This is a genomic window from Bacillus sp. 16GRE42, assembly GCF_019837435.1.
Lineage (GTDB): Bacteria > Bacillota > Bacilli > Bacillales > Bacillaceae_G > Bacillus_A > Bacillus_A wiedmannii.
In genome coordinates this window covers 1-57,671 of the sequence record NZ_JADAXF010000007.1, presented here as the reverse complement: position 1 = coordinate 57,671, position 57,671 = coordinate 1, and the positions used below count along the sequence as shown (strand labels likewise).

57 protein-coding genes and 1 pseudogene are annotated in these 57,671 nt (G+C 35.7%); 39 read left to right on the top strand and 19 right to left on the bottom strand.

Translation table 11 applies throughout. The features are described 5' to 3' along the window. Positions 1–36: 36 nt before the first annotated feature. Entirely contained in the window at positions 37–453 is a 417-nt protein-coding gene (locus tag ILS93_RS25535; protein ID WP_048559739.1) for a pyridoxamine 5'-phosphate oxidase family protein, read from the bottom strand. Between the two features lie 179 nt (positions 454–632). Here ILS93_RS25535 and cax point away from each other — a divergent pair, with 179 nt between their 5' ends. Both cax and ILS93_RS25525 read left to right on the top strand, forming a co-directional pair. Further along, positions 633–1,688, top strand: coding sequence for a calcium/proton exchanger (cax, locus tag ILS93_RS25530; RefSeq protein WP_064477247.1), 1,056 nt, complete (start codon positions 633–635; stop codon positions 1,686–1,688). Positions 1,689–1,769: 81 nt separating this feature from the next. Then, on the top strand, positions 1,770–2,567 hold the full coding sequence (locus ILS93_RS25525; protein ID WP_033662157.1) for a YfkD famly protein: 798 nt from the start codon (positions 1,770–1,772) through the stop codon (positions 2,565–2,567). Between the two features lie 71 nt (positions 2,568–2,638). Here ILS93_RS25525 and yfkAB read toward each other — a convergent pair whose 3' ends face one another. Continuing rightward, positions 2,639–3,766 carry a radical SAM/CxCxxxxC motif protein YfkAB gene (yfkAB, locus tag ILS93_RS25520; RefSeq protein WP_000156029.1) on the bottom strand — a complete coding sequence of 376 codons (1,128 nt, stop codon included), beginning with the start codon at positions 3,764–3,766 and terminating at the stop codon, positions 2,639–2,641. 213 nt (positions 3,767–3,979) lie between these two features. On the opposite strand from yfkAB, the gene ILS93_RS25515 reads away from it, so the two are divergent. The 6 genes from ILS93_RS25515 (at position 3,980) to truA (ending at position 9,904) form a co-directional block, all read left to right on the top strand. Further along, the gene (locus ILS93_RS25515; RefSeq protein ID WP_000513547.1) at positions 3,980–4,162 is read left to right on the top strand and encodes an SE1561 family protein; all 183 of its coding nucleotides are present in this window, start codon (positions 3,980–3,982) and stop codon (positions 4,160–4,162) included. A 206-nt stretch (positions 4,163–4,368) separates the two neighbouring features. Further along, positions 4,369–5,889 (top strand): class I fumarate hydratase, encoded by a 1,521-nt coding sequence (gene fumA, locus ILS93_RS25510; protein ID WP_222661586.1) that lies wholly within the window; start codon positions 4,369–4,371, stop codon positions 5,887–5,889. Positions 5,890–6,014: 125 nt separating this feature from the next. After that, entirely contained in the window at positions 6,015–6,797 is a 783-nt protein-coding gene (gene pdaA / locus ILS93_RS25505) for a delta-lactam-biosynthetic de-N-acetylase (protein WP_064477249.1), read from the top strand. Between the two features lie 59 nt (positions 6,798–6,856). Continuing rightward, positions 6,857–7,720: a DNA-3-methyladenine glycosylase family protein gene (locus ILS93_RS25500; RefSeq protein ID WP_222661585.1), complete on the top strand. Its 864-nt coding sequence runs from the start codon at positions 6,857–6,859 to the stop codon at positions 7,718–7,720. Positions 7,721–7,730: 10 nt separating this feature from the next. Beyond that, positions 7,731–9,110: a 23S rRNA (uracil(1939)-C(5))-methyltransferase RlmD gene (gene rlmD / locus ILS93_RS25495; protein ID WP_222661584.1), complete on the top strand. Its 1,380-nt coding sequence runs from the start codon at positions 7,731–7,733 to the stop codon at positions 9,108–9,110. 56 nt (positions 9,111–9,166) lie between these two features. Then, entirely contained in the window at positions 9,167–9,904 is a 738-nt protein-coding gene (gene truA, locus ILS93_RS25490) for a tRNA pseudouridine(38-40) synthase TruA (RefSeq protein ID WP_064477251.1), read from the top strand. Between the two features lie 53 nt (positions 9,905–9,957). Here truA and ILS93_RS25485 read toward each other — a convergent pair whose 3' ends face one another. Beyond that, positions 9,958–10,155 carry a hypothetical protein gene (locus tag ILS93_RS25485; protein ID WP_000063919.1) on the bottom strand — a complete coding sequence of 66 codons (198 nt, stop codon included), beginning with the start codon at positions 10,153–10,155 and terminating at the stop codon, positions 9,958–9,960. 157 nt (positions 10,156–10,312) lie between these two features. Continuing rightward, on the bottom strand, positions 10,313–11,716 hold the full coding sequence (locus ILS93_RS25480; protein ID WP_064477252.1) for a sigma-54 interaction domain-containing protein: 1,404 nt from the start codon (positions 11,714–11,716) through the stop codon (positions 10,313–10,315). 275 nt (positions 11,717–11,991) lie between these two features. Here ILS93_RS25480 and ILS93_RS25475 point away from each other — a divergent pair, with 275 nt between their 5' ends. The 3 genes from ILS93_RS25475 (at position 11,992) to ILS93_RS25465 (ending at position 15,150) form a co-directional block, all read left to right on the top strand. Next, the gene (locus ILS93_RS25475) at positions 11,992–12,246 is read left to right on the top strand and encodes a biotin/lipoyl-containing protein (RefSeq protein WP_000784766.1); all 255 of its coding nucleotides are present in this window, start codon (positions 11,992–11,994) and stop codon (positions 12,244–12,246) included. 99 nt (positions 12,247–12,345) lie between these two features. Then, positions 12,346–13,767 carry an amino acid permease gene (locus ILS93_RS25470; protein WP_064477253.1) on the top strand — a complete coding sequence of 474 codons (1,422 nt, stop codon included), beginning with the start codon at positions 12,346–12,348 and terminating at the stop codon, positions 13,765–13,767. 108 nt (positions 13,768–13,875) lie between these two features. Beyond that, the gene (locus ILS93_RS25465) at positions 13,876–15,150 is read left to right on the top strand and encodes an acetylornithine deacetylase (RefSeq protein ID WP_064477254.1); all 1,275 of its coding nucleotides are present in this window, start codon (positions 13,876–13,878) and stop codon (positions 15,148–15,150) included. Positions 15,151–15,249: 99 nt separating this feature from the next. On the opposite strand, the gene ILS93_RS25460 is transcribed toward ILS93_RS25465, so the two are convergent. Beyond that, a complete protein-coding gene (locus ILS93_RS25460; RefSeq protein WP_098102470.1) occupies positions 15,250–15,903 on the bottom strand; it encodes a DUF1232 domain-containing protein in 654 nt (217 codons plus the stop codon). 130 nt (positions 15,904–16,033) lie between these two features. Here ILS93_RS25460 and ILS93_RS25455 point away from each other — a divergent pair, with 130 nt between their 5' ends. Beyond that, the gene (locus tag ILS93_RS25455) at positions 16,034–16,645 is read left to right on the top strand and encodes a manganese efflux pump (protein WP_098102471.1); all 612 of its coding nucleotides are present in this window, start codon (positions 16,034–16,036) and stop codon (positions 16,643–16,645) included. Positions 16,646–16,767: 122 nt separating this feature from the next. On the opposite strand, the gene ILS93_RS25450 is transcribed toward ILS93_RS25455, so the two are convergent. Together ILS93_RS25450 and glsA are read right to left on the bottom strand one after the other, a co-directional pair. Further along, positions 16,768–17,109, bottom strand: coding sequence for a DUF3969 family protein (locus tag ILS93_RS25450; RefSeq protein ID WP_000766602.1), 342 nt, complete (start codon positions 17,107–17,109; stop codon positions 16,768–16,770). Between the two features lie 175 nt (positions 17,110–17,284). Next, entirely contained in the window at positions 17,285–18,214 is a 930-nt protein-coding gene (gene glsA / locus ILS93_RS25445; protein ID WP_001149843.1) for a glutaminase A, read from the bottom strand. 69 nt (positions 18,215–18,283) lie between these two features. On the opposite strand from glsA, the gene ILS93_RS29015 reads away from it, so the two are divergent. From ILS93_RS29015 to ILS93_RS25380, 13 genes and pseudogenes are all read left to right on the top strand, one after another. Further along, positions 18,284–18,367: a transcriptional regulator gene (locus ILS93_RS29015; protein ID WP_081257449.1), complete on the top strand. Its 84-nt coding sequence runs from the start codon at positions 18,284–18,286 to the stop codon at positions 18,365–18,367. 171 nt (positions 18,368–18,538) lie between these two features. Next, positions 18,539–20,041 carry an N-acetylglucosamine-specific PTS transporter subunit IIBC gene (nagE, locus tag ILS93_RS25440; RefSeq protein ID WP_064477256.1) on the top strand — a complete coding sequence of 501 codons (1,503 nt, stop codon included), beginning with the start codon at positions 18,539–18,541 and terminating at the stop codon, positions 20,039–20,041. 263 nt (positions 20,042–20,304) lie between these two features. After that, positions 20,305–21,543 carry a serine hydrolase domain-containing protein gene (locus ILS93_RS25435; protein WP_088046945.1) on the top strand — a complete coding sequence of 413 codons (1,239 nt, stop codon included), beginning with the start codon at positions 20,305–20,307 and terminating at the stop codon, positions 21,541–21,543. Between the two features lie 136 nt (positions 21,544–21,679). Beyond that, positions 21,680–22,495 (top strand): annotated as a pseudogene (locus tag ILS93_RS25430) (sugar ABC transporter ATP-binding protein). A gap of 168 nt (positions 22,496–22,663) precedes the next feature. Further along, positions 22,664–23,065 carry an LSm family protein gene (locus ILS93_RS25420; protein ID WP_098102473.1) on the top strand — a complete coding sequence of 134 codons (402 nt, stop codon included), beginning with the start codon at positions 22,664–22,666 and terminating at the stop codon, positions 23,063–23,065. Between the two features lie 16 nt (positions 23,066–23,081). Beyond that, entirely contained in the window at positions 23,082–23,276 is a 195-nt protein-coding gene (locus ILS93_RS25415; protein ID WP_098102474.1) for a hypothetical protein, read from the top strand. Positions 23,277–23,289: 13 nt separating this feature from the next. Continuing rightward, positions 23,290–24,837 (top strand): glycosyltransferase family 2 protein, encoded by a 1,548-nt coding sequence (locus tag ILS93_RS25410; protein ID WP_229135727.1) that lies wholly within the window; start codon positions 23,290–23,292, stop codon positions 24,835–24,837. Further along, positions 24,827–26,071 carry a nucleotide sugar dehydrogenase gene (locus ILS93_RS25405; protein WP_098110749.1) on the top strand — a complete coding sequence of 415 codons (1,245 nt, stop codon included), beginning with the start codon at positions 24,827–24,829 and terminating at the stop codon, positions 26,069–26,071. Before ILS93_RS25410 ends, ILS93_RS25405 begins: the two co-directional genes overlap by 11 nt. Next, positions 26,068–27,033, top strand: coding sequence for an NAD-dependent epimerase/dehydratase family protein (locus ILS93_RS25400; protein WP_222661581.1), 966 nt, complete (start codon positions 26,068–26,070; stop codon positions 27,031–27,033). The genes ILS93_RS25405 and ILS93_RS25400 overlap by 4 nt, the downstream gene beginning before the upstream one ends. Beyond that, on the top strand, positions 27,026–28,573 hold the full coding sequence (locus tag ILS93_RS25395; RefSeq protein WP_064477262.1) for a glycosyltransferase family 2 protein: 1,548 nt from the start codon (positions 27,026–27,028) through the stop codon (positions 28,571–28,573). Before ILS93_RS25400 ends, ILS93_RS25395 begins: the two co-directional genes overlap by 8 nt. 339 nt (positions 28,574–28,912) lie before the next feature. Continuing rightward, complete coding sequence (gene pflB / locus ILS93_RS25390) at positions 28,913–31,162, top strand: formate C-acetyltransferase (RefSeq protein ID WP_098102477.1); 2,250 nt, start codon at positions 28,913–28,915, stop codon at positions 31,160–31,162. Positions 31,163–31,230: 68 nt separating this feature from the next. After that, the gene (gene pflA / locus ILS93_RS25385; protein WP_000589742.1) at positions 31,231–31,962 is read left to right on the top strand and encodes a pyruvate formate-lyase-activating protein; all 732 of its coding nucleotides are present in this window, start codon (positions 31,231–31,233) and stop codon (positions 31,960–31,962) included. A gap of 412 nt (positions 31,963–32,374) precedes the next feature. Continuing rightward, positions 32,375–33,541 (top strand): diglucosyl diacylglycerol synthase, encoded by a 1,167-nt coding sequence (locus tag ILS93_RS25380; protein ID WP_064477264.1) that lies wholly within the window; start codon positions 32,375–32,377, stop codon positions 33,539–33,541. A gap of 370 nt (positions 33,542–33,911) precedes the next feature. Here ILS93_RS25380 and ILS93_RS25375 read toward each other — a convergent pair whose 3' ends face one another. The 4 genes from ILS93_RS25375 to ILS93_RS25360 all read right to left on the bottom strand — a co-directional run bounded on the left by ILS93_RS25375 (position 33,912) and on the right by ILS93_RS25360 (position 37,117). After that, on the bottom strand, positions 33,912–34,031 hold the full coding sequence (locus ILS93_RS25375) for a YfhE family protein (protein ID WP_000358487.1): 120 nt from the start codon (positions 34,029–34,031) through the stop codon (positions 33,912–33,914). Between the two features lie 110 nt (positions 34,032–34,141). After that, entirely contained in the window at positions 34,142–34,699 is a 558-nt protein-coding gene (locus ILS93_RS25370; protein WP_000914737.1) for a GNAT family N-acetyltransferase, read from the bottom strand. Positions 34,700–34,940: 241 nt separating this feature from the next. Further along, positions 34,941–36,071 (bottom strand): amidohydrolase, encoded by a 1,131-nt coding sequence (locus tag ILS93_RS25365; RefSeq protein WP_000698308.1) that lies wholly within the window; start codon positions 36,069–36,071, stop codon positions 34,941–34,943. Between the two features lie 140 nt (positions 36,072–36,211). After that, positions 36,212–37,117: a TIGR01777 family oxidoreductase gene (locus ILS93_RS25360; protein ID WP_064477265.1), complete on the bottom strand. Its 906-nt coding sequence runs from the start codon at positions 37,115–37,117 to the stop codon at positions 36,212–36,214. An 81-nt stretch (positions 37,118–37,198) separates the two neighbouring features. Between ILS93_RS25360 and recX the strand changes: the two genes are divergently transcribed. Both recX and ILS93_RS25350 read left to right on the top strand, forming a co-directional pair. Then, complete coding sequence (gene recX, locus ILS93_RS25355) at positions 37,199–38,011, top strand: recombination regulator RecX (RefSeq protein ID WP_088046950.1); 813 nt, start codon at positions 37,199–37,201, stop codon at positions 38,009–38,011. A 10-nt stretch (positions 38,012–38,021) separates the two neighbouring features. After that, entirely contained in the window at positions 38,022–38,339 is a 318-nt protein-coding gene (locus ILS93_RS25350) for a YfhH family protein (RefSeq protein ID WP_001057030.1), read from the top strand. A 64-nt stretch (positions 38,340–38,403) separates the two neighbouring features. On the opposite strand, the gene ILS93_RS25345 is transcribed toward ILS93_RS25350, so the two are convergent. Both ILS93_RS25345 and ILS93_RS25340 read right to left on the bottom strand, forming a co-directional pair. Continuing rightward, on the bottom strand, positions 38,404–38,556 hold the full coding sequence (locus tag ILS93_RS25345; protein WP_000122093.1) for a YpzG family protein: 153 nt from the start codon (positions 38,554–38,556) through the stop codon (positions 38,404–38,406). A gap of 46 nt (positions 38,557–38,602) precedes the next feature. After that, a complete protein-coding gene (locus ILS93_RS25340; protein ID WP_000517891.1) occupies positions 38,603–38,761 on the bottom strand; it encodes a small, acid-soluble spore protein K in 159 nt (52 codons plus the stop codon). A 123-nt stretch (positions 38,762–38,884) separates the two neighbouring features. Here ILS93_RS25340 and ILS93_RS25335 point away from each other — a divergent pair, with 123 nt between their 5' ends. Then, positions 38,885–39,151 (top strand): YfhJ family protein, encoded by a 267-nt coding sequence (locus ILS93_RS25335; RefSeq protein WP_000997857.1) that lies wholly within the window; start codon positions 38,885–38,887, stop codon positions 39,149–39,151. 24 nt (positions 39,152–39,175) lie between these two features. Here the strand turns inward: ILS93_RS25335 and ILS93_RS25330 are convergent, their stop codons facing one another. Further along, positions 39,176–40,156, bottom strand: a complete 981-nt coding sequence (locus ILS93_RS25330) for a metal-dependent hydrolase (RefSeq protein ID WP_064477267.1) — start codon at positions 40,154–40,156, stop codon at positions 39,176–39,178. Between the two features lie 149 nt (positions 40,157–40,305). On the opposite strand from ILS93_RS25330, the gene mutY reads away from it, so the two are divergent. Then, on the top strand, positions 40,306–41,403 hold the full coding sequence (gene mutY, locus ILS93_RS25325) for an A/G-specific adenine glycosylase (protein ID WP_064477268.1): 1,098 nt from the start codon (positions 40,306–40,308) through the stop codon (positions 41,401–41,403). A gap of 35 nt (positions 41,404–41,438) precedes the next feature. On the opposite strand, the gene ILS93_RS25320 is transcribed toward mutY, so the two are convergent. Beyond that, on the bottom strand, positions 41,439–41,663 hold the full coding sequence (locus ILS93_RS25320) for a hypothetical protein (RefSeq protein ID WP_000275431.1): 225 nt from the start codon (positions 41,661–41,663) through the stop codon (positions 41,439–41,441). A 125-nt stretch (positions 41,664–41,788) separates the two neighbouring features. Between ILS93_RS25320 and ILS93_RS25315 the strand changes: the two genes are divergently transcribed. From ILS93_RS25315 to ILS93_RS25300, 4 genes are all read left to right on the top strand, one after another. Next, entirely contained in the window at positions 41,789–42,070 is a 282-nt protein-coding gene (locus ILS93_RS25315; protein WP_000039038.1) for a gamma-type small acid-soluble spore protein, read from the top strand. A gap of 188 nt (positions 42,071–42,258) precedes the next feature. Continuing rightward, entirely contained in the window at positions 42,259–42,519 is a 261-nt protein-coding gene (locus tag ILS93_RS25310) for a YgaB family protein (RefSeq protein WP_000997573.1), read from the top strand. A gap of 250 nt (positions 42,520–42,769) precedes the next feature. Continuing rightward, entirely contained in the window at positions 42,770–43,300 is a 531-nt protein-coding gene (gene ntdP, locus ILS93_RS25305) for a nucleoside tri-diphosphate phosphatase (protein ID WP_000506626.1), read from the top strand. 54 nt (positions 43,301–43,354) lie between these two features. Further along, positions 43,355–45,115, top strand: a complete 1,761-nt coding sequence (locus tag ILS93_RS25300; protein ID WP_098102478.1) for an ABC transporter ATP-binding protein — start codon at positions 43,355–43,357, stop codon at positions 45,113–45,115. A 15-nt stretch (positions 45,116–45,130) separates the two neighbouring features. Here ILS93_RS25300 and ILS93_RS25295 read toward each other — a convergent pair whose 3' ends face one another. From ILS93_RS25295 to hemL, 3 genes are all read right to left on the bottom strand, one after another. Then, complete coding sequence (locus tag ILS93_RS25295) at positions 45,131–46,219, bottom strand: aromatic acid exporter family protein (RefSeq protein WP_064477270.1); 1,089 nt, start codon at positions 46,217–46,219, stop codon at positions 45,131–45,133. 259 nt (positions 46,220–46,478) lie between these two features. After that, positions 46,479–50,915, bottom strand: a complete 4,437-nt coding sequence (locus tag ILS93_RS25290) for a glutamate synthase-related protein (protein WP_098102479.1) — start codon at positions 50,913–50,915, stop codon at positions 46,479–46,481. A gap of 199 nt (positions 50,916–51,114) precedes the next feature. Beyond that, a complete protein-coding gene (gene hemL, locus ILS93_RS25285; protein ID WP_064477272.1) occupies positions 51,115–52,413 on the bottom strand; it encodes a glutamate-1-semialdehyde-2,1-aminomutase in 1,299 nt (432 codons plus the stop codon). Positions 52,414–52,540: 127 nt separating this feature from the next. Here hemL and ILS93_RS25280 point away from each other — a divergent pair, with 127 nt between their 5' ends. The 6 genes from ILS93_RS25280 to perR all read left to right on the top strand — a co-directional run bounded on the left by ILS93_RS25280 (position 52,541) and on the right by perR (position 56,832). Beyond that, a complete protein-coding gene (locus tag ILS93_RS25280; RefSeq protein WP_000843649.1) occupies positions 52,541–53,554 on the top strand; it encodes an ABC transporter ATP-binding protein in 1,014 nt (337 codons plus the stop codon). Further along, the gene (locus ILS93_RS25275) at positions 53,547–54,338 is read left to right on the top strand and encodes an ABC transporter permease (protein WP_000521517.1); all 792 of its coding nucleotides are present in this window, start codon (positions 53,547–53,549) and stop codon (positions 54,336–54,338) included. The genes ILS93_RS25280 and ILS93_RS25275 overlap by 8 nt, the downstream gene beginning before the upstream one ends. A 4-nt stretch (positions 54,339–54,342) precedes the next feature. After that, entirely contained in the window at positions 54,343–55,128 is a 786-nt protein-coding gene (locus tag ILS93_RS25270; RefSeq protein WP_000639385.1) for an ABC transporter permease, read from the top strand. A gap of 72 nt (positions 55,129–55,200) precedes the next feature. Continuing rightward, a complete protein-coding gene (locus ILS93_RS25265; RefSeq protein WP_000964347.1) occupies positions 55,201–55,605 on the top strand; it encodes a potassium channel family protein in 405 nt (134 codons plus the stop codon). A 44-nt stretch (positions 55,606–55,649) separates the two neighbouring features. Beyond that, on the top strand, positions 55,650–56,105 hold the full coding sequence (gene bcp / locus ILS93_RS25260) for a thioredoxin-dependent thiol peroxidase (protein ID WP_060486952.1): 456 nt from the start codon (positions 55,650–55,652) through the stop codon (positions 56,103–56,105). A 298-nt stretch (positions 56,106–56,403) separates the two neighbouring features. Next, complete coding sequence (perR, locus tag ILS93_RS25255; protein WP_000237831.1) at positions 56,404–56,832, top strand: peroxide-responsive transcriptional repressor PerR; 429 nt, start codon at positions 56,404–56,406, stop codon at positions 56,830–56,832. A gap of 197 nt (positions 56,833–57,029) precedes the next feature. Here perR and ILS93_RS25250 read toward each other — a convergent pair whose 3' ends face one another. Continuing rightward, positions 57,030–57,386: a YgzB family protein gene (locus ILS93_RS25250; RefSeq protein WP_000025063.1), complete on the bottom strand. Its 357-nt coding sequence runs from the start codon at positions 57,384–57,386 to the stop codon at positions 57,030–57,032. Positions 57,387–57,671 lie beyond the last annotated feature (285 nt).

Genomic DNA, 57,671 nt, shown 5'->3' with positions numbered 1-57,671 from the left:
ACAAAACAAGCCCACCTAAAGGGGGCTTGTTTTGTTTTATAGTCGTAAAAACTCGGGCTCCGTCGTACCAGCACCATCGATGTAATAAATTGTGTCAGGATTGATTTTTATTAATACGTAATTAGGGTCTTCAGGACCAAGTAACCAGCGTTTTAAGCTATTATTCCAAAACTTGTTTTTTAATGTGGAGTCTTCCTCGATGGAAGCTAAGCCTTCAACTTCAATATAATCTTCATCTAATTTTTTTCCTTCTCGTCCAAGTAGTACATGGACATTTGGATTGTTTTCAATGTCTGTTATCTTTTTTGATTTCCGATCTGTTGCAACATATAACACAAAATCTTCGTGGAAAAACATCATAAAGGCGCTATGAGGTTTATTTTCACGTACAGTAGATAATACACCAGTTCGTTGACCACAAATAATAGTTTCAATTTTTTCTTTTAAATGCATGCTTTTAACCCCTGTTCATAATTTATTGTTTTCTCCGTTTAAACAAGATAATTTGAATATCTTTTATACTGTTTTCTTCAATCCGATTTTTTAAACGTAATTGTGATGAAATCGGACAAGTTAGGAGAAGAATAATAATAATATCGAGGAGAAATACATACGATGGAAGGATGAAAAGCATGTTTAATAAAATATTTCTTATAGTAGCGCTAATCGGGGTACCACTTTCTGTACTTGGAAAAACGCTTCATTGGCCTCAAACAATTATGTTCGCTGTGTATTGTATTACGATTATCGCATTAGCAGGCTTTATGGGCAGAGCGACAGAAAGTTTGGCAATTGTCTCTGGACCTAGAATAGGCGGATTATTAAATGCTACTTTCGGTAATGCTGTTGAACTGATCATTTCCATTTTTGCACTTCAGGCGGGATTAATTGAAGTGGTGTTAGCCTCATTAACGGGTTCTGTACTTGGAAATTTATTATTAGTAGGAGGGCTATCCTTCTTTATAGGAGGGCTTAAATACAAAAGACAAAGTTTTAATGTGTATGATGCAAGGCATAATTCAGCTTTATTAATCTTTGCTGTAGTAGTAGCTTTTGTTATTCCAGAGATTTTTTCAATGAAGATGGATGCTGGAAAGACGTATCAATTAAGTATCGGTGTGTCTATTATTATGATTATTATGTACCTTGCTGCATTGCTATTTAAGTTAGTTACGCATCGTGGTGTATATCAGCATAAAAGTGATGAAGTCGCTCATGAGGAAGAACCAGAGTGGTCGAAAGGTAAAGCACTACTCATTTTAGCAATAGCGACAATTGCGGTAGCGTATGTGTCAGAGGCGCTCGTGCATACATTTGAGACAGTTGCAAAGTCATTTGGTTGGTCAGAGTTATTTATAGGAGTTATTATCGTTGCAATTGTTGGGAATGCAGCGGAACATGCATCTGCAATTATTATGGCGTATAAAAATAAAGTAAATATTGCAGTTGAAATTGCAGTCGGTTCTACGTTACAAATTGCCATGTTTGTTGCTCCTGTATTAGTACTGCTTTCTATGTTATTCACGCAAAGGATGCCTTTAGTATTTACAATACCAGAACTTGTTTCTATGATTACAGCTGTTTTCTTAACAATTGCGATTTCAAATGATGGAGATACAAATTGGTTTGAAGGCGGTACGTTATTAGCAGCGTATGTCATTATGGGAATTGGTTTTTATTTATTATGAAAAATAGGCATAACAATTGTATTGAGAGAAAACAATAAACAAAGTAGTATATATACCTTTACGTAGGAAGGAGCCAGACAGGTGAAACGAGTATACAGCATATGTCTTTCAACTATGGTCTCGTTTATTCTATTATTTCCTAACATGAGTTTTGCAAAGACAACGGTAGAAACAAAAATGCCTTCATCTGTTTTAAATATTTCTAAAGACAATACGTTTCCAAATGATGCGCAAGATTTGCCGCGCTTACAACCGAGTAAGTTTGCTCAAGAACTATTGAAAACAGCAAATATTAAAATTGAAAATCCGGACTTAATTCGAATGTTTAATGAAACGACAATTTCGAATGCTCCGCTTGCGGTAGGGTACCGAGCGAAGATTTATTTAGGTCAATGGGCTTTAAATTATGAATCGGTTGATACATCGATTAATTGGGAATATAAACAAGTAAATCGTAATGTGTACGATAATCGCGGAGGAGATCGCTTATATCCGCTACGCTATAAGCAAGAAACGCAAAAAACGGTTGAAGGTGATTTAACAGCAGATATGAAAAATACTGCGGATGTGAAAAAAATGATGCTTCTCAAAGCACTTGAAAAAGTACAATTGCCGCTTTCATTTAAAACGACCATTGGTTATGGTACTGGACATGAGCGTGTGTATAATATTAGTCCGAGTCAACTTGGATATTTATACGCTTATACACCAGCAGTAAATGAAAAAGGAAAAGTAACGTTTGGAGAAGTGTACCTTGTGTTAAAAGGAAATCAAAAGAGGCTTGTAGTGAAAAATATTACCTCACAAGGAATTGGAGCGGCGATTCCAATTCATGATCATTTATATTTTAAATTCATTTCATCTTCTCACTCGCAATAATATGAAAAAAACGTCAGCTTATAAGCTGACGTTTTTATTTATCCCGCTAGTTGTGGGCAATTGGTTCAACTTTAAAATGTTATGTTTGCTGTTTTTGATAAGAAATCTTCTGTCGGATAGTAGCTATTTTTTACAAGAACATTTGGTCCAAGGCATTTTACTGCAGGACAGTGACAGCTTAATGATTGTGCTGTTTTTGAAGCACTCCATTTGTCATACGCTTCTTGTAGTGTGTTTGTTTGTACGTTACCTAGAAGGGGAACGTCACCGAAATCAGTTACAATAATATTTCCATCGAAAATGTTGACGTTTAAACGAGAACGACCATCTGGATCGTTACGAACTGTTACATTTTTGCTTTCTTGTAATTTCTTAAATGTGGCAATGTCTCGCTCGTCATCGCTACAAGCGTAGAAAGGTAAAGTTCCAAATAACATCCATACATTTTCATCGCGAATTTCTAGTAAATGCTCAATTGCATCACGAATTTCAGCTTTTGTTAAAATCTCTAGATTGCTCGCAAAATCACTCGGATACATCGGGTGAACTTCATGACGTTTACAGCCCATCTCTTCGACAATTTGACGATGAATATGTTCAATATGTGGTAGAGTTCTTTTGTTTAACATCGTTTCAGCTGATACGAGTACACCTGCATCTGATAGAGCTTTACTATTTGTAATCATTCGTTCAAATAGTTTTGCACGTTGTTCATAAGTAGGTTTACGTTCCATCATTGCAAATCCACCTTCAACGAAGTCATCAATTGTTCCCCAGTTATGGGATATATGCAATACGTCTAGATAAGGAATAATTTGTTCGTAACGTGCTAAATCTATAGTTAAGTTTGAGTTGATTTGAGTGCGAACGCCTCGTTCATGGGCGTATTTTAAGAGTGGTGTTACATAGTTGTCGACGGATTTCTTTGAAAGCATTGGTTCTCCGCCAGTAATACTTAAAGAACGTAAATGAGGAATCTCATCTAATCTTTTTAATAAAAGCTCCATCGGAAGCGGATTTGGATCTTTCGGCTGTAATGTGTAACCAACAGCACAATGCTCGCAACGCATATTGCATAACGTTGTCGTTGTAAACTCAACGTTTGTTAATAGTAGTTTGCCGTACTCTTCAAGGTCCATATACGCTTCCCATGGATCGTAAGAAGGAGTAATCGGCTTCATTTTTTGTGATATCGTCATATGAAATACTCCTTTGACTATTGAAATAACAATTTGTCCATTCTCTATAATAGAAGAATATGTACTTTTTATAAAGTGAAACTTTTTTGTGAAAAAAGAGAGAGGGCTTACATTTGAATGAATGACTGTGATAAAATTGATGAAATTTCATGCCCATAGCAATCATTTTTGCGGTATAATAAAAGCAACTCGAATTAAAAGGAGAGTGCCTTCATGGGAAAAGCAATTGAAGATAAAGATTCACAACTAGTATATTTAAAAGAACGTTTAAATATGTTCATTGAAGTAATTGATACAATTGAACCTGAAGAAGTAGAGTTAGAGGATGTAGATCGTCTTCTTGCGATGTTAGATGAATTAGAATTAAAATGTGAGCAATTTAAAAAAGACGAATAATATATTAAAAAGGCTGCCAATGCAAAATTGGCAGCCTTTTTCTGTATGGATAATAGAAGGACGGTAGAAAAAAAGGTATAATCAAGTTGTGAAAAATTTCATTTATGCTTTAATAGCGTGAAACAAATAAAAAGCTGAAGAGCATAACAATGGAATTTTCAGCTCATAACGTTTTGGTAGCGTTCACAATTGAGGGGGAAGTAACAATGGAAAAGCTTCAAGAAAGCATGTATCAACTAATTGTTGAAACGTCAACGAACTTACCGAAAGATGTTCGTCGTGCGATTCAACAAGCGAAAGAACGAGAAAATTCAGGGACTCGTTCTGCGATGGCACTTGGCACAATTACGAATAATATTAAAATGGCTGATGATAACATCTCGCCAATTTGCCAAGATACAGGGATGCCAACGTTTAAAATTTATACACCAGTTGGTGTGAATCAATTAAAGTTGAAGGAAGCTATCTATAATGCGCTTGAGCGGGCGACAAAAGATGGTAAACTTCGTCCCAATTCTGTTGATTCTCTTTTTGGAGACAATAGTGGAAATAATTTAGGACCAGGTACACCGGTTATTAAGTTTGAACAATGGGAAAAAGATTATATTGATGCACGCTTAATTCTAAAGGGTGGTGGCTGTGAGAATAAAAATATACAGTATAGCTTACCGTGTGAATTAGAAGGACTTGGACGCGCTGGTCGTGATTTAGAAGGAATTCGTAAATGCCTTCTTCATGCTGTATATCAAGCGCAAGGTCAAGGTTGTAGTGCAGGTGTAATTGGTGTTGGTATCGGGGGAGACCGCACATCAGGTTACGAATTAGCAAAAAATCAATTATTCCGTACATTAGATGATGTCAATCCAGTACCAGAGTTACAAAAACTTGAAGAGTACGTATTAGAAAAGGCGAATAAGCTTGGTATTGGTACGATGGGATTTGGTGGAGAAACAACTTTACTTGGTTGTAAAATTGGCGTGTATAATCGTCTGCCAGCTAGTTTCTACGTATCTGTTGCGTATAATTGCTGGGCATATCGCCGTCTTGGCGTAACAATCCATCCTGAAACAGGTGAAATTATGGATTGGCTATATCAAGAAGGTGAGGATACACTTCAGCAAGAAGCACAAGAAAAAACAGAGCAACGTGAGATTGTATTACAAGCACCAATTACAGAAGAGCAAATTCGTGAACTTCGCGTTGGTGATGTTGTAACAATTAATGGCATGATGTATACAGGTCGTGACGCAATCCATAAGCATTTAATGGATAACGATTGTCCAGTAGATTTAAAAGGACAAGTTATTTATCACTGTGGTCCAGTTGTCGTGAAAGATGAAAATGAAAACTGGCAAATTAAAGCGGCAGGTCCAACGACAAGTATTCGTGAAGAACCGTACCAAGGCGATATTATGAAGAAATTCGGTATTCGCGCTGTCATTGGAAAAGGTGGTATGGGTGCGAAAACATTAGCGGCTTTAGAAGAGCATGGTGGTGTATATTTAAATGCAATTGGCGGTGCAGCGCAATATTATGCTGAATGTATTAAAGAAGTGAAAGATGTTGATTTCTTACAATTTGGTATTCCAGAGGCAATGTGGCATTTACGTATCGAAGGATTTAAAGCGGTTGTAACGATGGATGCTCATGGTAATAGCTTACATGCAGATGTTGATAAAACATCACTTGAAAAATTAGCTAGCTTTAAAGAGCCAGTATTTAAGTAAACAAAAATGCATCTCGAATCATTCGAGATGCATTTTTTGGTATATATAGAAAAATATGTTCAGCATGAAAGAATGCACGGCAACAGAAACTACAAGTACGATTATATATGGAAAGGAGACTATTTATGAAATATAAATGGTTATATATCGGTCTCATTTTTTCAATTATGATGGCACTTGTTCCAGTTTCAACATTAGCTTATACAAATACTCCACATAACTGGGGAATCCCGCGTCCTAAAAATGAAACAGTACCAGATGCAGGGAAGCTATATACAGAATTACTACAAAAAAATGGTGGGTTTTATTTAGGGGATACAAAGAAAAAAGATATTTATTTAACATTCGATAATGGGTACGAGAATGGATACACAGGGAAAATCTTAGACGTATTAAAAGAGAAAAAAGTACCGGCAACTTTCTTTGTAACGGGTCATTATATAAAAACACAAAAAGATTTGTTATTAAGAATGAAGGATGAAGGACATATTATTGGAAACCATTCGTGGAGTCATCCTGATTTTACAACGGTAAATGATGCGAAACTTCGTGAGGAATTAACGAGTGTAACAGAAGAAATTAAAAAAGTAACTGGGCAAAAGGAAGTAAAATATGTACGTCCGCCGCGAGGTGTGTTTAGCGAAAGAACGTTAGCTCTTACGAAAGAAATGGGCTATTATAATGTATTTTGGTCACTTGCATTTTTGGATTGGAAAGTGGATGAGCAAAGAGGATGGCAATATGCACATAATAATGTAATGACGATGATTCATCCAGGATCTGTTTTATTACTTCATGCAATCTCGAAAGATAATGCAGAAGCACTTGCGAAAATCATTGATGATTTGCGCGAGAAAGGGTATCATTTTAAAAGTCTAGATGACTTAGTAAAAAGCAATCAACCGTAAGCATGTATGCTTGCGGTTTTCTCATGCTATAATGATGTGTAAAAAGGATGGGGAAACGTATGTGGAGCGAACATGTTACGTTAGAGTATCCGTATCATTTTGAAGAGGTATTAAAACGTTTATCTTTTGATCCTCTTCACGTCATTCAATTAGATGAGAAAGTCATTTATGTCCCGCTTTGTATAGACGAGGAACAGATTGTTGTTCGCTTGCAAGGGATTGGTACTGTTCAAAATCCACAGTTTTGGATCTCTAGTCAGGCAGGAGATCAAGAGAAAGTCATGAAACGAATGAGGGCCATTTTTCATTGGAATGAACCGTTTCAAGATATACAAAATCATTTTTTAAACACATCATTACGTCCACTATTTGAAACATATGCTTATACTCCAATTATTTTAGAGTTTGATTATTTTGCTTGTCTTCTTCGCTGTATCATTCATCAACAAATAAATTTGAAATTTGCTACTGTGTTAACAGAACAGTTTGTGAAACGATATGGAACAGAGAAGAACGGTGTATTCTTTTTCCCCACTCCAGAAATAGTAGCAAATATTTCAATAGAAGAATTGAGAGAGCAGAAGTTTAGTCAGCGAAAGGCTGAATATATAGTAGGGTTAGGTCGAAGTATTGTCAGCGGTACATTAAATTTAGCGAGTATAGAAACCAGGGCGGATGAAGAGGTTTCCGCACAATTGTTACCAATTAGGGGGATTGGTACATGGACAGTGCAAAATTTTTTAATGTTTGGGCTTGGACGGAAAAATATGTTTCCGAAAGCGGACATTGGGATTCAGCGTGCAGTGCAAGGTGTATTTCAATTAGATGATAAACCTGATGATGCATTTTTAGAAAAAGTGAAACAAGAGTGTGAACCATACTGCAGTTATGCAGCGTTATATTTATGGAAAAGTATAGAGTAGAGGTGTAATAATGATACAAAAGCAACATGAGAGTAAGTTGGAAGTTGGTCAAACGTTTCCTGTGACAATTAAACGTCTTGGGATTAACGGAGAAGGCGTTGGTTATTTTAAGAGACAAGTTGTTTTCATTCCAGGGGCATTACCAGGAGAAGAAGTTGTTGCTGAAACAACGAAAATTCAGCGTGGCTTCGCTGAAGCGAAAGTGAAAAAAGTTCGTAAAGCTTCACCACATCGTGTGAAAGCACCATGTCCGGTATATGAAGAGTGTGGCGGTTGTCAGCTGCAACATTTAGATTATAAAGAACAATTAAATCAAAAGCGTGATATCGTTGTACAAGCATTCGAGAAGTATATGAACAACAGTTTGGAAGAAAAAATTCGTCCAACGCTTGGTATGGAAAACCCATGGCATTATCGTAATAAGAGTCAATTACAAGTGGGACGTAAAGACGAAAAGGTTATTACAGGGCTGTATAAGCAAAACTCACATCAGTTAATTGATATTGCTCACTGTATGATTCAACATAAAGCAACGAATGAAGCGACAAAAGTTGTAAGACGTATATTAGAAAAATTAAATGTTTCTATTTACAATGAGAAAAAACAAAAAGGTTTAGTACGCACAATTGTGACACGTACTGCAGTTCAAACAGGGGAAGTACAAGTTACACTTATTACAACAAAAGAAGAATTACCAAATAAAGATCAATTTATCGCAGAAGTACAAAAACAGATGCCAGCTGTTAAATCAATTATGCAAAACGTAAACTGGCGTAAAACATCTGTTATTTTCGGTGATAAAACATTTAAATTAGTTGGAAAAGAAGTAATTCAAGAAACACTAGGTGATTTATCATTTGAATTATCAGCACGTGCATTCTTCCAGTTAAATCCAGAACAAACAGTTGTTTTATACGATGAAGCGAAAAAAGCAGCTGCTTTAACAGGCGATGAGAAAATTGTAGATGCGTATTGTGGTGTTGGTACAATCGGTCTTTGGCTTGCAAATGATGCAGCGGAAGTACGTGGTATGGATGTAATTCCAGAAGCGATTGAAGATGCAAGAAAAAATGCGAAGCGTCACGGATTTACAAATACGAAATATGAAGCAGGTAAAGCTGAACAATGGTTACCGAAATGGGTAAAAGAAGGATGGCGTCCAGATGTAATTGTTGTCGATCCACCTCGTACAGGTTGCGATGATAAATTACTGGAAACAATTTTAAAAGTGAAACCAAAACAAGTTGTTTACGTATCTTGTAATCCTTCTTCATTAGCACGTGATGTACAAGCATTAATGAAGAGTTATGAAGTGGAATATGTACAACCAGTTGATATGTTCCCACATACAGCTCATGTAGAAAATGTAGTGAAGCTTGTTAGAAAGTAAAGTGTATTCATATTCCCTCACGATATGAGGGAATATTTTCTATGAAGGAGAGTAAAATGAATAATTATAAATTAACGATTCAGTACGATGGTGCACGTTTTAAAGGATGGCAACGTCTCGGTAATAACGATAATACAATTCAAGGAAAAATCGAGAGTGTCATATCTGAAATGATCGGAAAAGAAATTGAAATTATCGGTTGTAGTAGAACAGATGCGGGTGTACATGCTTTGAATCAAGTTGCTAACTTTCAAAGTGATGAGAAGTTAGTGGAACATAAAGTGAAAAAATATTTAAATCAATATTTACCCAACGATATTAGCATTACGAGTGTAGAAGAAGTACAAGATCGCTTCCATGCTCGTTACAATTCTAAAGCAAAAACATATCTTTATAAAATTTGGAATGAAGAGCATACAAATCCATTTATGCGTAAATACAGCATGCATGTGAATAAAAAATTAAATGTGAAAAGCATGAAAGAAGCTGCGAAACATTTAGTTGGTTCACATGATTTTACTGCTTTTTCAAATGCGAAATCAAAGAAAAAGTCTATGGTTCGAGAAGTATATACACTTGAAGTGATGGAAGAAGCAGGATTTGTACAAATTAGAGTAAGTGGTAACGGATTCCTTCATAACATGGTAAGAAAAATTGTTGGAGCATTAATTGAAGTTGGATTAGGACAATTAGATGCGGACACAATCCCAAATATTTTAGAGGAAAAACAACGTAATCAAATTAATTGTCTTGCTGAGGCAAGTGGTTTGTATTTGGAGAATGTTGAGTTTTAATAAACAGTAAAAAAATCGAGCTGTGTAAGCTCGATTTTTTTATTGTTTTGGCATTAAGAAGATTTTTCTTTCTTCATACGTATCTTCAAATTCCAAAAAGCAGCAAGCATAATAGCTGCAAAGGAGCCGCTAATTGTTGCTAATAGTTTTGCATAAGGATAAGCATTCATATCAACTAGTAACATCATACATACAATGGTAGGGAAGAAGGCTAAGTATTGTAATAACTTTAATTTGTTATCATTACTCATATATATCGTTCCTTTCTAGTATGTTATATGTTTATTGTAGCATATTTTTCCAATTTATATTTGCGCTTGGAAGCAGATTTATCCTGCATTAACAGGCAATAAAAGTCCAATTGGTGAGGGTAGACAAAACCTCCACAGATTAAAGCTTCACTTCATTTCATATGTGTAAATGCAATTTTTTAATTCGATATTGTAAGTTTTGCCTACTTAATCCTAAAAACTTTGCAGCCTGTGAGATATTACCGTGATACTCTGTCAGAATTTGATTGATGTAGTTCTTCTCCATTGCCTCTATTGTGTGCTTTAACGTTTTAGGTGCATCAGCATCGTTATTAGTTAGGGAAGGTTGCATATTGAATTCTTTTTTTATTTGTTCACGAAAGCGAGTGGGAAGATGAAAAGCTGTAATGATATTTTCATCTTCAACTAAATTCATTGAACCTTCAATGATATGTTCCAATTCTCGTACGTTTCCAGGCCAATCATATGCATACAAGAATTCTCTTACATGTACATCTAGATCCGTTACGCCAAGTCCAAATTGAATGTTGTACTTTTCGATAAAGTGCTGCACAAGATCAGGAATATCTTCTTTTCGTTCACGTAAAGGCGGGAGACATAAAGTAACGACGCTTAATCGGTAATATAAGTCTTTCCGTAATCGATTGTGTGTAATAGCTTCAAGAGGATCTTCATTAATAGTTGCTATAATACGAACATCAATTTCTTTTTCTTGTGTGCCTCCGATTCTTCGTATTGTTTTTTCTTGTATAGCTCGTAGTAACTTCGCTTGAAGTGCTGGACTTAATGAGTTGATCTCATCTAATAACAAAGTTCCTCCATTTGCTTCTTCAAATAAACCAGCTTTATCGATAGCTCCTGTAAATGCACCTCGGTTCGTACCAAATAATAAGCTTTCCATGAGTGTATCAGGTATAGCGGCACAGTTTTGTGAAATAAATGGTTTTGTTGAACGTTGACTTTCATTATGGATACTTTGTGCAAATAGTTCTTTACCGGTCCCTGTTTCTCCTACGAGAAGTATGGATGAGGATGTACGAATTACTCTCTTTGCTTCTGTAATGACAGATTGAAGAGCATTAGAATCACCGATTATGTGATCAAAGGTAAATTTATTATTTTGTTTTCGAGAAAGGTTCGTTTTCATCGTTTGTTTGAAATGGCTAATCTCTGTTGAAATTTCAATAGCGCCTTTAATTTTTCCGTTTTCTATTATAGGGAAAGTATTGTTAATCGTTGTAATTTCTTGCCCTTTATTGTTAAAATACGTTTGTTTTATATTTTTGTTTGTTTTTCCTAATTTTAATGCCTCTATAAGAGTACTATTTTTATTTTCTTCAAATGCGAATACTTCTATAGGACTTTTATATAGCACATCTGAGCGTTCCATTGATTCAATTTCCATCATTTTGCGGTTATAGATAATCGTTTTACTTTCCTCATTAATAATATGAATCCCGATATCGAGCTCATTAAGTAAAGTTTCATATAGCATATTCATTTCAATGATCTGTTTAAAATTAATTTCTTCTGTACGCATAGATTATCTTCTCCTCATTTCACCCTATGAAGACTGACTTTTTATAATTTTATTAAAATTCTTATAAAATCGCAAAATTTTTTTGCTATTTTCTCTTTAAAATTTCTCAAATGATAGAAAAATTTTGCGGTTATGAAGATTTTTTTTTTGAGAAACCTTCATTTTAAATAGGAATTGGAGATTGGTACGCATTTTGCATAAATAATAGTTGAAATCTCTAAAGGAGGGATATGCAACGTTTCAGTACCAATTAATAAGAAGGAGGAGTTTATAAAGTGAAGATGGTTATAGAAGGCGTGTATAGTCCTTGTTATGGGAAAGTAGAGAAGTTATTTGTTACGGAAAGTTCTTACGTATACGAGTGGGAGAAATTAGCGTTAATTGAAACAATAGATAAACAGAAAGTAGAAATTAAAGTAGGGATCAGTGGATATATCGAATCCTTAGAAGTAGTAGAAGGACAAGCTATCGCTGATAAAAAGTTATTAATAACAGTGAGGGATGATCTTTTAATAACAGGTAGTGATTGATACTATGTATTTTGCTCTTTTCAATAATTATTCTTATTATGAATATTTTTAAAAACGCTTACATGAAATGGGTTTCCAAAGGGAAAAGGGGGGATTTATATGATGGATCAAAACCAAGGGTTAAAACGGGAATTGAAAAGCAGGCACATATTTATGATTGCACTTGGAGGAGTTATTGGTACCGGTCTTTTTTTAGGATCTGGGTATACCATTCATGAAGCTGGGCCTGGAGGAGCGATTGTAGCGTATCTTGTTGGAGGATTTGTTATGTATTTAACGATGCTCTGTCTTGGAGAGTTAGCTGTTGCGATGCCTGACGCAGGATCTTATCAAACGTATGCTACAAAGCACATTTCCCCTGCAGCGGGTTATGTAGTCGGCTGGATGTCGTGGCTAAACTGGTCTGCTACGATAGGTATTGAACTGATTGCAGTTAGTATTTTAATGAAACGATGGTTTCCTGATGTACCGTCATGGATTTGGTGTGTAGTGTTTGCGGTGCTTCTTTTTGCTATCAATGCGTTATCTTCAAGAAGTTTTGCAGAAGTTGAATTTTGGTTTGCAAGTATTAAAGTAATTACAATCATTGCATTTATTATTTTAGGCGGGGCAGCAATGTTTGGTTTTCTAGATATGAAAGGAAACGAACCTGCACCGATGTTCTCTAGCTTTACTGATTATGGTGGGTTGTTTCCAAATGGGTTATCAGCCATTTTAATTACGATGATTGCAGTTAATTTTTCCTTCCAAGGAACGGAACTAGTTGGTATTGCAGCTGGAGAGAGTGAAAATCCAGAGAAAACGATCCCGAAGGCAATTAATAATACAGTTTGGCGTATACTTGTGTTCTTTGTATTATCTATTTTCATTCTTGCAGGCTTATTCCCTTGGCAGCAAGCAGGAGTGATAGAAAGTCCATTCGTAGTTGTATTTGATAAAATTGGCATTCCTTATGCAGCCGATATTATAAATTTCGTTATTATTACAGCGGTTCTATCCGTTGCGAATTCAGGATTATATGCAACTTCTCGTATGCTATGGTCTATGTCTAACCAAGGCATGATTAGTCCAATTTTCGGTAAGTTATCTAAAAATGGTGTTCCTATTTATGCATTGATTGTAAGTACAATTGTAGGTTGCCTTTCATTACTATCAGGTATTTATGCGGAAGATACAGTTTATTTATGGCTACTTTCTATTGCCGGGTTTGGGGCGATATTAGTTTGGGCATCTATTGCTCTATCTAACTTATTGGCTAGAAGGTCATACATTAAGCAGGGCGGGGATGTGAAGGACTTGAAATTTAAAACACCGCTGTATCCATTTGTACCACTGCTTGCGTTAGTATTAAATGTAACAGTAATTGTTGGTATGGCTTTTATTCCAGAACAAAGAATGGCATTATATTGTGGTATTCCATTTATGATTGTTTGTTTACTGTTTTACCGTGCGACAAGAAATAAGGCACGTAAGGTAGAACATATTGAAAAAACAAATAAAACAGAGGCAGAAAGTTTATAAATATAGTAGAAACTTATGCTAAAAAAAGAGACTGTAAAATTGTAAACAGTCTCTTTTTTTGTGACAATAAAGCTGGAAACATACTATGTATGCAAAGGGGAATTAGCGATGAATCAAGAAGTTTCACAGCTATTAGAACAGATTGATTTACGAAAAGATGAGTTACTAGAGCTTACAAAAACTTTAATTCGCTTTGAAACACCAGCACCGCCGGCGAGGAATACAAATGAGGTGCAAGAATTTGTTGCAGATTTTCTAAGAAAACGAAATTTTAGTGTTGATAAATGGGATGTATATCCGAATGACCCGAACGTTGTTGGGGTGAGAAAAGGGATAGAAAGTGACACACATAAAAGTCTTATTATTAATGGACATGTGGATGTAGCTGAAGTGTCAGCAGATGAGGCGTGGGATACAAATCCGTTTGAACCATTTATAAAAGATGGTTGGTTAGTTGGACGTGGTGCGGCAGATATGAAAGGGGGACTGGCTGGAGCGCTATTTGCTATTCAGCTTTTACAAGAAGCTGGTATTGAATTACCTGGAGATTTAATCTTTCAATCCGTAATTGGGGAAGAAGTGGGAGAGGCAGGTACACTTCAATGCTGCAAAAGAGGTTATGATGCTGATTTTGCAGTCGTAGTGGATACAAGTGATTTACATATGCAAGGACAGGGCGGCGTAATTACTGGATGGATTACTGTGAAAAGCCCCCAGACGTTTCATGATGCAACACGCAGGCAAATGATTCATGCTGGAGGACGTTTATTCGGAGCGAGTGCAATTGAAAAAATGATGAAAATTGTGCAAAGTTTACAAGAATTAGAGCGTCATTGGGCAGTCATGAAAACATATGAAGGCTATCCATCTGGAACAACAACAATTAATCCAGCTGTTATTGAAGGCGGACGTCATGCAGCGTTTATTGCAGATGAGTGCCGGTTATGGATAACGGTGCACTTCTATCCGAATGAAACATATGAACAAATAATAAAAGAAATTGAAGAGTATATTGAGAAAGTAGCGGCTGCCGATCCATGGTTAAGTGAAAATCCACCACAATTTAAGTGGGGCGGAGAATCAATGATTGTGGATCGTGGCGAAATTTTCCCTTCTTTAGAAGTAGATCGTGAACATGCAGCAGTAAAAACGCTTAGCTCAGTGCACGAATCAATTCTATCTAAAAATGCAATTTTAGATATGTCTGCAACGGTAACGGATGGTGGTTGGTTTAGTGAATTTCATATTCCAGCTGTTATTTACGGACCAGGTACATTAGAAGAAGCTCATTCAATAAATGAGAAAGTTGAAGTAGAACAGTTAATTGAATTTACAAAAGTAATAACAGCATTTATATATGAATGGTGTCATACAAAAAAATAGATTAGTGTGTTGAAATCGTACAGGTATGTATACTTGTACGATTTTTTAGTGAACTATTTCAGAGTTGAACAGAAACAACTGAAATAGTTCTTTATTTTTCTATGTCTTTCGTTTTAGTTCGATTAATTTCTCTTTCGCTAATTCAACAGCAATTGCATCATCTAAATAGCCAATTGGAAAGAGATAGTCGGGAATAATATCTGTCGATAAAATGAAATACAGTAATGCGCCTCCAAGAACTGCACGTTCTTCTTTTGAGATAGTTTCATTGCAAAATTGTTGATACATATCGGTTAATTGTTCAATAAAAGGACCAGCGCTATCAATTTGTTCTAATTTACTGGCGAAACTTTCATGAATACGTTTTTCGCCTTCTGTTGTCTGAGCATAGCGTTCATAGTTTTCAAGTTCTTGTTTTACGCGAGTTGTTGTATAGTCGAAATCGAATAAGTTAGAGGATTGCAGCGTTTGCTGAATTGTATCAAGAGACGTGTACATATCCGTCTTCTCTTTATTAATGTGAGGAGAATCAGGATACATTTCATCAAATAACAATTGGGGTGGAACTTGCAAACATTCTGCAAATTTTTGTAGATGTTTTTGTTTTGGCGGTTGTTTACCATTCATAATTCTTGAGATTGTTGCGGGATCAATATTTGTATGCATTCCTAATTGGCGCATGGATAAGGCACGTTCTTTTAAAAGTTTTTTTATTAATGTACTAAGCCGCTCATGTGGATTTTCTCTAGGCATAGTGAAGGCACTCCTTTTTTATTGTTGAAAAAATGTTGAGCATTTATTACATGTATATGAAACAGACAGGCACAGTTGCTCAACATTTTCATAAGATGCATGGAAAAGTGAGAAAAAGGGGTGGCTGTTTATGAGTACGGCAGGTCTATTTTCAATTTTTTTAATCGGGATTGCTTCTAATTTAGATAATGCAGGTGTTGGGATTGCATATGGCATTCGTAAAATTCGAATTTCGTGGCTTAACAATTTTATCATCGCATTTTTTGGGTTTTTATTTACTTTGTTAGCTGGATTTTTTGGGAACTGGATAGCGTTATTTATTTCAGAGTTTACTGCAAACCTGATTGGAGCAATCGTTTTAGGAATAATCGGGATGTTTATTTTGTGTCAGCCTTTCTTGGGGCAAAGAAATACTGTAGGTTCTAACGATGGTAATGTACTTATGGGAATTTTACGTGATCCAGAAAAAGCAGATTTTGATGGTTCTAAAACAATTAGTTTTTCAGAAGCAATTGTTTTAGGGATTGCATTGTCTATTAATAATATTGCAGGTGGATTTGATGCTGGGGTAACAAACTTGAATCTGTGGCTTACAGCAACTATTTCTGGGGTGTTTAGTTTTATTTGTATTAGTGGTTTTGCGTATGTAGGAAAAAGATTTTTAGCAGCATACTTAGGGAAATGGGCTACTGTTATTGCGGGCATGCTATTAGTTTTTATTGGGATAGATCAGTTATTGTAACATACAATGTTCGAGCATTTCCTCGGAAATATTCGAATGAATTGCATATATCGACACCGGATGCGCAATTACCGAAACGTTACTGCTTTTATAAATATTAAAGCACCTACATAGGTGCTTTTTTAACGTATATCTTCAATTAATTGTTCCGATTCTTCATGCATACTGTACTCACTTAACACTTGAATGCAAAGCCACTTTAATTCTTCAATAGTATGTTCAAGTTCTTCAGGAAGCACATGATGAATGTCTTCAAGTCCCATTCCGAAGTGGATGAGTTCAAGTACTTGATCATCGATGTTTCGATCCATTAGTAGTTCAAGCACTTCTAAATTGAATATGTATCGGTGAGCTTCATCGAGTGAAACAACTTTTAACTTCAAGCTTTCTACAATACTCAATATAAAAAGGAGAATTGTTTTTTCAAGAACAGGCTGTTTTTCCATTTGAAATATTAGTTTCATCTTTCACACCTCCACATATAGCGCTAGGTTGTACTATATTATTCAGGAGGGGGGAGCAAATATGCATGATATAGAGAAACTTTCAGTACGGTTTTTGTAAGGATATGGATAGCTGATAAAATTGAGGGTTTTATGAAATAAAAAAATCCTGCTAGTATAGCAGGATAACTCTGAATTAAAAAATGCTCCAACCTTCTTGAGCAGAAAGAAGTTCAAGAATTTTAAAACCGGCGATACTATTTCCGTTTGCATCTAAAGCTGGTCCGAAAATACCAATTCCCATTTCTCCTTTTACGCAGCCGAAAATACCACCAGCTACACCACTTTTGGCTGGAATACCAACACGAATCGCAAATTCACCAGATTCGTTATACATACCGCATGTAACCATAAATGTTTTACAGATTTTTGTAATATGTTTAGGGATAATTTGTTTTTTCTTATATGGATCATAGCCATCCATCGCAAAAATTAAGCCGATACGCGCTAAATCGATACAGTTTACTTCAACTGCACATTGACGAGTGTATAAATCCATAAGTTCTTCGATGTCACAATCGATAATTCCGTTTTGTTTCATATAGTAACAAAGTGAACGGTTTAAGTAAGCTGTCTCTAATTCTGAATTGGCAACTTTAGAAGAATAATTAATAGTAGGATTATCTGTTATTTCACGTACAAAATGAAGGATGCGCTCCATTTTTTCTTCATTATCATTTCCGGTTAACATACTTGTAATAGCTAGTGCCCCTGCATTAATCATTGGATTAAGTGGCTTAGAAGGACTTGTCGTTTCTAACTTAATAATAGAATTAAATGGGTCACCAGTTGGTTCCATTCCAACTTTAGAAAATACATATTCTTCACCACGATCTAAAAGGGCAAGTGCAAGTGTAATTACTTTTGAAATACTTTGAAGAGTAAATAGTGTTTGTGAGTTGCCAGCATGGATGTATTCTGTTTCTTTATGGAAAATGGCAATCCCTAAATCAGCCGGATTTGCATTTCCTAGTTCGGGGATATAAGTAGCAAGCTTTCCTTTTTTCGTATATGGTTTTACTTGTTCTAACAACTGTTGTAAGTTGTTTGTTTCAATGCACTGCATAGTACCAACGCTCCTATTTCGAATTAACTACGTTTACTTTTCCCGATATGCTCGGAAATAAATAATAACATGAAAAGGTGGAATGATAAAACGAAAGTTATATGTACTATAGTAGGTATTTCGTTTCGAGTATTCTATATTAAAAAAGGATAATTTTCCTTTTATATAACAGTTTGGAAATAGGAGATTTATCCATAAAAAATTCGAAAATAAAAACTACACATCTATACAACTATATGTTATTATGGTTATGTAAATAGAAAGCGTTTTCTAAGGCGTACTTATAATGATAACGATTTCATAAATTTGATAGGGGGAATTAAAATGTTGCAGTTTTTACAACGTATTGGTAAAGCGTTAATGCTTCCAATCGCCGTACTACCAGCAGCAGGATTATTGCTTCGTTTAGGGCAACCGGATGTATTTGATATTCCTGTTATGGCACAGGCCGGCGCAGCGGTTTTTGATAATTTAGCACTTATTTTTGCAATTGGTATTGCAATCGGTCTTTCAGTGGATGGTAGTGGTGCAGCAGGTCTTGCAGGTGCAATTGGTTATCTGGTTATGAAAAACAGTATTGATGCACTTAGTAAGGGATATTCTACTGTAGAATTACAAGATAAATTAGGTAAAGTTCAAGATTTAATAGGCAATAGCGCAAATGTAGATCCATCTAAGCTGGCAGATACAATGACACAAGTATCTAAGGCCGCCGAATTATCGACTAAAGTGGATATGAAAGTTTTAGGTGGTATTATTGTCGGCGTTATAGCAGGATTCCTTTATAATAAATTCCATAAGATTAAACTTCCAGAATGGTTAGGTTTCTTTGCTGGAAAACGTTTCGTTCCGATTGTTACATCGGTTGTGATGCTAATATTAGGAATTCTATTCGCTCAAATTTGGCCAGCAATTCAAAATGCTATCGATGCATTAGCTCATGGAATTGTTAATTTAGGTGCAGTTGGTTCAGGTCTATTTGGTTTATTAAACCGTCTATTAATTCCAATTGGTTTACACCACGTAATGAACACATACTTCTGGTTCGTATTTGGTGACTTTACAAATGCAGCAGGTAATGTTGTAAATGGTGATATTGCTCGCTTCCTTGCAGGGGATAAAACAGCAGGTATGTTTATGACTGGTTTCTTCCCAGTTATGATGTTCGGTTTACCAGCAGCATGTTTCGCAATGATTGCAGCTGCTAAACCAGAAAAACGTAAAATGGTTACAGGTATGTTAGGTGGTCTAGCATTAACTTCATTCTTAACTGGTATTACAGAACCAATTGAATTCTCATTCATGTTCTTATCACCAGTATTATATGGTATTCATGCCGTGTTAACAGGTATTTCTTTATTTGTAACAACATCACTTGGCATTCACGATGGTTTCACATTTAGTGCCGGTGCAATTGATTACTTCTTAAACTTCGGTATTGCAACAAAACCAGTATTGCTAGCGGGAATCGGTTTAATTTACGCAGTAATTTACTTTGTAGTATTCTACTTCTTAATTAAGAAATTCGACCTAAAAACTCCTGGTCGTGAAGATGACGATGAGTTAGCTGAAGAGGATGATGCGCCAGTTGCAGGTTCAATTGGTGAAACTTACGTAGCAGCTTTAGGTGGAAAAGAAAACTTAACAGTTATTGATAACTGTGCAACACGTCTACGCTTACAAGTGAAAGATGCTGGTCAAGTAAACGAAGCAGCATTAAAACGTGCTGGTGCAAAAGGTGTTATGAAATTAAGTAACACGAGTGTCCAAGTTATCGTAGGTACAAATGTTGAATCCGTTGCCGATGATATGAAAAAACACGTATAAATAATGAGATAAGAGGATATCCCAAAAGATTGATAACATCAATTTTTTTAGAGGATATCCTCTTTTTTTGTTAACAATTTAACGGGAATCTTACTTTTGTAAATTTTCTTTTTCTTTTTCATACATATAGGTTGGTAATATGGGTAGTGCGTGATAAAGTAGGGATGACGTCGAATGGAATGTCAAAAATCTATGAAAAAGATCCGGAATGAATCTTGTGTAGTGGAATTAAATTATCGGTAAATAAGGGGAAAAAAGCAATCATGGATCAGGAAAAAAATAATGCGAATGGGAAAGCACGTCGGCCGATTGTATACATAAAAAGAACAATCATTCTCGTCTTACTATTTTCAGTTGTATATTTCATGTATACAAAAATTGTTGCGCATAATAAGAAAGAAGAAACTTTAAAAGCAGCAGAAATGAAGAAACAAGAAGAGCTAAAAAAGAAAGAAGAAAAGAAGAAGCAAGAAGCACAAAAACAAAAAGAGCAGGAAGAACAAGTAAAGCAAGTACAAGCTGTGGAAAAGCCTGCTGAGGGACCACCTCAAGAAATTAATGAAAACGCTCAATTAGATCAATATTTACAAAACGCAGGATTTAGCGGGACGGCTGTTATTGTGAAGAACGGAAAAGTTCTTTTAAATAAGGGATACGGTATGGCGAACAAAGAGAAACAAGTACCGAATAATTCAGAGACAACTTTTTATATTGGTTCTATTTCAAAGGCATTTGTAGCGACTGCTATTATGCAATTAAAGGATCAAAATAAATTAAACGTAGAGGATACGGTTGCAAAGTATATTCCAGATTTCCCTCAAGGTAATGGTATTCAGTTAAAACATTTACTAACACATACATCAGGAATCCCAGAGTATGAGCAGGGAACAGAGGATATTTCTCATGAAGAATTGATAAAACGAATAGGAAAGCAAAAGCGTGTTGGGGGTCCAGGAGAGAAATGGAAATATTCCGATTCGAACTATTCGATACTTGCCTACATCGCTGAGAAGGTAAGTGGACAACCGTTAGAAGAATATATTAAACAACATATTTTTGCTACTGCGGGTATGAAACATTCTGGTTTCGGTAAAGCGTTAGAGCAAACAAGGTTTCCATCGACAGGTTATAAAATAGTAAATAACAATATGACAACACCTAATATTCCAAGTATGTCACAACTATATGGTTGTGGTGATATATATACAAGTGCACATGATTTATATTTATTTAATGAAGCACTCTTCTCTGGGAAGTTAATTTCAAAAGAGAGCTATGATCAAATGTTTACAGGCGGAAAAAAAGATTACGGATTTGGTTGGTACGTAGACCCAGGTAGTTATTCAAATCACGGTGTAATGCCAGGATGGAATTGCTTAAATGGATTTAGTAAAAACGGAAGTGTGTATGTCGTTTTATTATCTAACATTCAAAACAACATTAAATCGTTTGGTAAAGTGAATAACGACATTTATACGATGTTGCGAAATATTGAAGTGTAAGAGGCTATCCTATTGGATGGTCTTTTTTTATTGAGGAAGTGTAGGGGGCAATGAGATAATGAAATAAAGTGAAACTTTAATCAGTGGGGGCCTTACTGCCAGTTAATGCGGGATAAATGGAAAAGGGGGGAGGGACATGAGTATACATAAGCATCACGCACGTAATGCAAAACGCATATTTTTTGTATCTGTCATTGTATGGATTATCGTCGCAATTGTATTAGTGATGGAATATAAAAAAGGAAGGCTGTTCACTTCGGAGAAAGAAAATCTGAAATTAATAAGTGTTGTACTACCAGAATTTGGATTATTAATATATAGTTTTATGGAAAAACGAAGGTCAAAAATGCTTAAACAGGAAAATTATAATATAGAGACTTCTGAATTATTTGAGCAAAAAAAATTTGTTGTTCGCAAAGAGGTAGGGGTATTTCAAGTAATAACGTACTTTGGATTAGATGGCAGTGCATTAGGATTTTTAAAAGAAGAGTATGATTTGGTTATTCAACGTGTATGGCAAGCTGTACTTTCGTTTCTTTTTAAGGGACTACATAAGCAACAATTTTATTTGTATAATCACTCGGGAGAAAAATTATTGCGTGTTCAAAAGGAGAAGGGATTACGCAATTTCTATACTTTTTCTAATGTAGATGGAAAGAAAATTGGAGAGTTGAAACAAGTATTAAGTTTAACAAAGTGGGAATGAATCTTTTTAGGGATGGATGGTAAAGAATTTAGTAAAGTGACTGGGGACCTTTCAGCAACAATGCAGAAAATAGATTGGCGAGATGGAACGCATATTGATGTAAAAGAAGATGGTATTCCTTTAGAAGCTGTTAAGTATTTCTCGGTAAGTGGTGGTTCACTTGTTACAGCTTCTATAAGTGAGCAGGCAGAATTACCACGAGCGGTTTATTACAGTGTCTCTGCGATAGTTACAATTAAAAATTAAAATATACAAAAAGATAGATGGGATACCATCTATCTTTTTTATGTGACTAGAAAAGATTGTTTCTTTGAAAATGTATGCCTTACCTATCACAAAAAAAGCCTGCTCTGTATACATTAAGATGTATGGATGTAATTTTTAAACTTTAAAAAATAATAGGAGGAGAAGTATATGTGTCTGTTCAAAAAATATTGGCATAAATTATCTCGATTATTTAATAGACAATTAGGCTATTTTTTAGATGACAAATTATTACCTGCTGTGGAACGAATTTTATTTTCGCAAAACTTTGCAAGGTTTATTCAAAGAAATTCAAAGAAAGCTACGGAAGAATTTATTGAATCAAGTCAATTTCAATCTATTATTTGTAACATATTAAAAGAATGTAATACATCACCGTTTAAAGAAATTGCAAAGCAATATTTAGGTAAAAACGTCGAAATTACTGTGACGGTTGGACAGCTAACAGGTGTGATTGTAGCAGTTGGTGATGATTTCTTAACACTGCAAGAAGGAATCGGAACTGAAGTTTTAGTACCATTTACAAGTATTATATCAATTAAAGAAGCGTAAGAAAGGAGATTTATATATGTTATTTACTGATGAATTGCGTAACCATGTTGGTGAGTTAGTGCAAGTTGTGACAGCTGTTGAAATTGTTGCAGGTATTCTGTTATCTGTGACAGATGGGGCAGTAAGTGTTCGTACTTCTCCTTCTTATGGAACACCGGAAGATGTAGTTGTGCGTACTCCTATTATTGCTTATGTTCGCTTGGAAGGGTAAGCGTGATACAAATATGAGAGTATCAGTTGTTATTCCAGCACATAATGAAGCGAGTACTTTATCACAAGTTTTAGTAGAAGTGGAGAAGCTCGAACCTTATGAAATTATCGTAGTTGATAATGGATCGACAGATGGGACAAAAGAAATAGCGTTACAACATCATTGCCATGTCATTTATTATCACTATTCTCTTGGCAATGATGTTGGACGGGCAATCGGAGCAAGAGAAGCGAAAGGTGACATTGTTTTGTTTTTAGATGGTGATATCGTCATTGATAGCAAAGAGTTGCAACGTTTCGTAAAAGGAATTCAGCAAGGCCACCAAATTTTTGTGAATAATTTAACATGGTCCGTTTATTTAAAGATGAGACCGCATTATACGACAGTTGGCAAGTGTATGTTGAATCGTTATTTGAATAAAAAAGATTTTGTTGTTGGATCTTTAATCGCAATTCCACATGCAATGAGTAGGGAAGTTATTCAGAAATTTGGTTGGTGGAATTTAGCAGATCCAGCGCTGTTTCAAGCGATGGCGATGTCTAGAGGAGTAGATATTGTCGATACGGCTTCGGTCGATGTTATTCATACAAATAAAGTGCGTCCTGTGCATACTGGTACATCACCCGATTCGCCTTATCCGAAAGCGACTAGTCGTATTATGGGAGATCATTTACGTGCTCTGCAATACGTAATCGAAATATATGGTAAGCGTGGTGGTTTTTCGGAAGGAAATAGGGATAGAGGGTTTATAGGAAAGTATAAACCAGTTGTATTACAAAAGAAAAAAGCGAAATATAGTGCGATCATCCCCGTATCAGAAGAGAAAATGACGATAAGGTCTGTTATACAAGAAGTAAAAAAAGCAGGTGTAGATGAAATTATAGTGGTTGCGAATGGAGCTGATATTGAGACAAGTAAACAAGCAAAGTTAGAGAATGTGATCGTTATTGAATTCGAGGAGGCTCTCGGGCATAATGTGGCCCGAGCGATAGGCGCTATGCATGCCACGGCCGATATTTGTTTATTTGTCGATGGTGATTTTGTTATTCCGGGAAAAAAACTAATTCCATTTTTACATGCTATTGAAGATGGGTATGATGTGGCATTAAATGACTTACAGTGTTTATTAGATATGTTTCATCCGGCAGATCCAATTAGCATGGGGAAATATTTTGTGAATTTAGTAGCAAAACGACCAGATTTATGGAATAACTCATTAACGGCAGTACCACATGCTATGCATAAAAAGGTAATAGAACAAATAGGATATGACTCTCTCGTTATTCCTCCATTAGCTCAAATGAAAGCTATTTTGGAGGGATTTTCTATTACAGCAGTAGAATTTGTGGATGTAATAAAAACAAATCGAGTACGCCCAGAGCAACATGGATTTGTAAATGGACGTATTCCGGCATTTGACCGTATTTTCGGTGATCAACTTGAGGCGATTGCACATTTATTACAATCCACAGACGAACGCGGGAGTTTTACAGATGGAGAGCGGGATAGAAATATAATTCAACAATTGAGAAAGGAAGAAGAGAATACAAATGAATGTTAGTAGTACAGTTGCCATTATCGGATTAGGATATGTTGGCCTTCCTTTGGCAGTCCATTTTGCAGAGAGAGGACATACAGTACTTGGATTAGATAAAGATACTAGAAAAATAGAATCAATTGTAAAAGGAGAAAGTTATATTCCGGATGTTTCTTCTAAATTGTTACAAAGTTTATTGGCTAAAAAAAAATTAATAGTAAATACACCGGATCAAGGTATTGCTGATTTTCAAAATAGTGATTATGTTATTGTCACTGTCCCGACTCCAATTAATGAACAAAGAGAACCAGACTTAAGTGCCCTCATTTCAGCTTCGCATTATATACAACAAAACCTTCAAAAAGGACAAACCTTCATTTTCGAAAGCTCCACATATCCAGGTACGCTCGAGGAAGTTATTATTCCGATTGTTTCTCAAGGCGGCCAAAAGGTAGGAGAAGATTTCTATATCGGATATTCTCCTGAGAGAATTGATCCAGCAAATAGTCAATATTCCGTTCAGGATATTCCAAAGGTTATTAGTGGACAAACTGAACAGTGCAAACAAAAGGTACAGGATTTATATAGCACAATTTTCGATGTAGTCGTTCCTGTTAGCTCTCCAAAAGTAGCGGAAATGTGTAAGTTATTTGAAAATATTCAGCGCCTAGTCAACATTTCATTAGTAAATGAGTTAAACACACTATGTGAAAGTTTAGGAATTGATTTTTATGAGGCGCTTGAAGCTGCATCTACAAAACCGTTTGGATTTACCCCATATTGGCCAGGACCAGGAATAGGGGGACATTGTATTCCAGTAGATCCTTTATATTTCCAATGGAGAATAAAAAAGAATGGGACAATTAGTAAATTAATTGAAGCAGCACATGTGATTAATGAAGAAATGCCAGAGAAAATAGTCCGGAAAGTAAAAGGCATGGTGCAATCACCTGCATCAGTTTTAATTGTAGGAATTGCGTATAAGAAAGATGTAAATGATTTGAGAGAATCACCGGCTTTACCAATTATTGAATTGTTAATAAAAGAAGGATATGAGATAGAATATCACGATCCATATATTTCTTCTACAAAATTTGGAGATAAGTTGTACCAATCTGTTTCTTTGGATGAACAAGTCATTAAACAAGCGGATTGTATTTTAATTTTAACTGATCACTCTAATATCGATTGGAAGCTTTTTAAAGGAATGAAGCGAGTAATAGATACACGTGGAATTATAAAGAAGGTGAGTGTATGAGTAAGAAATGTTTAATTACAGGTGGAGCAGGATTCATTGGATCGCATCTAGCCGAAGAATTGGTGAAAAGAGGAAATGAAGTCACGATTGTGGATAACTTCTATAAAGGAAAAAATAAATATCATGATGAGTTAATGAAAGAAATTCGGGTTATTCCAATAAGCGTTTTAGATAAAAATTCTATTTATGAATTAGTAAATCAACATGATGTAGTGTTTCATTTAGCAGCAATTTTAGGTGTGAAAACGACAATGGAAAAGAGTATAGAGCTTATTGAAACGAATTTTGATGGAACGAGAAACATTTTACAAGCAGCGCTAAAAGGAAAGAAGAAAGTAGTCTTTGCGTCTACTTCAGAAGTATATGGTAAGGCAAACCCACCCTTTTCTGAAGAGGGGGATCGATTATACGGGGCAACTTCTAAAATACGTTGGAGTTATGCAGTGTGTAAAACGTTAGAAGAAACATTATGTTTAGGCTACGCATTAGAAGGTTTACCGGTAACGATTGTTCGTTATTTTAATATTTATGGTCCAAGAGCGAAAGATGGTCCGTATGCAGGGGTAATCCCACGATTTATCAGTGCAGCCCTACAAGGAGAAGACATTCTCGTATATGGAGATGGAAAGCAGACACGTTGCTTTACGTATGTAAGTGATGCGGTAGAGGCAACGATTCGAGCAATGGATGAGAAGGTAAATGGTGAGATTATTAATATAGGTTCTGAGAACGAAAAGAGTATAAAAGAAGTAGCAGAAGTAATTAAAAAGCTAACGAAATCTTCTTCAAAGATTGTCCAAGTTCCTTTCGAAGAGGTATATCCACATGGTTTTGAAGAAATTCCAAATAGAAGACCAGATGTAACGAAATTAAAAGAACTTGTGCAGTTTCAAGCGACAATAACGTGGGAACAAGGATTGAAAGAAACTATTAAATGGTTTCGTGAAGAAAACAATGGCTAAGTCGCTGTCGGTTATTATACCTGTATGTAATGAAGCGGATACGATTTCAGACGTTATTCAATCGGTAAAAGGATTGAATCCAGTAGAGGTTATTGTAGTAGCAAACGGTTGTGATGATGGTACAGAAGAGGTTGCTGATCGTTTAGGGTGTAAAGTAATCAAGTATACAGAGCTACTAGGGAATGATGTTGGCCGTGCGGTTGGTGCAAAACATGCGATAGGTGATGTATTACTATTTATAGATGGAGATTTTGCTATTCAAACTTCAAAATTACAATTATTCCTGAATCCAATTTTACATGATCAAGCCGACATCGTTTTAAATAATTTGGACGCATTATTTTTAAAGAAACAAAAACCGCACTCTGTGACAGTATGGCGCCAAATATTAAATGCAATGTTAGAGCGTGAAGAGTTAAAAATTGATTCTTTATTATCTGTACCTCATGCGTTGACGAAAGAAGTTGTTCAAAGCATTGGATATGAATGTTTCGTTAATCCTATTGTAGCTCATTTACGCCTAGTACAAAGCAAATGGAGAATGAGTCGTCATTGTGCAATTGACGTTATTACGCCGAATAAATTTCGGCCAACCGAGCATGCTGCGTATGGAACGGGTCTTTCTCAATCTGAAAAACGGATGATAGGTGATCATATAGAAGCTGTAGCGGAGCGAATAGTAGGCAGTGATGAGCGCGGAGGGTATTATGATGGAAATAGGAAAAGAGAGTGTGTCTATCATACTTTAAGTTTCGAAGATTTTTATCAAGGATGGGGCGTTACATCTAAGTTGTATAAAGGAAAGCAATTATCGGTCATTATTCCTGTACAAGATGAAGAGAAAACAATTGGAAACGTAATAGAAGAGCTTCGCAAAATTGAACCTTTTGAAATTATCGTTGTTGTAAATGGTTCATCTGATAAAACAGCAACGATTGCAAAAGACAAGGGAGCAACAACAATTGTATATAAAGAAGCACTGGGTAACGATGTGGGGCGTTCACTTGGAACTTATTTCGCCAAAGGAGAAATTGTGTTATTTATAGACGGTGATTTTGTTATTCCAGCTAGTGAGCTATATCCATTTGCAAAAGCTATTGCAGATGGAATGGATGTCGCATTAAATGATCTAAATCATTATTTAGATTTAAGAGTACCGCTTCATCTTGTAACTGCATTTAAATATGCATTAAATTTAGCTTGTGATAGAAAAGATTTAGGAGTAGGCTCTCTTATCGCTGTACCGAATGCGTTTAGCCGTAAGTGTTTGAAAGAAATCGGGTATAGATCTTTACTGTCACCTTGTGTAGCCCAAGTGAAAGCTATTCTGTCAGGATTCGAAATTGCGTGTGTAAGTCGTGTAGAGGTCGATAAGATGAATCGCATTCGTCCCAGTGAACATTTTGCAAAAATAGGTCATCCTCCAGCTGTTTTGCGAATTATAGGTGATCATATAGAAGGATTAGAGCAATTAATTGTATTAGAAGGCAGCCGTGGTGGATTCTATGATGGGAATAGAAAAAGAGATGTTTTAGAGTAGTAACAAAAAAAGTGTACAACATATGTACACTTTTTTGTTCTGTTATAAAAACTATAACAGATTAGGAGATAAGAGTATTACAGCTCTACAATGGGTATTGTTCTTATATTACAAAATAGGACTCGTATATAAGGATACCAAAAAAATACAATTAAGGAAAGGGTTAATTATAAAGACTTTTAAGTGAAGTTAACACTACGCATATAGTAGTTTGCTCAACTTTTCACAAACATGTCACAACTATTTCGTTCACTTTAGCAAAAAAGTAGTATTCTAAGTGTGTAAGCTGTTATATAAAAAATCTTAGTCCTGTACTAATCAAAAATGGAGGAGATTAGGATGACTCAAGTATTAGAAAATGTTAAAAACGCATGGGAAAACTTTAAAGGTGAAAAATGGAAAGCAGAGATTGATGTTCGCGATTTCATTTTAAATAATGTAAACGTTTTCGAAGGGGATGAATCTTTCTTAGCGGGAGCAACTGAAGCAACGAAACAACTTTGGGATCAAGTAATGGATTTAACAACGAAAGAACGTGAAAACGGTGGCGTTCTTGATATGGATACAAAAATTGTTTCTTCTATTACATCACATGAACCAGGATATTTAAATAAAGATATTGAAAAAGTAGTTGGTTTCCAAACTGAAAAACCATTTAAACGTTCTTTACAACCATATGGTGGTATTCGTATGGCGGAACAAGCTTGTGAATCTTATGGATACGAAATGGATAAAGAACTTAGCAGTATTTTCAGAGACTGGAGAAAAACGCATAATCAAGGTGTATTTGATGCATATACACCAGAAATGAAAGCGGCTCGTAAATCAGGTGTAATTACTGGTCTTCCAGATGCATACGGACGTGGACGTATTATCGGTGACTACCGACGCGTAGCATTATATGGTATTGATCATTTAATTGAAGTGAAAAAAGCTGATTTGAATTTAACTGGCGGTGTAATGAGCGAAGATACAATGCGTTTACGCGAAGAGTTATCTGAGCAAATGCGTGCACTTCAAGAGTTAAAACAAATGGCTGCTTCTCATGGCTTTGATATTTCTAAGCCTGCAAAAAATACACAAGAAGCATTCCAATGGTTATACTTCGCATATCTTGCAGCGATTAAAGAGCAAAATGGAGCTGCAATGAGTCTTGGACGTACTTCTACATTCTTAGATATTTATATTGAAAGAGATTTAGCAAATGGTACTTTGACAGAAGAAGAAGTACAAGAAATAGTGGATCACTTCATTATGAAATTACGTCTTGTGAAATTTGCAAGAACACCTGATTATAATGAATTATTCTCTGGTGATCCAACTTGGGTAACTGAGTCTATCGGTGGTATGGCATTAGATGGACGTGCATTAGTAACAAAGAACTCATTCCGTTTCTTGCATACATTAGATAATTTAGGACCAGCTCCAGAACCAAACTTAACAGTTCTTTGGTCTAAACAATTACCGCAGAACTTTAAAAACTACTGTGCAAAAATGTCTATTAAAACATCAGCAATTCAATATGAAAATGATGACATTATGCGTGCTGACTACGGTGATGACTACGGAATTGCTTGTTGTGTATCTGCAATGAGAATTGGTAAACAAATGCAATTCTTCGGCGCACGTGCAAACTTAGCAAAAGCATTACTATATGCGATTAACGGTGGTAAAGATGAAAAATCTAAAGCACAAGTTGGTCCTGAGTACGCACCTATTACTTCTGAAGTATTAGATTATGAAGAAGTTATGCATAAGTTTGATATGACAATGGAATGGTTAGCGGGTCTATATTTAAACACATTAAATGTTATTCATTACATGCATGATAAATATAGCTACGAACGTATTGAAATGGCACTTCATGATACAAATGTTCTTCGTACAATGGCAACAGGTATCGCGGGTCTATCTGTAGTAGCAGACTCGTTAAGTGCAATTAAACACGCAAAAGTAAAACCAATTCGTGATGAAAACGGTATTGCAGTTGACTTTGAAATCGAAGGAGATTTCCCTAAATACGGTAACAATGATGACCGTGTAGATGAAATCGCTGTAAATCTTGTAAAAACATTTATGAATAAACTTCGTAAACATAAAACATACAGAAATTCTGTTCATACAATGTCGATCTTAACAATCACATCTAACGTTGTATACGGTAAGAAAACTGGTAACACTCCAGATGGTCGCCGTACTGGAGAACCATTTGCACCAGGTGCGAACCCAATGCATGGCCGTGATACAAAAGGTGCATTAGCTTCATTATTATCTGTAGCTAAATTACCATATGAAGATGCACAAGATGGTATTTCTAATACATTCTCTATTATTCCAAAAGCACTTGGTAAAGAAGATGATGTACAAGTACGTAACTTAGTATCAATGCTTGATGGTTATGCAGTAAAAGAAGGCCATCACTTAAATATTAACGTATTTAATCGTGAAACATTAATGGATGCGATGGAACATCCTGAGAAATATCCACAATTAACAATTCGCGTATCTGGTTACGCTGTAAACTTTATTAAATTAACTCGTGAACAACAAATCGATGTAATTAATCGTACAATGCATGAAAGTATGTAAGTGAAAAAGTGTCCCTCTGCTTTTTATAAATAGCAGAGGGAGGCTGCTTCAATAAAGGAGGAAGTAACATGATAAAAGGAAGAATTCATTCTGTAGAGTCTTGTGGTACTGTTGATGGCCCAGGAATTCGTTATGTCATATTTACACAAGGGTGTTTATTACGTTGTCAATACTGTCATAATGCTGATACGTGGGAGATCGGTAAAGGAAAAGAAATAACAGTTGAAGAAGTAATGCAGGATGTGACATGTTACCTTCCTTTTATTGAAGCTTCTGGAGGCGGTATAACAGTTAGTGGTGGTGAACCATTATTACAGCTAGATTTCTTAATTGAATTATTTAAGAAATGTAAGGAAGTTGGAATCCATACAACAATTGATTCTTCGGGTGGTTGTTATTCTGAAGAACCAGAATTCCAAAATAAGCTAGATATTTTAATGGATTACACAGATTTAGTTTTATTGGATTTGAAACATATTGATTCAAAGAAACACCGTAAATTAACAGGGAAACCAAATGAACATATTTTACAATTTGCTCGTTATTTATCGGATAAAAATAAACCAATTTGGGTAAGACACGTATTAGTTCCTGGTGTTACGGATAATGAAGAGGATCTACAAAAATTATCTAGCTTTATTCAAAGCCTGTCTAATGTTCAGAAGGTTGAAGTGCTACCATATCATAAGCTTGGTGTATATAAATGGGAGGCACTTGGGCATAAGTATCCACTTGCGAATGTAGAACCACCTACTGAAAAAAATGTAGAGCAAGCAAGACATATTTTACAAGCAGTCTAATCCAAATATTGGATTAGGCTTTTTGCTTTCTTTACAATAAAACCTAGAGTATGTATATAGAAAAGAGTATACTGAAAATAGAATATCCATATTTTTGTAAGGAATAAGTGGAGAAATTTACATAATTGTAAAGGGAAATCAAAATAGTAAAAAGAATTAAGAAGTAAAAGAGTGAGTATCATGGAATAGAGAACATTTGTAAGTTATTGCGAAAGCTCTTATAGGAAAGTATAATGTAAAGATATGAGCACAGATAGGATTAAGGGGTCAATCTTATATGCTTTGCATATCCACGACAGGTACATAGCTGAAAGAGAAGTATTAGAATCTGTTTATGTAATTTTTAAGGAAAATGTTTTTCCTATTGTCGTATATGCAATATGGAGAAACAATAAGCTAGGAGTGGATTTGTTTGATAAAAAACCCCAAGGTTTTAATATTAACTGCACATTACGGTAATGGTCATGTGCAAGTAGCGAAAACATTAGAACAAACATTTCGCCAAAAAGGAATTAAAGATGTAATTGTATGCGATTTGTTCGGAGAATCACATCCAGTTATAACCGATATTACAAAATATTTATATTTAAAAAGTTATACAATAGGAAAAGAATTATACCGCTTGTTTTATTATGGCGTAGAAAAAATTTATGATAAAAAAATAGCATCTTGGTATGCGAATTTTGGAAGAAAACGTTTGAAATTACTTTTACAAGCAGAGAAACCGGATATTGTTATTAATACTTTTCCGATCATAGCTGTACCAGAGTTAAAAAAGCAAACAGGTATTTCAATTCCTGTGTATAACGTATTAACGGATTTTTGTGTGCACAAAATATGGATTCATCGGGAAGTAGATCGTTATTTTGTAGCAACTGATCACGTAAAAAAAATTATGATTGATATTGGTGTGCCCGCGGAGCAAATTGTTGAAACTGGAATTCCGATTCGTAGTAGTTTTGAGCTGAAGATCAATCCAGACATTATATATAATAAATATCAGTTATGTAAGAATAAAAAGATTTTACTAATTGTAGCAGGTGCTCATGGGGTATTAGGAAGTGTAAAAGAACTATGCCAATCATTTATGTCAGTACCTGATTTACAAGTAGTTGTCGTTTGTGGAAAAAATGAAGCGTTAAAACAGGATTTATTAGGGGTTCAGGAAAAAAATCCTGATGCATTAAAAGTATTTGGTTATGTTGAAAATATCGATGAATTATTCCGTGTTACTTCTTGTATGATTACGAAGCCGGGCGGTATTACGTTAAGTGAAGCGGCAGCATTGCAAGTACCTGTCATTTTATATAAACCTGTTCCAGGACAAGAAAATGAAAATGCGATGTACTTTGAAAGAAAAGGCGCTGCAGTTGTCATTCGTGATGATAGTGAGGTTTTTGCAAAGACAGAGGCGTTATTGCAAGATGATATGAAGCTTCTTCAAATGAAAGAAGCGATGAAAAGCATTTATCGTCCGGAGCCAGCTGGTCATATTGTGGATACAATTTTGACAGAAAACCATGTAGAACCGAATCATATACCTATTAAATCACCTGCTCTTGCACAATTATTTACTTAATATGAAACCCTCTTTTATATGTTTAAAGAGGGTTCTTTATTGTTTTATAAGATAAAGTGGTAACTTATCCACATGAAGATTGCGCTTTCATTAAACAGTAAAGTCGAAATATTAACAACTATATCCACATTATCCACAATTTTTAGAAAAATATCCACAATTCTAACATTTACTATGCGTCACAACATATAAACTTGTGAAGGGTTTGTTGAATTTATTCACAATTCTATAAATTGTGTGGATAACGTTATCCACACAAAAAAGGTTCCTTATTTATAAGGAACCTTTTTTGTCTATTCTATCACGTAGAAAAAATATGTAATGAGAATGAATAATTAGGGGGGAAAACGTCTAATTATTCATTCTCACTTTAAATACTTTTCGAGCGATAACCCGCTGCGCGATCTGCTTTGCGAAATTCTCGTTGGTAGAGAACTTCTTGTGTACTAGATAATGTGTTTTTTGTTTTGTCACGTTTCTTTTTATCCATTACAAATCACCTCGTGTCCTAAAGTCACTATCTATCGTTTCCAAAGACATGGGGTGATATACGTATATGGCAAAATGTTAATGATTAATTATCTTTTCTAAAAATTTAGATTACGCTTCTTTTAATTGGTGAGCATCTTGGAACGTTGTATCTCGCATTGTAGCAAGTGTATATTGATCTTTTGGGATTTCATATAAGTTATATACTTCTTCATTTGCGTTAATTTCATCATAAACGGCTTTTCTTGTTTCGTTTGCTAGATTTACATATTGTAGTTTTTCGGCAGCTTTAATAGAACGAATATTTATTTTACGAATACGCATAAAGATTGTTTCAATATCTAATTCATAGAAAAGTTCACTAAAAAATGAATCTTTCGCCAATTTATTATAGCCTTTTCCATGATAGGGTTTGCCAAGCCATGTTCCGAGAAATCCGGCTTTTTCTTGCACATCAAATAAAGTAATTGTTCCGATAGGGTTACCCCATTCATCTAAAATTGTGCGTGAAATTAATTCCCCACGCTCTTCAGCTTCAATCGTTTGTTTCGTTAAAAATAAATACTCCTCATAAGAATAAGCCTTTTGACGCACAAAAGGGAAGACAGCTGGGTCCACCATTAACTCGTATAGAACGTGGCTGTCGTGTAAGTCGCGTTTTTTCAACATACTAACTCCTCCTCACACGAGGGTAGCATGACGAAAAAACACCCCACCCTCGAAATTTTTATATCAATCTTTAAAAAATTTCGGGGTGGGAATCGAACCCACTAGAACCAGTTTCTAACGCTGGTGGCGCACCATTTGCCTTCCCCATTCATCAATTTGAAAATGATAATCACGACACAAATTGATTATGGTTTCATTCAGTTTATAATCGTATAATACTTTATCTAGTCAAAAAAATAAACTAGTTTTTTTTATTTTTTTTGTAAATTATTTTTCCGTCAATCATGGTTAGTACAGGCTTGGCTAAATAATGGAAAGGATGATGAGTCCATAACACGAGATCAGCGTCTTTTCCAACCTCAATGCTTCCAATTCTATCCTCTAAACGTAAATTTCGTGCTGGAAATATAGTGATTCCTTCTAGTGCAGTTTTTTCGTCTAATCCTTCTCTTACTGCGACAGCAGCACAAACATTTAAATATTGAATTGGTGTATAAGGGTGATCTGTTGTTATAGAAACTTCCACTCCATTTTTCGATAATATATGGTAAGTATCCCATGTTTTGTTTTTAAGTTCGATTTTAGAACGGCGTGTAAGAGTGGGGCCAACTGAAACCTTCAAATTGTGTTTCGAAAGCTCTTCAACAATAAAGTGTCCTTCTGTACAATGTTCAATGCGTAAATCGAGATTGAACTCTGTTGCAAAGCGTAGAGCAGAACTAATATCATCTGCTCGGTGAGCGTGGATACGTACAGGTATTTCGCGGCGTAATGCTTTTAAGATAGGAAGCATTCGAAAATCAGCTTCATGTCCGTAGTGCTGTGCTTCATAGAATGATTCCCGAAGTAACCCCATAATTCCCATACGTGTTATGGATTCTTTTGTTCCATTACTATGGACCTTTTTAGGATTTTCTCCAAAGGCAATCTTTAAGCCGGCAGGTTCTTGAATAATCATATGATCAATACAAGTTCCAGCTGTTTTTATTACACAAGTCGTACCACCGATAATGTTTTGACTTCCTGGCATAACGTGAACAGTTGTGATTCCGTTTTGTACAGCATCTTGAAATGCAATATCAAAAGGGTGGATTCCGTCCAAAGAACGGATATGTGGTGTTGAAACTTCAGATGTTTCATTTGCATCATTGCCAGCCCAACCAGTACCTTCATCATAGAGACCAAGATGAGTATGGACATCAATAAATCCAGGTAAAAGATGAAGAGCACGAGCGTCTATAACTGTCATATCTTGAGTGGGTTGAATGGAAGGCTTGACCTCGGCAATTCTTTCTCCTATAACGAGTACATCCCCTTGAAATTTTTGGGATGTAATAGGATAGACAATGGCTTGTTTGAGCAATATTTTCATAGGTACCTCATTTCTGTTACTTTACAATGTTAATGGAATTTAAGGGAAAGTAACTGAAAGGTTATTTGTGTAATAATGCTCCGGATTCTAGAAAATGAAAGTTTTGAAAGGGGGCCCTGTAAAACTGTGTTTTAGAAGTACTACATTGTATGCGAAAGTACATTTTGTAATGCATGGTCTATTGCCGGAAATGTGTATTGATACCCATGTTCAATTGCTTTACTAGGTAATACATGTTGTCCTTCGAGTACAAGTATACTCATCTCACCCAATAAAGTGTGAAGCATAAATGAAGGGACAGGTAACCAATGAGGTTTTTTCATTATAGTTGCAATGGTTTCTCCAAATTCCTTCATTTTTATAGGTAGGGGAGCTGTGATGTTAAAAGGGCCATCAATTTCTTCTTTGTGTATGATGAAATCAATTAGGCGAACGACATCGTCTATATGAATCCATGATAACCATTGGTTTCCAGATCCAATTGTACCTCCAATATAGAATTGATAGGGGAGTAGCATTTTGGGAAGAGCTCCTCCGTCTGCGCCTAATACAACTCCAAGTCTTGCGTAGATTGTTCGCATTCCATGAGAACGTGCTTTAGATGCTTCTTGTTCCCATGAATATACTGTATTTGCTAAAAAGTCATTTCCAGGAATCTCATGCTGTTCTGTAAAAGACTCAGTTTCAGACGTTCCATAGTATCCAATAGCACTTGCGTTAATAAATGTATTTGGCTTTGTACCAAGTGTTTGCAATTGTTTAATGAGTCCTTTTGTTGTTTGAATTCTACTGTTTAAAATGGATTCCTTTTGTTTCTTTGTCCATCTACTATTAATAGACTCTCCAGCTAGATTAATAACTACATCGATAGAAGAGAGGGGGAAGGTTTGTAAATCTGGTGTCCATTGTACATACTGAAGGTTAGGGTGGGAAGTTTCAGTAGTTTTGTTTCGAGTAAGAATGTAAACATTATATCCTTTTTGAATAAAAAAAGTAGAAAGGTATTTACCGATAAAGCCGGTACCACCAGAAATTGCGATTCTCACAATTATTTCCTCCTCATTATATATATTCTTGAAAAGCAAAAACGTTCCTTGACTATGTTAAAATAATAGAGAGGTGAGAGTATGGCTGTCATTACAAAAATAGAAGTGCAAAAACGATCGAAAGAACGGTTTAATATTTATATTGATAAAGGTCAAGGTGAAGAATACGGATTTAGTGTGGATCAAGTAATCTTAATGAAACATGGATTACAAAAAGGGTTAGAAATTGATGAACTAGCGTTAGGAAATATTTTATACAATGAAGAGGTACAAAAAGCATATTTACAAGCAATTTCCTATCTATCCTATCAAATGAGAACAAAAAAAGAAGTAGAAGACTATTTACGAAAAAAAGAAGTGGGACAGGCCGTCATCTCTGAAGTCGTTTCGAAATTATTACATGATCGATATATTAATGATAAAGAGTACGCTGTTTTATATACGCGAACGCAAAGTAATGTGAATCGAAAGGGTCCAACTGTTATTAAAAGAGAGTTATTAAATAAAGGTGTTCAGGATCTAATCATTACACATAGTTTACAAGAATATCCGAAGGAAAAGCAAATTGAGAATGCTTTACTTCTTATAGAAAAGAAGAAAAGGTCTTATCAAAAGCATTCCTTTTTACAAATGAAGCTAAAGTTAGACGAAATGCTTGTTCGTAAAGGATATTCTAGAGATGTGATTCAAATTTGTTTGGAAGAATTGAAAGACGAAAAAGATGACGAACAGCAACAAGAAGCGTTACACTATCATGGGAATAAATATTATGAGAAATATAAGAAGTATGATGGATGGACATTTGAAAATAAGATGAAACAAGCGTTATATCGCAAAGGATTCTCTATTGATGAGATAGATATATTTTTGCAGATGAAACGTGAAGAGGGATGAGGGGAATAAGATGAATATGCCAAAGCGCTACAGTGAAATGACACCACATGAGCTAAGGGAAGAAATTGGGGTTTTGAAAGAGCAAGCAATAAAGGCAGAGCAGCTTGGTATTGTAAATGAGTTCGATGTATTAATGCGAAAGATGGCAATGGCTCGTGCTTATATGACTGATATCAATAAATTTCATATTGGTGAGACATATGAATTAGTAGAAGAACCTGGTATATTATTTGAAATTACGTATTTCAACGGGGTATTTGCTTGGGGACATAAGCAAAATGATAATGAAGAGATTGGAATACCGATTTCTTTATTACAAGAAAAATGAAAACCAGAGAGCGAATATCTCTCTGGTTTTCATTTTTGGTAGGCGTTACAGGAGATAGGAGATTCTAAAATTGGCGTTTTTTACATTCATTCGCCAGTATAATGAGAGACTGGGTTTGTTGCGTCTGTCCGTTAACTTGCGCTTTTGCATGTTTCGGACGAGTCCACGTATGGTTAAATAATTCAGAACGACTATCTAAGCGATCACGGTAGCTCATCTTTATCACCTCGTGTAGGAAGTTAATTTTTTAGGTTGTACCTGTACTATTCTTCCTGCTGATTTGCAGCACGCATACGTTCTTGTGGGTGCGTGTTAATTGTGCCGTTAGGTCGTTTCGAAGCGAAGCGTGATTTCGCTTTCGGTTGACCATCGATTTTGCTGTTGTTTTTTGACTCAGACCAAAATTCGGCTTGTTTACCCATTGCGAACGCCCTCCTCATCATCAGTTGATACCTCTTTAAGAAGTATCACTTATAGAATGTGCAAAATAGAAGAAACTATCCTTTAGAAATTAAGGGAATAAATAGGTAAAAGGAGAATGGAATATGAATGATATTCACGAAACATTAACAAAAGAACTATTAGACAAAAATGACAAACTTTCTTACGCACAAGCTCGTGCGTGGGTTGAATTATTGTGGGAAGACTTTCAAACAACTTATGCTAAATCAGGTCGTTATCAAGGTGATGAAATGACTGAACAAGTGGTACGAACATGGATTAATAATCATGGAGGTCGCCTTCATGAAATGCGTACAAATAATCCGAAATATAGCCATTTAATCAATCAAGAAGATCATTTGAAACATTAAAAAAAGCGACTTAAGTCGCTTTTTTTAATGTGGAAGTAATTCCAGTTTTTTTCGAAGTTTTTCTTCACTAAAAATCCATCCTGTATAGGAACTAATAATATTTAAATTGTGGTCGAGTTGAACGATTGCAACGAATGGATAATAATCTTTACTGCGATAGCGCAAATCAATGAAGCGAACTTCGTAATAATGATCATAATCGAAAATGTCCCAGCGATACACAGGAGAAAAAGATAGAAATGCTGAGATGTTTTCATCTTGTTTAGCTGCGCGCATAATAGCATTATCTGGGAACGGTATCCGGTCGAACTTATCATAGACCATGATGTTACCACGATGCCATCTAGCAACGTAGTAATAATCAGTTGTAACGATTGCTAAATGATAATGATAAAATCTGTAAGAAGGGGAAATGATTATTTTCTCCACATGATTGAAACGTTTATATACGATGCTACGTATGTTTCTATGCATCATAATCCGTCCGATATAGTAAACAATCATCAATATATACGCTGCTAAAGCAGTATACCCTTTATGGGAGCCTACGAGCATACAAGCAATCGCGAGTAGGTGGATAAAGAAAATGACGGTATCAAATGTATTAATGATGCCGAGTGCTACCCATTTTTTTGTGAAGGGCCGTAATGCCTGTGTACCGTAGGCGTTGAAAATATCTACAAAGACATGAAGAAAGACGGCAATAAATGACCAAAGTAGTAGATGCAAATATGGAGCGTCTGAAAAGAAGGCGAAAGAGATGCCACTTATAAGGAATGACCAAAGAATCACTGCAGGAATGGAATGAGTAATCCCGCGATGATTTCTTATATATTTAGCGTTATTACGCAATTTTAAAACTGTATCGATGTCAGGAATATTGGAACCGGCAATTGTAGCAAACATAACTGCTTGTGGCCCAATATCACTTTGTGCTATGGCTGGATCTAACGTTGCCAAACTGCCTAGAGTAACGCCCATAACAAGGTGAGTGGCTGTGTCCATAGAAATTCACCTCCGTTTTTTATTAATGTAACTCTTTTTATTCGATACCTCAAGTCCTTTGCCTTCTATTTCCTATGTCATCTTACTTAAATTTTTTCCTAAAATCTTTATAATAGTACTTATATGCAAAAAAATGAGGGGGATCAAGTTTGACACTTGAAATATTAAATAATTTTAACATAGAGCAGTTTCAAAATGATTTAATTGGTTGGTTTGAAAAAGAGCAACGCGACTTACCGTGGCGTAAAAATAAAGATCCATACCGCGTTTGGGTTTCGGAAATTATGTTGCAGCAAACAAGGGTAGAAGCTGTAAAACCATATTACGCGAATTTTATGGGGAAGTTTCCTACTCTAGAGGCTTTGGCAAATGCTGATGATGAAGAAGTGTTAAAAGCATGGGAAGGTTTAGGGTATTATTCTAGAGCACGAAATTTACATGCGGCTGTAAAAGAAGTGAAAGAAGTATACGGCGGGATAGTACCGAGTGATGTAAAGAAAATTGAAAAGTTAAAAGGAGTTGGCCCATATACAAAAGGTGCTATTTTAAGTATCGCATATGGTATACCAGAGCCAGCAGTTGACGGAAATGTTATGCGTGTATTATCTCGCATTTTATCAGTATGGGATGACATTGCAAAACCAAAGACTAGAAAAGTGTTTGAAGAGATTGTGCGTGAAATTATTTCAGCTGAAAATCCATCTTATTTTAATCAAGGTTTGATGGAGTTAGGTGCACTAATTTGTATTCCCAAAAATCCAGCATGCTTACTTTGTCCTGTACGTGAACATTGCAGGGGATATGCTGAAGGTGTTCAAAAAGAACTACCAGTAAAAAGTAAAGCGAAAGCTCCTACAATGGTACCGATTGTTGCAGGAGTACTTCAAACAGAAGATGGTCGTTACGTCATTAATAAACGTCCAAGTACAGGGTTATTAGCTAACATGTGGGAGTTTCCAAATGCTGAACTTGGGGAAGGGATTCGGAATCAGAAAGAGCAGCTTATAGATTATATGAAGGAAAAATTTGAGCTCTCGATTTCTATTGAAGAATACGCAATGAATGTACAACATACATTTACTCATCGTACTTGGGATATATTTGTATTTTACGGAAAAGTAACCGGTGATATTGTTGAAACAGATACATTGAAATTTGTATCGAAAGAAGCTTTTGAACAGTTACCTTTCTCTAAATCGCATCGTACGATTTATGAGAGTTGTGTTGAGAAAATTACAATGCAATAAACAAAAAAAGTGTTCCCTAGATTGGGAACACTTTTTTAATCGTAAGAAATTTTTGTCCCATGAGTCCAACTAGCATCACCTTCTTGTAAGCCGCCCCTTGATTCGATTTCTATCACAATTTCTTTATAGATACTTTGACCTTCTGCATTTAAATACGGCAAAATCTGTTGTAATGAATGATGAAAATAAGCTAATTCATCTTCTTTCCATTCATTTTTTGAAATCATCGTTAGTTCAGTCATATCGCGTCCTATATACATATTTCCACCTCCATTTTCTATAGTTTGAATGAGTAACAAGAGATATATGCGGAATTTTTTCAAAAGAAAATTACGGATAGCTTCTAGTTGAATTGGTTACATTATTGATTGTGGAGGTGAGAAAGATGAGTAAAAAACAACAAGGTTATAACAAGGCAACTTCTGGTGCTAGCATTCAAAGTACAAATGCTAGTTATGGTACAGAGTTTGCGACTGAAACAAATGTACAAGCAGTAAAACAAGCGAATGCACAATCAGAAGCAAAGAAAGCACAAGCTTCTGGTGCACAAAGTGCAAACGCTAGTTATGGTACAGAATTTGCAACTGAAACAGACGTGCATGCTGTGAAAAAACAAAATGCACAATCAGCTGCAAAACAATCACAATCTTCTAGTTCAAACGAGTAATGAAAGAAAAACACTTCTCCATTTCGAGAGAAGTGTTTTCTTTGTGTGCGGGTCATTGTAATGAAAAGAAAGCGGACGACATAACTTCTAATAAGTCAACAAATGTAGTCAAAGGAGAAGGAAGTTAAAGATTAGAAATATGTAATTAGGAATAATAACTGATGAATAAATCTAAAAGGGGGTAAGTAATGAACGATTTTGATAAGTTGGTAGGAGAGCAATTGGAAACGATGGATGAGTTGTTAAAGTTACAAGCTCATCTAGAGAAATATCAGCAAATTGAAATCAGCGAAAAGGATACGTGCGATAAAAAGGAATTACATTTTATCCGCCAAGAAATATATAGAACAGAATTAGCGTTAAAACTGTTACATGAGAAATTTGAAGAGCAAACAAATAGTGTGATTCAATCTTTTGAAACTGAAAAAATGATTTCGAATTTAGGGTAAGGCATATTGTTACCTTCCGGTGAAAGGCCCTTCTTTAGATAGAAATAAGGAAGGGCTTTTTCTATTCCCATTTCCTCGTTTGTAAATCATTCAGCGAAGGCCCCGTCTCCTAAGAAGATTAGGGATATAGTATTCGGTGTGAAAAATAGAGTCTTGTGGCTTTAGTTTTAAAATTTCGACAAAAAAGTTATAATAGAAAAAAAGTGAATGCAGCTCAAAGGGCATTTGCAGTTGAAAGAAGGGAGCATATATGGGATTTCCCAAAGAAGGAGAAAAAGTACAAATACATAGTTATAAACATAATGGCTCCATTCATAGAATGTGGGAAGAGACAACAATTTTAAAAGGGACACAGAGTCTTGTTATCGGAGCAAATGATCGTACAGTAGTGACAGAATCAGATGGCCGAACATGGATTACTCGTGAACCAGCAATTTGTTATTTTCATGCAAACTATTGGTTTAATGTGATTGGGATGCTAAGGGAAGAGGGAGTATATTATTATTGTAATTTAGGCTCACCTTTTGCATATGATTCTGAAGCATTAAAGTACATTGATTATGATTTAGATATTAAAGTATATCCAGATATGACATATACGCTTTTAGATGAAGATGAGTATGAAAAGCATAGTCAAATTATGCAGTATCCACCTGTTATTGATACTATTTTAAAACGAAATGTAGCACAATTAACACAATGGATTCATCAAAGAAAAGGGCCATTCGCGCCAGATTTTGTAGATATGTGGTATGAAAGATATTTAATGTACAGAAATTAAAACAAACCTGCAGGGGATTTCCCGGCAGGTTTGTCCTATTAGAGGGGGGATTATGTGCAAGGTATAAAAAGATATTTGCACTTTGTTAAACCATATCGATGGCTTATTGCTATTACGATTATGATTGGTCTAGTTAAATTCGGCATCCCGCTTATTATGCCGTGGTTATTAAAATATATTATCGATGATGTAATTCAAGGTGGAGGGTCACTTCAAGATAAAACATCCCAATTAGTAACAGCCGTTGGGATTGCCTTTTTTATTTTTGCAGTAATAAGACCGCCAATTGAATATTATCGTCAATATTTCGCGCAGCGTATCGCAAATACAATACTATATGATTTGCGAAAACATATTTTTGGTCATTTGCAAAAGTTGAGTTTACGCTATTATTCGAACACAAAAACAGGGGAAATTATTTCACGTGTAATCCATGATGTAGAACAAACGAAGGATTTTGTAATTACTGGTTTGATGAATGTTTGGTTAGATACGGCAACAATTGCAATTGCTATTATTGTTATGTTTTCTATGAATATAAAATTGACATTTGTTGCGCTATTAATTTTACCTATTTATGTAGTGGCGGTGAAATATTTTTTCGGACGTCTTCGAAAATTGACGAAAGAGCGTTCACAAGCGTTAGCAACGATGCAAGGGTATTTACATGAACGTATTCAAGGGATGCAAGTGACACGTAGCTTTGCATTAGAAGAATATGAGGGTAAGCAGTTTGAAAAAAGAAATAATGAATTTTTGACGAAAGCGTTAACGCATACGAGTTGGACTGCAAGGACATTTTCAGCAGTGAATACGTTAACCGATTTAGGCCCGTTACTGGTGATCGGCTTTGCAGCATATGAAGTAATTCAGGGGCAGTTAACATTAGGGACTATGGTTGCCTTTGTTGGATATATGGATAGTTTGTATAGTCCGCTTCGCCGCCTTGTTAATTCCTCCACAACATTAACACAGTCTTTCGCATCGATGGATCGAGTGTTTGAATTGTTAGATGAAAAATACGATATTGTCAATGTGCCAAGTGCGGTACAAACGACAAAATTAAATGGTGAAGTGATATTTGATAATGTATCTTTTCGTTACAATTCGGATGAAAAAGAGATATTACATAACCTTTCGTTAACTATGTTGCCAGGAGAGAAGGTAGCACTTGTAGGAGCGAGTGGGGGAGGGAAGTCATCTCTTGCTAGCTTAATCCCACGTTTCTATGATGTTTCTTCAGGTGCAGTTTATGTAGATGGGATAGATGTTAGAAAGTATGATATGAGAAATTTACGTAGTCATATTGGAATTGTACTGCAAGATAATTTGTTATTTAGTGATACAATCGGGGCAAATATTTTATATGGAAATCCGAAAGCTACAGAGGAAGAAGTGATTGCAGCTGCTAAAGCTGCGCAAATTCATGATTTTATTATAGAGTTACCTGATGGCTATGATACTGTCGTTGGGGAACGCGGTGTGAAGTTATCTGGTGGGCAAAGGCAACGTGTAGCGATTGCAAGAGTGTTTCTAAAGAATCCATCGTTACTTATATTAGATGAGGCGACTTCCGCTTTAGATTTAGAAAATGAACGGTATATTCAGCAGGCGCTTCAGACGTTAGCTGCTGATCGGACGACGATCGTAATCGCACATCGATTGGCGACGATTACGCATATGGATACGATTATTTACATTGAAGATGGTGAAATTAAAGAAACAGGTTCTCATGAAGAGTTAATGAAAAAAAGAGGGTTTTATTACAATTTATATCAACTTCAACATATAACAGAAACAGCTCCTTTAGCGTAAAAGGAGCTGTTTTCTTTATTCGTCTTCTTTTTTATCTTCGATTTGGAGTTCTGCTTCTGGTTTATGGTATGTGTAGAAGCTATCCACAAGTAAATCTAAATGCTCTACTTCTTCACTATAGTTAATAATGGCAGAAATAAGAGGGAAGAGGTGTAGCCATGTTTTATAAGCTTCCTCATCGTCCTTGTTTTGATAATCCATAAAGATATCAATTAATTCTTGTTTACCTGTTTCAACTTCATCAAGCATTTCAACGGATTGTTGTTTTTTTGCTTTACCAATAAATTTTAATAAAACTTGTTCATGGTAATGGGTTAATGAGTCAAGTTCGTTTTGGATAGATTCCTGAAATTCTTCTGGCATATAGCGCAGTTCATTTTCAGTACGATGTAATGATTTTAACGTACTTAAAGCACGGCTTGTCGTCGCTAACATTTGTCTGAATAAAACGAGCTTACGAATTTTTGCGAACTGTACTTTTTTCGTGTAGCTTCTTTCTTCTTTATACAGCAAATAGTAATGGTTTAGTTTGATCATCTTTTCTTTCATACGATCAATATCAGTTTTTAGCGTTGTAAAATCAGAAGCTTGCCTACTATTCATTCGAATCCATTTTACAATTTCTTCTGTATTATCAACGATACGGTGATATAGTTTTGTTTCGTATTTTGGCGGCATAAACACTAAATTTACAAGTGAAGCCGCAATAATTCCAATCATAATCGTCGCAAAGCGAAGTAAGGCAAAACTAAAGAAATCGTCGCCTTGATACTCCATAATGGCGATAACTGTTACTAAAGCAATTGATATTGTGTTTTCTAATCGTAATTGTAACGTAAGCGCAATTACTAATATACATGTTAATCCAATAATAAAAGGATTATGTCCAAAAGCAGTAGCAAATACGATAGCGAATACCGCACCAATGACGTTTGCTTGAATTTGCTCAAGAGCTGTTAAATATGAGCGGTATACAGACGGTTGAACAGCGAATATAGCTGAGATTCCCGCGAATACTGGACTCGGTAATTGAAGTAAAATACAAGCAAATAAAGCTAATGTGATGGCAATACCCGTTTTTAAAATGCGAGCACCAAGTTTCATACCCTTAATAAGATCCTTTCTCTTGTCATAATGAATGTACAACATGATACTATACATTCATTACAATATGTTAGCAAGTGATATTTTAGTGACGTTAATAAGAAATTAAGATTCATTTTATACTTTTTCCTAATTCTTTTTAAACATCAATTTTTAGTGAAAAAACCTGCTGAATTTCAGCAGGTTTCAAATTGTTACTATAGATTACTATGAGAAGTGTACTTCGTCAATTTTTTCTTGAGAATGAAAAGTTGGTATATCACTCTGTGGAGATAGATGGATCAGCCTGCTCTTTTTTCGGGATAATTTCAAAAAACTGTTGCTGCATATCATCGAGTAACGGTGTTAATAAAGCAACTTCCTCGTATTGCTCATGTTCATTTAATACACGAATATAATCTAGCAATAACTCAGTCACATCTTGCACGCCATTTTTACTAATTGGTTGTAATGTAACATTTGCCCCTTTTGCGATTCTTCTTTTTAAGGCGTTTTCTGTTAAACCCGAGCTTGAATCATGACGTAAATAAACAACACCACCAGTCATACCAGCACAAATCCATGGACCAGGATCCCCTAAAACAAGCGCTCGCCCATTTGTCATATATTCAAAAGCGAAACCTTTAATATTAGAGTATACACCTATATTCCCTTGCTCTTTTTCACGGAGTGGCTTTGTCATTCGCCCTCCAATTATCATGTCTGCTCCAGAGAGGCGAATGCCGGCGCGAGCATCAGCGTTACCTTGAACGTATAGCGATCCTTTTTGTGCACCGTACCCAAAACCTTTTCCGACAGAACCGTTATAATATATGCCGTCTTTTCCTTTTGCTTTCGTTATATAAATACCACCACCAAAGGAGGTTTTACCAATACCATCTTGTGCACCGCCATTTACGTGTATAAATAAGTTCTCACTATTATAAGCACCTAATCCATTTCCAGGAATAGAGCCATTCGTATACTTTAATGTAAGTGGTTCAAGCTTCGTGTCTTCATATAATTTACTACGAACGCGATAGCAAGATTCTAGACCACCCATAACGCGTTGCTCTACGCCAACGCCTACTAATTCTTTTGAATGAGGGGAATGAACTGTTTCAAATTGTTTTTCCGGTACGTATTCTGTTTTTGTAACAGATGGGTGTTCTATCGTTTGTAGTAAATTACATAAGTTTAATAAATTTTCGCCTTGAACTTGTTCTAATAAATCGGAATGTCCAACAATTGCTTGTAAATTTGTATAACCAAGATTTCCTGTTAATCGTTTTAGTTCTACGCCAAAAGTGGTGAATAAATGTAATAATCCAGCAACGGCGCTTTCTAATTCGCGCGGGACGAAGCGGCGTAATCCGTGTTCTTTCGCCTGAGCTTCAGACTCAATTTGTGTTGCAATTCCAACGTGACAAGTATCTAGATGACATCCGCGGCAAGTTGTACAGCCGATTGCAATCATGGATAATGTACCAAACCCAATACGGTTTGCTCCAAGGAGCATGATTTTCAAGGCATCATTAACACTTCGAATACCACCGTCAGCCCAAATTTCTACTTTATGTCTCATATTTGCTTCTAATAAAGCATTGTGAGCGGCTTTCACACCAATTTCTACAGGAAGCCCTACATGTTGCAATGCGTGAATACGTGCAGCACCTGTACCACCATCAAATCCGCTAATGTTAATAAAGTCAGCACCAGCTTTTGCGATACCGACAGCAATTGTTCCAATGTTAGGGACGACAGGGACCTTTACAGCTACTTTCGCAAGTTGATTAGCCGTTTTAATTTCTGTAATCATTTGAGCTAAATCTTCAATGGAATAAATATCATGGTTGTTAGAAGGTGAAATTAAATCTGAGCCAATTGTAGCATTACGTGCTTCAGCGATTTTTGCTGTTACTTTTGAACCTGGCAAATGTCCACCTTCACCAGGCTTTGCGCCTTGCCCGATCTTTATTTCAATTAAGTTTGATGAATTTAGTAGTTCGGCATTTACGCCAAATCGCCCAGATGCAACTTGTTGTCCACGTGTATGTGGATATTTTCCAATCATATCTTTAATTTCGCCGCCTTCACCGTTTAAACTAATCATATTTAGCTGATCGGCCGCTTCTGCATATGCACGGAAGGCAACTTCATTTTGAGAACCGAATGACATGGAACTAATAATAAATGGTAAATCATGATTTTGAATGCTGATGGACACTTCTTCAGTTGGAACTACATGTTTTGTTTCTTTCGTTTGAACAAGGTGTCTAATTGCGATTGGATTATTTTCTTCTAATTCACTTAACTTGTCACGGTAATCATCATAAGAGTTTCCTTTTGCGACATCGCCGATTGCTTTCCAAATTCGCGGGAATATATGAAAAGATTTTCGCATTCTAACTTTAGGATTGTTATAATCATCCGCTCGCAATTGTGCATCTTCAGCAAGTGATTCAAGCGAAAAAGCTAAATCATTTGAACCGAAGAAATTCGTAATTTGTAATATATTTGCGATTTCCTCATGTAATCCGATAGAAGAATAGAGGCGACCGTAACCACGTAATTCATGAATTCCAATTGTTGAAATGACTTTTTCTAGTCCTTTATTAAGAGCAGTATACAAATTCGTAATTGGCGTTTTTGTTCCATCATTTACGGTTGCAAATAATAAATATGGATTCATACCATCTGCTCCTAATCCATACAGTGTGACGATATCATGTAAGGAGCGAAGGGCACCAGAACGTATAACGAGAGAGCAGTTTCGGCGTAATTTATTTTCGCTTAATACTTGATGTACTTTAGCGGTAACTAAATGCGGATCAATCCATAACTGTTCATTTAGATGAGCGTTGGCATCGTCTATTAATAGTAGGGAAGCTCCATCGTTCACGGCCTTTATCGCTTCAGAACTAATTCGATTTAAGGCGCATTGTAAAGTTTCTGTCGGACTGAATGTAGCAGAGATTGTAGCGATAGAGCTATGAGTATTGAATAGCTGTATAAGTTGTTCGTACGTAATTGTGTGTAATTCCTCTGTAATAGATTGTGCTACACTTCCTTCTAGAATAATGGGGGAAAGCATCTCAACTACAAATGGCTGTTTAGCTCCGCTTAATAAACTTGGGCGCTCTCCAAGTATTGTTCGTGTGGAGAAGTGCTCGACCTCTCGATCACGATCGATTGCTGGATTTGTAACAACGGCTACACTTTCCTTAATGAAATCAGCGATATTTCGTCTATCAGTATCGAGTGCTGCAAGTGGTGAGTCATGCCCAAGTGAGCGAATTGGCTCGACGCCTTTTGTTGCCATCTGTTCAAGAAGCTGAATATGTTCTCGATCCCACCCGAAAGAAACGTACTGTTTCGTTTCAACTTGAACAGAATCACATAATCCTTGGATTTCTTTCGTTTCAGGGATAGATAAGTTTAAATGATAATTGCTAACATCGATTCGTTTTTGGAAACGATTATATACTTCAATTTGGTATTTGTCGTATTCATAAAGAACAAGTTCATCTTGTTCATTCCATTTTAATCCGACCTTTTCTCCAGGAGCGAGTGGTTTCGGTTCTTCTACATATTCGGTTGGTGATACAACTCCAGGTTCAGAAGAGAAAACATAAGAACTCACTGTCTCTACTTTCCATACTGGTCGTAGTCCAAGGGAATCAACGCTGAAAACAGCCTCATCTTTATAACGTGAAATAATACCAGCTGGACCTTGCGCAAAATGGCCCCATGCTTCACGTATATACGTATATAAATCTTGTAAATGCGGTTCATAAAGTTTAATTTCATTAATAATTGGTGGGAATAGTATATCCATTGCTTCAAATAAACTGTAGTCGTATTGAACAAGTAGGGTTTCTAGGGTGCGGTTTAAATCTTGGGAGTCACTTCCCCCAACAGTAAGTGGAACATGAATCATGTCAGCTTGATCGCGTAATTTTGCAATTGTGTTAATTTCACCATTATGTCCGAGAATGCTAAATGGTTGTACACGAAAAAAATTAGATAATGTATTAGTAGAATAGCGGTTATGTCCTAGTGTCATAGTTGAAGCGATAAGTGGATGTTGTAAATCATTGTAATAGGCAACAAGTGTATCCCCAGCACCTAGAACTTTATATACAACATGGTCACGACTTAATGAAGCAACATGAATCGCTTCGTTTTCCTCTATTTTTATCGTTACTGAAAATAATGTTTGCTCAATATTTTCAACTTTATTTTCTGCGATAAGAGCAACTTGCCAAAATAAAGGTTCTTCCTGTTTACCAAGTGGACCGAGTGCATCGGAATTTATTACATCATCACTTTCAAAAATAATAGTAAAATTTTCGTTATTTAATTGCGTACGAATATGATTTTTTAAATTAACGATATTTGCGTTTTTGTTTAGAAAAAAATGTCCAACGATAAAGTGGGGATGATCCACAATCGTTGGATTGTATCCGTTATTTTTCAGCTTTTCATTCCAAAGTGCTTTTGGGACATCAATGTGAATTCCGATACCATCTCCTTCACCATTAATGAAACCAGCTCGATGATTCATTTTGACAAGTGATTGTATGCAAAGGTCGATGTTTTCTTTTGTAGGAATTTTTCGTTTCTCCATAACGGAAACGATTCCACACGCATCATGTTCTGCATTTTTATAATCTCGAAATAAAGACGGTGTCCATGTATTTGTTTTATTGAGCATCCGTCAATCCCCCCTCTTATTGAAGTTTGAATAATCTTACTATTCAAGGCGTGAGCAGCCTTATATACAAGGATAGTAAGGATATAAAATAAAAATAAAACAGATAATTATGAATAATTATACTATTAATGAGGGATTTATGAAATAGAAAAAAGGAAAAAAGAAAGATGTGCTTTCTTTTTTCCTTTTAATGACGGGATTATTTATTATCCGCTAAAGCAGCAAATGCTCTGCCTACAGCTTCAATTGTATATTCAATATCTTCTTTTGTATGTTCTGTCGTTAAGAACCATGCTTCGTATTTAGAAGGTGCTAAGTTAACTCCTTCTTGAAGCATAAGCTTGAAGAATTTACCGAACCTTTCACCGTCTGTATCTTGTGCTGCATCGTAATCTTCAATTGTATTTGTTGTGAAGTATACAGTTAAAGCACCTTTTAGTCGGTTTAATGTAATATCGATATTATGTTTTGCAGCTTGCTCTAAAATTCCCTTTTCAAGCATCGCACCAAGTTCATCTAATTTCTCATAAAGACCTTCTTGTTGAAGAACTTCTAGACAAGCGATACCGGATGCCATAGAAGCAGGATTTCCTGCCATTGTACCAGCTTGATATGCAGGTCCGAGCGGAGCAACTTGTTCCATAATTTCTTTCTTACCACCATAAGCACCGATCGGAAGTCCGCCGCCAATAACTTTACCAAGCGCTGTTAAGTCTGGTGTTACGCCAAGTAAGTCTTGAGCACCACCGTACATAAAGCGGAAAGCAGTAATAACTTCATCATAAATTACTAGTGCACCAGCTTCGTGAACAAGTTCATTCACTTTCTCAAGGAAGCCAGGTTTTGGCTCTACAATACCGAAGTTTCCAACAATCGGTTCTACAAGGATAGCTGCTACTTCATGTCCCCATTTATCTAAAGCTTCTTTTAAAGTTTCTACATTATTAAATGGAACGGTAATAACTTCTTGAGCGATACTTTGTGGTACACCGGCTGAGTCAGGAGTTCCTAGCGTAGAAGGGCCAGATCCAGCTGCTACAAGTACTAAATCAGAATGACCGTGGTAACAACCAGCAAATTTCATAATTTTTGTGCGGCCTGTGTAAGCACGAGCGACGCGAATTGTTGTCATTACTGATTCAGTACCAGAGTTTACGAAGCGGACTTTATCTAATGCAGGCATTGCTTCTTTTAACATTTTTGCGAATTTTACTTCTAGTGCTGTTGGTGTTCCGTAAAGTACACCATTTTCAGCAGCTGTTGTAATTGCTTTTGTAATGTGCGGGTGAGCATGTCCAGTAATAATAGGACCGTATGCTGCTAAATAATCGATATATTTATTTCCGTCTACATCCCAGAAATAAGCACCTTTTCCACGTTCCATAGCAACAGGAGCGCCGCCGCCAACTGCTTTAAAAGAACGAGAAGGACTATTAACGCCGCCAACGATATGTTCTAAAGCTTCTTTATGTAATGCTTCTGATTTTGTGAATTTCACTACAATTCATCTCCTTACAAAAATCTATGTATTATTCTAACATGTTTTTCGAAAAGACGTATTGTTTGTGATAGAGAAGGCAGTTGGGTAAACTATTCGTTGTGACATTTAGGAAGGGGGTCCGATTATGAAATCGGTAATTGAGGTACAAGGGTTACGTAAAGAATTTACAGCCTATTCAAGTCGTCCGGGATTAAAGGGTGCTTTTCGCGATTTATTAAATCGTAATTATAAAATAGTACCAGCAGTAAATGATGTATCTTTTACTGTGAAACAAGGTGAAATGGTTGGGTATATAGGTGAGAACGGTGCTGGTAAATCAACAACTATTAAAATGCTTACGGGGATTTTGACTCCGACATCAGGAGAAATTTTAGTAAATGGGATGAACCCGCATAAGCAGAGAGAAGAATTCGTAAGAACGATTGGTGTTGTTTTCGGTCAACGCTCACAACTTTGGTGGGATATTGCTGTACAAGAATCTTTTCGTTTATTAAAAAAAGTGTACGGTGTATCAGACGCTCAGTATAAAGAGCATATGGAACACGTGATTGAAACGTTAGATATTGGTCCTTTATTAGATAAGCCAGTTCGAAAGTTATCTCTAGGTCAAAGAATGCGTTGTGAATTAGCGGCAGCATTAATTCATAATCCACCGTTATTATTTTTAGATGAACCAACAATTGGGTTGGATGTTCTTGTGAAATTAAAAATACGTGAATTTTTAAAAGAAATGAATGAACGTTATAAAACAACAATCTTATTAACAACCCATGATATTACTGATATTGAAGCTTTATGTGAGCGCGTTATCATGCTGGATGAAGGAAATATTATGTATGACGGTTCTTTAAATAATCTTCGTACACAGTGGGGAGCAGAGAAGGAAATCCATTTTCAATTTATTGCACCAGTTTCCTATCAGGCTTTATCAATGGTTATGCCAGATAGTCATGTCGTTTGGTCGAAAGCGAAAGAGGAAAACGCGTGGGTTGCAAAAATACCGAATGAAGAAGTTATCATTTCAATGCTTATTTCTAAAGTAGTACAAGCCTTTCAAATTAAAGATTTAAAAATTAACGAAGTATCTACAGAGGAAATTATTCGTAACATTTATGAAGAAGGTATTAAACATGGGTAAGTACATTGAAATGATTCGGATTCGCTTTTTAATGATGCTTGCGTATCGTACAAACTATTATAGTGGGATTTTAATTTATACAATTAATATCGGTGCGTATTATTTTTTATGGCAAGCAATTTATAGTGGAAAAGAGAATATTGAAAGTTTATCTATTTCGCAAATGACTACTTATATCGCAATTGCGTGGATGGCACGTGCTTTTTATTTTAATAATATAGACAGGGAAATTGCGATGGAGATTCAAGAAGGACGTGTAGCAGTAGAACTCATTCGTCCATATAACTATTTAGGCATGAAAGTGATGCAAGGTCTTGGTGAAGGAATATTTCGTTTTGCTTTCTTTTCAATTCCAGGTATGGTTATCGTTACCTTATTATTTTCATTGCAAATTACAACGAATTTTCAAACGTGGTTATATTTCTTCTTATCTTTAATATTTAGTTTTATTATTAATACACAAATTAATTTAATGACGGGAATGCTCACGTTCTTCCTATTTAATAATAGTGGAATTATGTATGCGAAACGTGTCGTTATTGATTTATTTTCAGGTCTATTATTACCAATTAGTTTTTATCCGTTATGGGCCCAAAAGGCAATGATGTTTTTACCGTTTCAGGCAATTAGTTATATTCCGAGTATGATTTTTTCAGAAGGTATACAAGGAAGTAAATTGTATGAGGCATTATTATTCCAAGTAATTTGGGCAATTGTACTTATTATTCCAATTGTACTCATGTGGAGAACGGCGAGAAAACGTCTAATTGTACAAGGGGGATGATGAGATGATATATATAAACCTATTTTTGCAATATGCAAGCCAATATATAAAAACAAAATTGGAGTATCGGGGCGATTTTATCGTTGGATTACTTTCTGATTTAGCACTACAGGCTGTTAATTTAATCTTTATTCTCGTTGTGTTTGGGCATACACAAGCATTAAAGGGCTGGAGTAGAGAAGAAGTAATCTTTATTTATGGTTTCTTTTTAGTGCCGTTTGCCATTTTCTCAGCTTTCTTTAACATATGGGACTTTAATGATCGTTACATTATTAAAGGAGAAATGGATCGTATATTAACGAGACCGATTCATAGTTTATTTCAAATTATATTAGAAAGAATGGAACTGGAATCTTTAATTGGAGCGATTACAGGAATAATTGTAATGGGATATGCAGCAGTGGAGCTGCAATTATCTTTTTACTGGTACGATTTCTTCTTATTCTTACTGATGGTAGGAGGAGGAGCACTTGTATACGGAGGGATATTTGTTACGCTTGCGAGCCTTGGTTTTTGGTCGGATGCGAAAAGTTCAATTATGCCGCTAATGTATAACATAGGTAACTATGGTCGCTATCCTGTTAACATTTATAACCGTGTGATTCGCTTCATTTTAACGTTTGTTTTACCATTTGCGTTTGTCGGAGTGTATCCAGCAGCATACTTTTTAAGAAAAACAGAGTGGAATAGCTATGCATTTGCAACACCATTCGTTGGTGTTATCTGTTTTACGATTGCAATTACTCTTTGGAATCAAGGGGTAAAAAGGTACCGTGGTGCTGGGAATTAATTATAGAAGCTTGTTTGTTTCTAAGGGATAAATCCAATGGCCGTCTCATACATATAAAATGAGGTGGAGGACATGTTATGGGGATTTATTCTATTAATTGCAGCAATTGCTATTTTGAGAAGTGTCCAATTGTTATGGAGTTCATATTCAGATTCTAGGCGTTTCTTTTCGCTTTATAATTTAGCCTCCTTATTTTTAATTTATACAACGGTATTGATTGCGTTTGGGTTAAGTTATGTTGTATTAGAAGAAATGGGTTTTGCAGTTTTGAAAGAAGATGGAGAAAGTTTGCATGCCCAATCTTTTCAACTTGTAGAAATTTGCTTATATTTTAGCGCAGTTACTTTATTGTCCGTTGGGTACGGTGATATAGCTCCGATTGGAATAGGGAGATGGATTGCGATTGCAGAAGCGCTAATTGGATATACATTACCGTTTGCTTTTGTAATGAGGTCTGTAATAGACAATGAAAAATAAGATAGCATTTGATATAGTAAAAGAAAAGAGTAGGAGTGATAACAATGATCACAGTAGGAGAAATGGCTCCAGAATTTACATTAGAGGGAAGTAACGGGGAACAAGTTCGCTTAGCTGATTTTCGTGGTAAAAACGTAGTGCTATATTTTTATCCGAAAGATATGACTCCAGGGTGTACAACTGAAGCATGTGATTTTCGCGATGCGTATGGATTATTTCAAGAGAAAGATACAGTTATTCTTGGTGTAAGTCCTGATTCAGCGAACAGACATCTGAAATTCATTGAGAAGCATGAGCTTCCATTTGTACTTTTAGTAGATGAAGATCATAAGGTAGCGGAATTATACGACGTTTGGAAATTGAAAAAGAACTTTGGAAAAGAGTATATGGGAATCGAGCGTTCTACATTCCTTATTAATAAAGACGGTGAGCTTGTAAAAGAGTGGCGTAAAGTGAAAGTGAAGGGACATACTGAAGAGGTTCTTTCTTATATAAAGTAAATTCATTGTGGAGATAAAATATATAGAAGTAAGGCGAGTGTCTATACATATTTTATCGTCTTACATAAAGTGAAGTGTAGGGCATACCTCCTCAGATGATAGTATTCCAAGTGCGATTATGTCGCACTTTTTTTCTATGTAAATGTATAGAAAATGGGGAAGGATATATAAGAATAAGGCTATATACAAAAATAAACCACATACTTATAGTAGAAATATTGACGATTTATAAGAAAAGGAGTACACTCTTTATAAGAATTATAAAATAATAATCCGTATAGAATCGGGGTGCATGACGGTGGTCAAAGAAGAATTAAAAGAAGCGCTAGAAATGCTGAAAAATACGGGTGTACGCATTACTCCACAGCGTCATGCTATTTTAGAGTACCTTGTGGAATCTATGACGCACCCAACAGCGGATGACATTTATAAAGCATTAGAAGGTAAGTTTCCAAATATGAGTGTTGCAACTGTCTATAATAACTTACGTGTATTTAAAGAGGTTGGACTTGTAAAGGAATTAACTTATGGAGACGCTTCAAGTAGATTTGATTATGTTACAAGTCAACATTATCATGTGATTTGCGAAAAATGTGGTAAGATTGTTGATTTTCCTTATGGAGGTTTGGAACAGCTTGAAGAGGAAGCTGCGAAAACGACAGGCTTCGTTATTAATAGTCATCGCTTAGAAATTTATGGCGTTTGTCCAGAGTGTCATAAGGCGTAATATATAATAAAGAAAGAGGGAGACGTAAACGTCTCCCTCTTTCTTTATTATATATGGGAATTACGTTAGGTTCAGGAGGATTTAAAACGTTCAGTGAAGAACCTAAAATTAAAACTAAACGTTAAAAGGTGATTTCTTTGTTAAGAAATCACCTTTTAACGTTTAGTTTTGTAAGGGCACATTGTACCTATATATGCCTATGATTTATAGCTCTTCTTATTATATTTTTCATCAAATTCTTTTCCTTCTAGATTTCGATCCATTGTTAAAGGTTGGTTGCAATGCATACATGCGTCGACACGACCGAGCATTTTGGTCGGCTTATCGCAGCTTGGACAAATAATTTGTACAGTTTTAGTAGATAACATGCCAATCCAAAAGTAAACGACAGTACTAGCGATAACAGCTAAAAAGCCAACCATCATAAATGTCGTCATAATAATAATGTTTTCACGGAAAAAGACACCTAAGTATGCAATGAAGAGGCCGATAAATACTAAACTTAATGCAAAGGTCCGGATTTTATTGATTTTGTTTGAATACTTAATGCTCATTCTCACCACTCCCCTATAACAATAATATAACATAAAATTTAGAATTTTCACTCGTCCGTAAACGTGATAAACCGATAAGATATGAAATATGGAGTATAATGAAGAATGAAGGGAGGCTATAATGATTTTTGGAACATATTTTTAAAGTTTTAACGGGATGTGAAATTTTTTTGTAAAAAGTATTGACCCTTTATATACTGCATGATATATTAATAACCGTCGCTGATGCGGAAACGCAGAAAACGACAAAAAAGAAATTGAAAAACTTAGTTGACATCGAAAAAC

Coding starts and splice junctions, on each gene's coding strand:
- ILS93_RS25340 (WP_000517891.1), bottom strand. CDS start 38,761: ATGGGTAAACAAGCCGAATTTTGGTCTGAGTCAAAAAACAACAGCAAA.
- ILS93_RS25265 (WP_000964347.1), top strand. CDS start 55,201: ATGTTATGGGGATTTATTCTATTAATTGCAGCAATTGCTATTTTGAGA.
- ILS93_RS25320 (WP_000275431.1), bottom strand. CDS start 41,663: ATGTATATAGGACGCGATATGACTGAACTAACGATGATTTCAAAAAAT.
- ILS93_RS25315 (WP_000039038.1), top strand. CDS start 41,789: ATGAGTAAAAAACAACAAGGTTATAACAAGGCAACTTCTGGTGCTAGC.
- ILS93_RS25405 (WP_098110749.1), top strand. CDS start 24,827: ATGAATGTTAGTAGTACAGTTGCCATTATCGGATTAGGATATGTTGGC.
- ILS93_RS25410 (WP_229135727.1), top strand. CDS start 23,290: ATGAGAGTATCAGTTGTTATTCCAGCACATAATGAAGCGAGTACTTTA.
- ILS93_RS25485 (WP_000063919.1), bottom strand. CDS start 10,155: ATGAGTAATGATAACAAATTAAAGTTATTACAATACTTAGCCTTCTTC.
- fumA (WP_222661586.1), top strand. CDS start 4,369: ATGGAAAAGCTTCAAGAAAGCATGTATCAACTAATTGTTGAAACGTCA.
- ILS93_RS25350 (WP_001057030.1), top strand. CDS start 38,022: ATGAATATGCCAAAGCGCTACAGTGAAATGACACCACATGAGCTAAGG.
- ILS93_RS25375 (WP_000358487.1), bottom strand. CDS start 34,031: ATGGATAAAAAGAAACGTGACAAAACAAAAAACACATTATCTAGTACA.
- ILS93_RS25415 (WP_098102474.1), top strand. CDS start 23,082: ATGTTATTTACTGATGAATTGCGTAACCATGTTGGTGAGTTAGTGCAA.
- ILS93_RS25365 (WP_000698308.1), bottom strand. CDS start 36,071: ATGAAAATATTGCTCAAACAAGCCATTGTCTATCCTATTACATCCCAA.
- pflA (WP_000589742.1), top strand. CDS start 31,231: ATGATAAAAGGAAGAATTCATTCTGTAGAGTCTTGTGGTACTGTTGAT.
- ILS93_RS25370 (WP_000914737.1), bottom strand. CDS start 34,699: ATGTTGAAAAAACGCGACTTACACGACAGCCACGTTCTATACGAGTTA.
- pflB (WP_098102477.1), top strand. CDS start 28,913: ATGACTCAAGTATTAGAAAATGTTAAAAACGCATGGGAAAACTTTAAA.
- ILS93_RS25345 (WP_000122093.1), bottom strand. CDS start 38,556: ATGAGCTACCGTGATCGCTTAGATAGTCGTTCTGAATTATTTAACCAT.
- ILS93_RS25420 (WP_098102473.1), top strand. CDS start 22,664: ATGTGTCTGTTCAAAAAATATTGGCATAAATTATCTCGATTATTTAAT.
- yfkAB (WP_000156029.1), bottom strand. CDS start 3,766: ATGACGATATCACAAAAAATGAAGCCGATTACTCCTTCTTACGATCCA.
- ILS93_RS25535 (WP_048559739.1), bottom strand. CDS start 453: ATGCATTTAAAAGAAAAAATTGAAACTATTATTTGTGGTCAACGAACT.
- nagE (WP_064477256.1), top strand. CDS start 18,539: ATGTTGCAGTTTTTACAACGTATTGGTAAAGCGTTAATGCTTCCAATC.
- ILS93_RS25450 (WP_000766602.1), bottom strand. CDS start 17,109: ATGAAACTAATATTTCAAATGGAAAAACAGCCTGTTCTTGAAAAAACA.
- truA (WP_064477251.1), top strand. CDS start 9,167: ATGAATAATTATAAATTAACGATTCAGTACGATGGTGCACGTTTTAAA.
- ILS93_RS25470 (WP_064477253.1), top strand. CDS start 12,346: ATGATGGATCAAAACCAAGGGTTAAAACGGGAATTGAAAAGCAGGCAC.
- pdaA (WP_064477249.1), top strand. CDS start 6,015: ATGAAATATAAATGGTTATATATCGGTCTCATTTTTTCAATTATGATG.
- recX (WP_088046950.1), top strand. CDS start 37,199: ATGGCTGTCATTACAAAAATAGAAGTGCAAAAACGATCGAAAGAACGG.
- ILS93_RS25250 (WP_000025063.1), bottom strand. CDS start 57,386: ATGAGCATTAAGTATTCAAACAAAATCAATAAAATCCGGACCTTTGCA.
- ILS93_RS29015 (WP_081257449.1), top strand. CDS start 18,284: ATGAAAAGGTGGAATGATAAAACGAAAGTTATATGTACTATAGTAGGT.
- ILS93_RS25330 (WP_064477267.1), bottom strand. CDS start 40,156: ATGGACACAGCCACTCACCTTGTTATGGGCGTTACTCTAGGCAGTTTG.
- ILS93_RS25455 (WP_098102471.1), top strand. CDS start 16,034: ATGAGTACGGCAGGTCTATTTTCAATTTTTTTAATCGGGATTGCTTCT.
- cax (WP_064477247.1), top strand. CDS start 633: ATGTTTAATAAAATATTTCTTATAGTAGCGCTAATCGGGGTACCACTT.
- ILS93_RS25290 (WP_098102479.1), bottom strand. CDS start 50,915: ATGCTCAATAAAACAAATACATGGACACCGTCTTTATTTCGAGATTAT.
- ILS93_RS25275 (WP_000521517.1), top strand. CDS start 53,547: ATGGGTAAGTACATTGAAATGATTCGGATTCGCTTTTTAATGATGCTT.
- ILS93_RS25335 (WP_000997857.1), top strand. CDS start 38,885: ATGAATGATATTCACGAAACATTAACAAAAGAACTATTAGACAAAAAT.
- ILS93_RS25270 (WP_000639385.1), top strand. CDS start 54,343: ATGATATATATAAACCTATTTTTGCAATATGCAAGCCAATATATAAAA.
- ILS93_RS25280 (WP_000843649.1), top strand. CDS start 52,541: ATGAAATCGGTAATTGAGGTACAAGGGTTACGTAAAGAATTTACAGCC.
- ILS93_RS25460 (WP_098102470.1), bottom strand. CDS start 15,903: ATGCCTAGAGAAAATCCACATGAGCGGCTTAGTACATTAATAAAAAAA.
- ntdP (WP_000506626.1), top strand. CDS start 42,770: ATGGGATTTCCCAAAGAAGGAGAAAAAGTACAAATACATAGTTATAAA.
- ILS93_RS25295 (WP_064477270.1), bottom strand. CDS start 46,219: ATGAAACTTGGTGCTCGCATTTTAAAAACGGGTATTGCCATCACATTA.
- ILS93_RS25310 (WP_000997573.1), top strand. CDS start 42,259: ATGAACGATTTTGATAAGTTGGTAGGAGAGCAATTGGAAACGATGGAT.
- bcp (WP_060486952.1), top strand. CDS start 55,650: ATGATCACAGTAGGAGAAATGGCTCCAGAATTTACATTAGAGGGAAGT.
- ILS93_RS25465 (WP_064477254.1), top strand. CDS start 13,876: ATGAATCAAGAAGTTTCACAGCTATTAGAACAGATTGATTTACGAAAA.
- ILS93_RS25500 (WP_222661585.1), top strand. CDS start 6,857: ATGTGGAGCGAACATGTTACGTTAGAGTATCCGTATCATTTTGAAGAG.
- rlmD (WP_222661584.1), top strand. CDS start 7,731: ATGATACAAAAGCAACATGAGAGTAAGTTGGAAGTTGGTCAAACGTTT.
- ILS93_RS25515 (WP_000513547.1), top strand. CDS start 3,980: ATGGGAAAAGCAATTGAAGATAAAGATTCACAACTAGTATATTTAAAA.
- ILS93_RS25395 (WP_064477262.1), top strand. CDS start 27,026: ATGGCTAAGTCGCTGTCGGTTATTATACCTGTATGTAATGAAGCGGAT.
- ILS93_RS25400 (WP_222661581.1), top strand. CDS start 26,068: ATGAGTAAGAAATGTTTAATTACAGGTGGAGCAGGATTCATTGGATCG.
- ILS93_RS25435 (WP_088046945.1), top strand. CDS start 20,305: ATGGATCAGGAAAAAAATAATGCGAATGGGAAAGCACGTCGGCCGATT.
- ILS93_RS25480 (WP_064477252.1), bottom strand. CDS start 11,716: ATGCGTACAGAAGAAATTAATTTTAAACAGATCATTGAAATGAATATG.
- glsA (WP_001149843.1), bottom strand. CDS start 18,214: ATGCAGTGCATTGAAACAAACAACTTACAACAGTTGTTAGAACAAGTA.